Source organism: Collinsella sp. An7, assembly GCF_002159335.1.
Taxonomy (GTDB): Bacteria; Actinomycetota; Coriobacteriia; order Coriobacteriales; family Coriobacteriaceae; genus Coprousia.
In genome coordinates this window covers 341,345-397,641 of record NZ_NFHP01000001.1, presented here as the reverse complement: position 1 = coordinate 397,641, position 56,297 = coordinate 341,345, and the positions used below count along the sequence as shown (strand labels likewise).

At 64.1% G+C, this 56,297-nt stretch carries 59 protein-coding genes and 1 pseudogene (2 of these 60 running past the window's edge); 10 read left to right on the top strand and 50 right to left on the bottom strand.

All coding sequences use genetic code 11. The features are described 5' to 3' along the window. From secA to rpmE, 7 genes are all read right to left on the bottom strand, one after another. Positions 1-1,334, bottom strand: the 5' end (the start) of a protein-coding gene (secA, locus tag B5G20_RS01805; protein WP_087354420.1) for a preprotein translocase subunit SecA. 1,600 nt of this gene lie to the left of the window's left edge; the window shows 1,334 of its 2,934 coding nt (coding positions 1-1,334); the start codon lies at positions 1,332-1,334; its stop codon lies beyond the left edge, outside the window. Positions 1,335-1,757: 423 nt separating this feature from the next. After that, positions 1,758-3,188, bottom strand: coding sequence for a 6-phospho-beta-glucosidase (locus B5G20_RS01800; protein ID WP_087354419.1), 1,431 nt, complete (start codon positions 3,186-3,188; stop codon positions 1,758-1,760). A gap of 178 nt (positions 3,189-3,366) precedes the next feature. Beyond that, the gene (gene celB, locus B5G20_RS01795) at positions 3,367-4,716 is read right to left on the bottom strand and encodes a PTS cellobiose transporter subunit IIC (protein ID WP_204207615.1); all 1,350 of its coding nucleotides are present in this window, start codon (positions 4,714-4,716) and stop codon (positions 3,367-3,369) included. Between the two features lie 16 nt (positions 4,717-4,732). Then, the gene (locus tag B5G20_RS01790) at positions 4,733-5,302 is read right to left on the bottom strand and encodes a hypothetical protein (protein WP_087354418.1); all 570 of its coding nucleotides are present in this window, start codon (positions 5,300-5,302) and stop codon (positions 4,733-4,735) included. Positions 5,303-5,348: 46 nt separating this feature from the next. Continuing rightward, positions 5,349-5,648 carry a PTS sugar transporter subunit IIB gene (locus B5G20_RS01785; protein WP_087354417.1) on the bottom strand — a complete coding sequence of 100 codons (300 nt, stop codon included), beginning with the start codon at positions 5,646-5,648 and terminating at the stop codon, positions 5,349-5,351. 44 nt (positions 5,649-5,692) lie between these two features. Beyond that, on the bottom strand, positions 5,693-6,025 hold the full coding sequence (locus tag B5G20_RS01780) for a PTS lactose/cellobiose transporter subunit IIA (protein ID WP_087354416.1): 333 nt from the start codon (positions 6,023-6,025) through the stop codon (positions 5,693-5,695). A 767-nt stretch (positions 6,026-6,792) separates the two neighbouring features. Next, a complete protein-coding gene (rpmE, locus tag B5G20_RS01775; protein ID WP_087354415.1) occupies positions 6,793-7,239 on the bottom strand; it encodes a 50S ribosomal protein L31 in 447 nt (148 codons plus the stop codon). Positions 7,240-7,537: 298 nt separating this feature from the next. On the opposite strand from rpmE, the gene B5G20_RS01770 reads away from it, so the two are divergent. The 3 genes from B5G20_RS01770 (at position 7,538) to B5G20_RS01760 (ending at position 10,404) form a co-directional block, all read left to right on the top strand. Then, positions 7,538-7,825 carry an ACT domain-containing protein gene (locus B5G20_RS01770; RefSeq protein WP_087354413.1) on the top strand — a complete coding sequence of 96 codons (288 nt, stop codon included), beginning with the start codon at positions 7,538-7,540 and terminating at the stop codon, positions 7,823-7,825. 213 nt (positions 7,826-8,038) lie between these two features. Further along, a complete protein-coding gene (locus B5G20_RS01765) occupies positions 8,039-9,403 on the top strand; it encodes a citrate synthase (protein ID WP_087354620.1) in 1,365 nt (454 codons plus the stop codon). Positions 9,404-9,585: 182 nt separating this feature from the next. Further along, entirely contained in the window at positions 9,586-10,404 is an 819-nt protein-coding gene (locus tag B5G20_RS01760) for a Cof-type HAD-IIB family hydrolase (protein WP_087354411.1), read from the top strand. 325 nt (positions 10,405-10,729) lie between these two features. Here the strand turns inward: B5G20_RS01760 and B5G20_RS01755 are convergent, their stop codons facing one another. Then, the gene (locus B5G20_RS01755) at positions 10,730-12,568 is read right to left on the bottom strand and encodes an adenine deaminase C-terminal domain-containing protein (RefSeq protein ID WP_087354409.1); all 1,839 of its coding nucleotides are present in this window, start codon (positions 12,566-12,568) and stop codon (positions 10,730-10,732) included. A gap of 203 nt (positions 12,569-12,771) precedes the next feature. Between B5G20_RS01755 and B5G20_RS01750 the strand changes: the two genes are divergently transcribed. Beyond that, the gene (locus B5G20_RS01750) at positions 12,772-13,095 is read left to right on the top strand and encodes a hypothetical protein (protein ID WP_087354407.1); all 324 of its coding nucleotides are present in this window, start codon (positions 12,772-12,774) and stop codon (positions 13,093-13,095) included. A gap of 116 nt (positions 13,096-13,211) precedes the next feature. On the opposite strand, the gene tyrS is transcribed toward B5G20_RS01750, so the two are convergent. The 3 genes from tyrS to B5G20_RS01735 all read right to left on the bottom strand — a co-directional run bounded on the left by tyrS (position 13,212) and on the right by B5G20_RS01735 (position 18,869). Then, positions 13,212-14,426, bottom strand: a complete 1,215-nt coding sequence (gene tyrS, locus B5G20_RS01745; protein WP_204207614.1) for a tyrosine--tRNA ligase — start codon at positions 14,424-14,426, stop codon at positions 13,212-13,214. 290 nt (positions 14,427-14,716) lie between these two features. Next, on the bottom strand, positions 14,717-16,588 hold the full coding sequence (locus B5G20_RS01740; protein WP_087354405.1) for a hypothetical protein: 1,872 nt from the start codon (positions 16,586-16,588) through the stop codon (positions 14,717-14,719). Positions 16,589-16,706: 118 nt separating this feature from the next. Further along, the gene (locus B5G20_RS01735) at positions 16,707-18,869 is read right to left on the bottom strand and encodes a U32 family peptidase (protein WP_158094359.1); all 2,163 of its coding nucleotides are present in this window, start codon (positions 18,867-18,869) and stop codon (positions 16,707-16,709) included. 499 nt (positions 18,870-19,368) lie between these two features. Here B5G20_RS01735 and B5G20_RS01730 point away from each other — a divergent pair, with 499 nt between their 5' ends. Continuing rightward, positions 19,369-21,576: a PBP1A family penicillin-binding protein gene (locus B5G20_RS01730; RefSeq protein WP_343283984.1), complete on the top strand. Its 2,208-nt coding sequence runs from the start codon at positions 19,369-19,371 to the stop codon at positions 21,574-21,576. Between the two features lie 239 nt (positions 21,577-21,815). Here B5G20_RS01730 and B5G20_RS01725 read toward each other — a convergent pair whose 3' ends face one another. The 11 genes from B5G20_RS01725 to infA all read right to left on the bottom strand — a co-directional run bounded on the left by B5G20_RS01725 (position 21,816) and on the right by infA (position 31,078). Further along, complete coding sequence (locus tag B5G20_RS01725) at positions 21,816-22,259, bottom strand: ArgR family transcriptional regulator (protein ID WP_087354399.1); 444 nt, start codon at positions 22,257-22,259, stop codon at positions 21,816-21,818. Positions 22,260-22,473: 214 nt separating this feature from the next. Then, entirely contained in the window at positions 22,474-23,520 is a 1,047-nt protein-coding gene (locus B5G20_RS01720; protein WP_158094358.1) for a glycosyltransferase, read from the bottom strand. Positions 23,521-23,905: 385 nt separating this feature from the next. Beyond that, positions 23,906-24,724: a tRNA pseudouridine(38-40) synthase TruA gene (gene truA / locus B5G20_RS01715; RefSeq protein WP_087354395.1), complete on the bottom strand. Its 819-nt coding sequence runs from the start codon at positions 24,722-24,724 to the stop codon at positions 23,906-23,908. A 35-nt stretch (positions 24,725-24,759) separates the two neighbouring features. Continuing rightward, positions 24,760-27,297: an energy-coupling factor transporter ATPase gene (locus B5G20_RS01710; protein ID WP_087354393.1), complete on the bottom strand. Its 2,538-nt coding sequence runs from the start codon at positions 27,295-27,297 to the stop codon at positions 24,760-24,762. Positions 27,298-27,686: 389 nt separating this feature from the next. Continuing rightward, positions 27,687-28,181 (bottom strand): 50S ribosomal protein L17, encoded by a 495-nt coding sequence (gene rplQ, locus B5G20_RS01705; RefSeq protein WP_087354391.1) that lies wholly within the window; start codon positions 28,179-28,181, stop codon positions 27,687-27,689. Between the two features lie 30 nt (positions 28,182-28,211). Then, positions 28,212-29,153, bottom strand: a complete 942-nt coding sequence (locus tag B5G20_RS01700) for a DNA-directed RNA polymerase subunit alpha (protein ID WP_087354389.1) — start codon at positions 29,151-29,153, stop codon at positions 28,212-28,214. A gap of 33 nt (positions 29,154-29,186) precedes the next feature. Beyond that, positions 29,187-29,783: a 30S ribosomal protein S4 gene (rpsD, locus tag B5G20_RS01695; RefSeq protein WP_087354387.1), complete on the bottom strand. Its 597-nt coding sequence runs from the start codon at positions 29,781-29,783 to the stop codon at positions 29,187-29,189. Between the two features lie 21 nt (positions 29,784-29,804). Further along, entirely contained in the window at positions 29,805-30,212 is a 408-nt protein-coding gene (rpsK, locus tag B5G20_RS01690; protein ID WP_087205384.1) for a 30S ribosomal protein S11, read from the bottom strand. Positions 30,213-30,225: 13 nt separating this feature from the next. Then, entirely contained in the window at positions 30,226-30,600 is a 375-nt protein-coding gene (rpsM, locus tag B5G20_RS01685; RefSeq protein ID WP_087354385.1) for a 30S ribosomal protein S13, read from the bottom strand. A gap of 15 nt (positions 30,601-30,615) precedes the next feature. Continuing rightward, positions 30,616-30,729, bottom strand: a complete 114-nt coding sequence (gene rpmJ / locus B5G20_RS01680) for a 50S ribosomal protein L36 (RefSeq protein ID WP_006363204.1) — start codon at positions 30,727-30,729, stop codon at positions 30,616-30,618. Positions 30,730-30,859: 130 nt separating this feature from the next. Beyond that, positions 30,860-31,078 (bottom strand): translation initiation factor IF-1, encoded by a 219-nt coding sequence (gene infA / locus B5G20_RS10440; protein ID WP_204207623.1) that lies wholly within the window; start codon positions 31,076-31,078, stop codon positions 30,860-30,862. 611 nt (positions 31,079-31,689) lie between these two features. On the opposite strand from infA, the gene B5G20_RS10090 reads away from it, so the two are divergent. Then, entirely contained in the window at positions 31,690-32,280 is a 591-nt protein-coding gene (locus B5G20_RS10090; RefSeq protein ID WP_143750190.1) for a hypothetical protein, read from the top strand. 978 nt (positions 32,281-33,258) lie between these two features. Here B5G20_RS10090 and map read toward each other — a convergent pair. The 11 genes from map to rplE form a co-directional block, all read right to left on the bottom strand. After that, the gene (gene map / locus B5G20_RS01670) at positions 33,259-34,047 is read right to left on the bottom strand and encodes a type I methionyl aminopeptidase (RefSeq protein ID WP_087354382.1); all 789 of its coding nucleotides are present in this window, start codon (positions 34,045-34,047) and stop codon (positions 33,259-33,261) included. Continuing rightward, positions 34,044-34,670: an adenylate kinase gene (locus B5G20_RS01665; RefSeq protein WP_087354380.1), complete on the bottom strand. Its 627-nt coding sequence runs from the start codon at positions 34,668-34,670 to the stop codon at positions 34,044-34,046. Before B5G20_RS01665 ends, map begins: the two co-directional genes overlap by 4 nt. 25 nt (positions 34,671-34,695) lie before the next feature. Next, complete coding sequence (secY, locus tag B5G20_RS01660) at positions 34,696-35,979, bottom strand: preprotein translocase subunit SecY (protein WP_087354377.1); 1,284 nt, start codon at positions 35,977-35,979, stop codon at positions 34,696-34,698. Further along, a complete protein-coding gene (gene rplO / locus B5G20_RS01655) occupies positions 35,973-36,422 on the bottom strand; it encodes a 50S ribosomal protein L15 (RefSeq protein ID WP_087354375.1) in 450 nt (149 codons plus the stop codon). The genes secY and rplO overlap by 7 nt, the downstream gene beginning before the upstream one ends. A 3-nt stretch (positions 36,423-36,425) precedes the next feature. Then, the gene (gene rpmD / locus B5G20_RS01650; protein ID WP_087354373.1) at positions 36,426-36,608 is read right to left on the bottom strand and encodes a 50S ribosomal protein L30; all 183 of its coding nucleotides are present in this window, start codon (positions 36,606-36,608) and stop codon (positions 36,426-36,428) included. Between the two features lie 2 nt (positions 36,609-36,610). Then, positions 36,611-37,138, bottom strand: coding sequence for a 30S ribosomal protein S5 (gene rpsE / locus B5G20_RS01645; protein WP_087354371.1), 528 nt, complete (start codon positions 37,136-37,138; stop codon positions 36,611-36,613). 14 nt (positions 37,139-37,152) lie between these two features. Continuing rightward, positions 37,153-37,515 carry a 50S ribosomal protein L18 gene (rplR, locus tag B5G20_RS01640; RefSeq protein ID WP_087354369.1) on the bottom strand — a complete coding sequence of 121 codons (363 nt, stop codon included), beginning with the start codon at positions 37,513-37,515 and terminating at the stop codon, positions 37,153-37,155. A gap of 72 nt (positions 37,516-37,587) precedes the next feature. Further along, entirely contained in the window at positions 37,588-38,124 is a 537-nt protein-coding gene (gene rplF, locus B5G20_RS01635) for a 50S ribosomal protein L6 (RefSeq protein ID WP_087354367.1), read from the bottom strand. Positions 38,125-38,156: 32 nt separating this feature from the next. Continuing rightward, complete coding sequence (rpsH, locus tag B5G20_RS01630) at positions 38,157-38,555, bottom strand: 30S ribosomal protein S8 (RefSeq protein ID WP_087354365.1); 399 nt, start codon at positions 38,553-38,555, stop codon at positions 38,157-38,159. A 136-nt stretch (positions 38,556-38,691) separates the two neighbouring features. Continuing rightward, entirely contained in the window at positions 38,692-38,877 is a 186-nt protein-coding gene (locus B5G20_RS01625) for a type Z 30S ribosomal protein S14 (protein WP_087205372.1), read from the bottom strand. A 73-nt stretch (positions 38,878-38,950) separates the two neighbouring features. After that, complete coding sequence (gene rplE, locus B5G20_RS01620) at positions 38,951-39,508, bottom strand: 50S ribosomal protein L5 (protein ID WP_087354363.1); 558 nt, start codon at positions 39,506-39,508, stop codon at positions 38,951-38,953. 378 nt (positions 39,509-39,886) lie between these two features. Here rplE and B5G20_RS01615 point away from each other — a divergent pair, with 378 nt between their 5' ends. The 3 genes from B5G20_RS01615 to B5G20_RS01605 all read left to right on the top strand — a co-directional run bounded on the left by B5G20_RS01615 (position 39,887) and on the right by B5G20_RS01605 (position 44,083). Next, positions 39,887-40,423 (top strand): PTS glucose transporter subunit IIA, encoded by a 537-nt coding sequence (locus B5G20_RS01615; RefSeq protein ID WP_087354361.1) that lies wholly within the window; start codon positions 39,887-39,889, stop codon positions 40,421-40,423. 367 nt (positions 40,424-40,790) lie between these two features. Beyond that, a complete protein-coding gene (locus B5G20_RS01610; RefSeq protein WP_343283983.1) occupies positions 40,791-43,391 on the top strand; it encodes a U32 family peptidase in 2,601 nt (866 codons plus the stop codon). 2 nt (positions 43,392-43,393) lie between these two features. Then, the gene (locus B5G20_RS01605; protein ID WP_087354359.1) at positions 43,394-44,083 is read left to right on the top strand and encodes an RluA family pseudouridine synthase; all 690 of its coding nucleotides are present in this window, start codon (positions 43,394-43,396) and stop codon (positions 44,081-44,083) included. Between the two features lie 150 nt (positions 44,084-44,233). Here B5G20_RS01605 and rplX read toward each other — a convergent pair whose 3' ends face one another. From rplX to rplC, 12 genes and pseudogenes are all read right to left on the bottom strand, one after another. Further along, complete coding sequence (rplX, locus tag B5G20_RS01600) at positions 44,234-44,560, bottom strand: 50S ribosomal protein L24 (RefSeq protein ID WP_087354357.1); 327 nt, start codon at positions 44,558-44,560, stop codon at positions 44,234-44,236. Between the two features lie 19 nt (positions 44,561-44,579). Beyond that, a complete protein-coding gene (rplN, locus tag B5G20_RS01595; protein WP_087354355.1) occupies positions 44,580-44,948 on the bottom strand; it encodes a 50S ribosomal protein L14 in 369 nt (122 codons plus the stop codon). A gap of 84 nt (positions 44,949-45,032) precedes the next feature. Next, entirely contained in the window at positions 45,033-45,296 is a 264-nt protein-coding gene (gene rpsQ / locus B5G20_RS01590; protein ID WP_087354352.1) for a 30S ribosomal protein S17, read from the bottom strand. Between the two features lie 16 nt (positions 45,297-45,312). After that, positions 45,313-45,528 (bottom strand): 50S ribosomal protein L29, encoded by a 216-nt coding sequence (gene rpmC / locus B5G20_RS01585; protein ID WP_087205190.1) that lies wholly within the window; start codon positions 45,526-45,528, stop codon positions 45,313-45,315. 119 nt (positions 45,529-45,647) lie between these two features. Further along, positions 45,648-46,037 (bottom strand): annotated as a pseudogene (gene rplP, locus B5G20_RS01580) (50S ribosomal protein L16); the annotation flags it as partial. Next, on the bottom strand, positions 46,037-46,750 hold the full coding sequence (gene rpsC, locus B5G20_RS01575; RefSeq protein ID WP_087354349.1) for a 30S ribosomal protein S3: 714 nt from the start codon (positions 46,748-46,750) through the stop codon (positions 46,037-46,039). The gene rpsC and the pseudogene rplP, both read right to left, overlap by 1 nt. A 6-nt stretch (positions 46,751-46,756) precedes the next feature. After that, positions 46,757-47,128 carry a 50S ribosomal protein L22 gene (gene rplV / locus B5G20_RS01570; protein ID WP_087354347.1) on the bottom strand — a complete coding sequence of 124 codons (372 nt, stop codon included), beginning with the start codon at positions 47,126-47,128 and terminating at the stop codon, positions 46,757-46,759. 14 nt (positions 47,129-47,142) lie between these two features. After that, on the bottom strand, positions 47,143-47,403 hold the full coding sequence (gene rpsS, locus B5G20_RS01565; RefSeq protein ID WP_006720289.1) for a 30S ribosomal protein S19: 261 nt from the start codon (positions 47,401-47,403) through the stop codon (positions 47,143-47,145). A 30-nt stretch (positions 47,404-47,433) separates the two neighbouring features. After that, entirely contained in the window at positions 47,434-48,264 is an 831-nt protein-coding gene (gene rplB / locus B5G20_RS01560) for a 50S ribosomal protein L2 (protein ID WP_087354345.1), read from the bottom strand. 174 nt (positions 48,265-48,438) lie between these two features. Then, positions 48,439-48,726 (bottom strand): 50S ribosomal protein L23, encoded by a 288-nt coding sequence (gene rplW / locus B5G20_RS01555; protein ID WP_087354342.1) that lies wholly within the window; start codon positions 48,724-48,726, stop codon positions 48,439-48,441. Further along, entirely contained in the window at positions 48,727-49,353 is a 627-nt protein-coding gene (gene rplD, locus B5G20_RS01550; RefSeq protein ID WP_087354340.1) for a 50S ribosomal protein L4, read from the bottom strand. It lies immediately after the preceding gene. 51 nt (positions 49,354-49,404) lie between these two features. Beyond that, positions 49,405-50,025 carry a 50S ribosomal protein L3 gene (gene rplC, locus B5G20_RS01545; RefSeq protein ID WP_087354338.1) on the bottom strand — a complete coding sequence of 207 codons (621 nt, stop codon included), beginning with the start codon at positions 50,023-50,025 and terminating at the stop codon, positions 49,405-49,407. A gap of 545 nt (positions 50,026-50,570) precedes the next feature. On the opposite strand from rplC, the gene B5G20_RS01540 reads away from it, so the two are divergent. Then, the gene (locus tag B5G20_RS01540; protein WP_087354336.1) at positions 50,571-51,371 is read left to right on the top strand and encodes an SDR family NAD(P)-dependent oxidoreductase; all 801 of its coding nucleotides are present in this window, start codon (positions 50,571-50,573) and stop codon (positions 51,369-51,371) included. 199 nt (positions 51,372-51,570) lie between these two features. Here B5G20_RS01540 and rpsJ read toward each other — a convergent pair whose 3' ends face one another. The 5 genes from rpsJ to B5G20_RS01515 all read right to left on the bottom strand — a co-directional run. Beyond that, a complete protein-coding gene (gene rpsJ, locus B5G20_RS01535) occupies positions 51,571-51,879 on the bottom strand; it encodes a 30S ribosomal protein S10 (protein ID WP_087354334.1) in 309 nt (102 codons plus the stop codon). A 60-nt stretch (positions 51,880-51,939) separates the two neighbouring features. Next, entirely contained in the window at positions 51,940-54,063 is a 2,124-nt protein-coding gene (gene fusA, locus B5G20_RS01530) for an elongation factor G (protein ID WP_087354332.1), read from the bottom strand. A gap of 18 nt (positions 54,064-54,081) precedes the next feature. Next, positions 54,082-54,555, bottom strand: coding sequence for a 30S ribosomal protein S7 (rpsG, locus tag B5G20_RS01525; RefSeq protein ID WP_087354331.1), 474 nt, complete (start codon positions 54,553-54,555; stop codon positions 54,082-54,084). 82 nt (positions 54,556-54,637) lie between these two features. Continuing rightward, complete coding sequence (gene rpsL, locus B5G20_RS01520) at positions 54,638-55,012, bottom strand: 30S ribosomal protein S12 (RefSeq protein WP_087205201.1); 375 nt, start codon at positions 55,010-55,012, stop codon at positions 54,638-54,640. A gap of 698 nt (positions 55,013-55,710) precedes the next feature. Then, on the bottom strand, positions 55,711-56,297 hold the 3' portion of the coding sequence (locus B5G20_RS01515; RefSeq protein ID WP_158094356.1) for a DUF559 domain-containing protein. The gene runs 160 nt beyond the window's last position; the window shows 587 of its 747 coding nt (coding positions 161-747); its start codon lies beyond the right edge, outside the window — the gene reads right to left on this strand; its stop codon occupies positions 55,711-55,713.

The following is a 56,297-nucleotide window of genomic DNA, read 5'->3' as shown; positions in this document are numbered from 1 at the left end:
TCGGCGTGACGCTCGGCCACGTCCTCCACCACCGCACGGAACTTGGCGTCGATGGTGCGGTAGATGAGGTCGTCGTGGTCGACGCGCTGGGACTCCTTGTTGGGCGGAATCACCTGGACGGGCAGCTTGTAGATCTCGCGGAACTCGGCATCCTCGGTCATGGCGGTACCCGTCATGCCCGAGAGCTTGTCGTAGAGGCGGAAGTAGTTCTGCAGGGTGATGGTCGCGAGCGTCTGGTTCTCCTCGCGCACCATGAGGCCGTGCTTGGCCTCGATGGCCTGGTGCAGGCCCTCGGAGTAGCGCCTGCCCTCCATGATGCGGCCCGTGAACTCGTCGACGATCTTGACCTCGCCGTTCACGATGACGTACTGCTTGTTCAGATGGAACATGTACTGGGCCTTGAGAGCCTGCTGGAGGTGGTTGGCCATCTGACCGGAAAGGTCGGCGTAGATGTCGTCCACGCCAAGGCGCTTCTCAATCTTCTTCAGGCCCTGCTCGGTCGCGGCGATGGTGTGCTTGGCCTCGTCCATCACAAAGTCGCCGTCGGGCTCGGGCATGGGCTCCATGGAGAGCGGGTCGGGCTGGATCTCCTCGGCGCGCTTGAGGCCGCGCACCGCATGGGCAAAGTCGCGGTAGGTGCTCGCCGAGCGGGTGCCGGCGCCGGAGATGATAAGCGGGGTGCGCGCCTCGTCGATCAAGATCGAGTCGACCTCGTCGACGATAGCGTAGGCATGCCCGCGCTGGACGCGCTGCTCGGCGCGCATGACCATGTTGTCGCGCAGGTAGTCGAAGCCAAACTCCGCGTTGGTGCCGTAGGTGACGTCCGCCGCGTAGGCGGGGCGCTTCTGGTCGAGCGGCATGCCGTTCTGCAGAAGGCCAACCGTCATGCCGAGGAAGCGGTAGATGCGGCCCATCCACTCGGAGTCGCGCTTGGCGAGGTAGTCGTTGACGGTCACCACGTGCACGCCCTTGCCGGCGATGGCGTTGAGGTAGCCGGCGAGCGTGGAGACGAGCGTCTTGCCCTCGCCGGTCTTCATCTCGGCGATCTGCCCCTCGTGCAGCGCCATGCCGCCGATGAGCTGCACGTCGAAGTGCCGAAGCCCGGTCGTGCGGCGCGACGCCTCGCGCACCGTGGCAAAGGCCTCGGGGAGCATACTGTCGAGCGACTCACCGGCGGCGTAGCGCTCGCGGAAGAGCTCGGTCTGGTGCGCAAGCTCCTCGTCGGTCATCGCTCGGTACGTGGGCTCGAGGTCGTTGATCTTGTCCGCGATCTTGCGGTAACGCTTAATATCCTTGTCCGAGCCGATGGAGAGCAGCTTGGTCATGAAACCCATGGGTGGTCCTTTTCGTATTGCGGTCGGTCGGGCCCTCTTGCCCGCCTACGGTCAGAGTCAGACGAAGATACTCTATCCCTTTGCGCGGACCGGTTTGCGCAGGTTGCGTGTACGCACGGAGAAACCATCGTGCATGCGCTCGCTGGTTCCCAGCTGCTATGCGGTAGGGCCCGTTCGGGATTACTCTGGGGCTCATCTTCGCGTTCTGCAGCTTGAGGGGCGCAGCACCACTCAGCCCAGGAAATCGCTCCAGAGAAATCCTGAACGGGCCCTACCGCATAGCCGGGTGTCCAGACGATGCCCACACGAGAGCTAGAAGGCAAGACTCATGTGACTCAAACCCCGTCCCCAAATGAGCCACCCCGGCCCGCACGCGGTACGGACCGGGGTGGCTCTCACACACGGCAAGCAGAACGACCGCGCCTACGCGAGATCCTCACCGTTGGTCTCGATGACCTTCTTGTACCAGTAGAACGAGTCCTTGCGGCTGCGCTCGAGCGTGCCCTCGTCCTTGTTGTTCTTATCGACGTAGATAAAGCCGTAGCGCTTATCCATCTCGCCGGTCGAGGCGCTCACCAGATCGATGCAGCCCCACGGCGTATAGCCGATGAGGTCCACGCCGTCCTCCTCCACGGCCTTCTTCATCTGCGCGATGTGGTCGCGGAAGTAGTCGATGCGGTAGTCGTCGTGGATCGAGCCGTCCTTCTCCACCTTGTCGTAGGCGCCCAGGCCGTTCTCGACGATAAAGAGCGGCAGGTGGTACATATCGGTAAACCAGCTGAGCGCGTAGCGCAGGCCCACCGGGTCGATCTGCCAGCCCCAGTCGCTCGCCTTGACGTACTTGTTGCGCACCAGGTCGCGCGACTCATCGTAATCAAACGACTCGTCTTTGCCGTTCCACTTGGTGCAGAACGACATGTAGTACGAGAAGCCGATGTAGTCGACGGTGCCGGCGGCGAGCGCCTCGAGGTCGTCGTCGGTGATGTCGAGCTCCCAGCCGCGGCGGCGCCACAGCGCGGTGATGTTCTCGGGGTAGTAGCCGCGCGCGTGCACCGTGGCAAAGAAGAAGCGGCGCTCCATGGCGCGGTGCGCCATGAAGACGTCCTCGGGCTTGCAGGTGGCCGGGTAGATGGGCGTCATGGCGATCATGCAGCCGATCTTAAAGTCGGGGTTGATCTTCTTGCCCTCCTCCACGGCCAGCGCGCTCGCCACGAGCTCGTAGTGCACGCTCTGGTACATGAGCTTCTCGGAGTCCTCGCCCTCCTCGACGATGATGCCCGAGTTGGTGAGCAGCGACCACGAGTCGCGGTAGTTGGTCTGGTTGTTGATCTCGTTGAAGGTCATCCAGTACTTGACCTTGTCGCGATAGCGCTCAAAGCAGACCTTGGCAAAGCGCACAAAGAACTCGATGAGCTTGCGGCTGCGCCAGCCGCCGTAGCGCTTGGTGAGCATGAGCGGCATCTCAAAGTGCGAGAGCGTGATGACGGGCTCGATGCCGTGGGCCAGCAGGTCGTCAAAGAGGTCGTCGTAGAACTTTAGGCCCTCCTCGTTGGGCTCAAGCTCGTCGCCCTCGGGAAAGATCCGGCTCCAGGCGATGGAGGTGCGGAAGCACTTGAAGCCCATCTCGGCAAAGAGCTCGATGTCGCCGTGATAGCGATGATAGAAGTCGATGGCCTCGTGGTTGGGATAGCTCTCGCCGGGGATGATGTCGCCGGTGTAGCGCCGGCGCGTGTGCGGGCCTCCCTTGGTGGCCACGTCCATGACCGAGAGGCCCTTGCCGCCCTCGTCGTAGCCGCCCTCGAGCTGATGCGCCGCAACGGCGCCGCCCCACAGAAAACCGTCTTTGAATGGCATGGGAATCCTTCCTCGACCGCGCCGGCGCGGGCGCATGCCCCCAAGGGCCGTCCGCACTCCAGCGCGCAGATACCAAAAAGCCCGTGGCGGCCGACCCTCTCTCGGGCCGAACCGCCACGGGTTCCGTTGCCGTGCTCGGCCCGTTACCAGGCGCGGCAACAGCTAGCAGGGAGTCGCATTAAGCCTCGGCAGCCTCGAGCTCGGCAGCGAGCTTGGCCTGCTCCTCGCCGTAGAGCTTGTTGTCGTAGCGCTTAAAGAACGGGAACCAGATCGCAGCAGCGACGAGGATGTTCACCACGGAGACGCCCGCGGCGACGATGCTGCCGCCCGTGCCCAGGAACGCGTTCAGCGGGCCAGGGGTGCACCACGGAGCGTTTGCGATGATCGGCGGAATGAGGCCGACCTGGAACTCAAAGTAAGCCAGGATGACGCAGACGGTCGGCGCGGCGACGAACGGGATGATCATGTTGGGGTTGTACACGATCGGCAGACCGAAGAGGATGGGCTCGTTGATGTTGAAGAGAGCCGGGACGATCTCGGCCTTGCCGATGGCCTTGAGCTGCTCGGACTTAGCCAAGAAGCAGAGCATGAAGGCGAGGCCGAGCGTAGCGCCCGAACCACCGGCGTACACGAACGGGTTGAACGGGTCGCCAGCGAGGAACATGTGACCACCGGCCGCGTTCTCGGCGAGGTTCGCGAGCGCGATTGAGCCGTAGAAGGAGCCGATGATCGAGGCGCCGTGGATACCCACCGACCAGAGCAGGTGGATGAGGAGCATGATGACGATCAGGCCGGGCAGCGTGTCGCAGATGTAGGTGATGAAGCCGAAGGGGATGGACATGATGTCGAAGATGTTCGTACCGAAGGCAAGCAGGATGCCCTGGATGAGCATGGTGACGATCGCCACGAAGAAGGCCGGCACGAGCGAGGTGAAGGAGTTCGCCACGCCGGCGGGCACGACGTCGGGGAGCTTGATGACGATGTGCTTCTGCACGCAGAGCGCGTAGAGGCGCACGGAGTACCACGCGACGATGAAGGTCACGAAGAGCGCCGAGGAGCCGAAACGCGCGAGGGTGCCGGTGCCCACGGAGAGGCCGTTGATAAGGGCGGCCTCGGGGTCGTTCAGGAGCGCGATGACGCCGTCGACGATCCCGAGCTGCGGAACGAGCATCATGAACGAGAAGAGGGCGAGCTGGACGGCGTTGAGCGGCTTGATGGCGATCTCGTCCTCCTCGGCGAGGATGTTCGCATACTCAAACGCGACCGCGATGATGAAGTAGATGGCCATCGAGCTGATCGTGGCGTAGTTGGCCAGCATGTAGATGTTGGTGATTTGGTCGAAGGAAACCGCCCAGATGGGGGCCAGCACCGGGAAAGCCTGCGGGAGAACGTTCACGACGAGGAACATCGAGCCGATGATGGTGATGCCGATCGTGGACATACCGGCCTGGGTGATGGCGCGGACCATGCGGAACTGAGCCAGCTTGGTCATCGGGCCCATCAGGTACTTCTCAAGAAATTCAAACAAAGCTGTTCACATCCTTTCAGGACGATTGTGCTGCGTCTGCGGAAACCTGGGCATAGCGCGCGTAGCGCTTGTCCGTGTGGTGGCGGATCTTCCAGAGGCGCCGGTACACGATGGCTTCCACAGCGATGCAGAAGACGCACAGGGCAACACCGTAGATGCCCTCGGAGAGGAACGGGAAGATGAGGTCCTTGCCAGCAACGAGGGTGATCACGGCGGCGAGCACGTACATCACCGCTGAGGCGGGATAGAACACCTCGGCGTACTTGAGCCGCTCATGGTCGCGCGAGACGCTGACCATGCACTCGATGAGCGCTACGCCAGACGCCGCGAAGCCGACGAGCGGAACCACGATTCCCCACGAGCGCGCGACGAACAAGATCGTGAGCCAGGAGATGTTGAGGAAGAAGATCAGCGCCGAGAGGTAGCGCACGAGCATGAACCGGTTGGAACGGGCGCCGCGAACGGCGTACTCGCTGCGATAGCGTTCATTGGCGTCCTCCGTGTGCCCCTGCAGGCGCGCACTCCGCGCGGCACCGCTCTGTGCGACGCGCGCGCGACGCTTCTTCCGCTCCTGTTTCTTAGACACGTTGTCCCTTTCCGTCGTCTACACCGTACAAAGGCCTAAGCTGCCCTTAGCCGATCAGGTTCTCGATCTGCTCGACGATGGCGGGGCAGTTCTGACGGCCGTAGTTGGCCATCGGGATAACGTCGATCGGCAGGCCCTGGGCCTTCTTCTCGACCTTGGCCTTGAGGTACGAGACCTGCGGCCCCATGAGGACGCACTGGTAACCGGCATCCTTGGGGTCCTTCATGGCGTCAACGCTCATGGCATCGATCGTGAGGTCGATGTTGTTGTCCTTGGCGTAGTCCTCCATCTTCTTCATCAGCATGCTGGTGGACATGCCCGCAGCGCACACAAGAAGAACTTTCATGGTAACTCCTCCTTTTCCTACCCGTCGGTAGCCAATGGCGTGGGCTACTTCGACTGGGTCTCAACCATCTCGTAGAGGTTGATCATCTCCTCTGCCAGATCCTGGCAGAGCATCGCAGTCATAAGGTGATCCTGCGAGTGCACGAGCAGCACGTCGACGGTGACGTGGTCGCCACCAGCCTCGCGCGACAGCAGCTTGGTCTGCTCGTCGTGCGCCTCGAGGCCCGCCTTGCGCGACTCAGCGAGCATCTCGCGAGCGGCGGCGATATCCCCCTCGCGCGCCGTCTTGATAGCCTCCATGGCGAGGCTACGCGCCGCGCCGGCCGAGGCGACGATACCGAACGAGATCATCTCCATGCTGGTGTCCTCTTCAGCCATACTTCCATCTCCTTCCTGTTACCTCGCGTTCCTGCGCTATCCCGAAGCGAGCGCAACGCCGGACTCCCTGCGAAGGTTGCGGCACGAGCCGCGTTGTTCGCGTGCACCTCGCTTGCTTCGGCAAACCTCCCCGCCTAAAAACGTAGACCATTTTACGCAGCCTACATACGGGCGGGATAGTCTCCCCGGGGGCCGGTTCTTCCTGCCATTTTGCTGGCTTTTTCCGTGCTTGAATGCGTGCACGGAATCACCTTGGCACAGCTCGGCCCTCGCTTGTAAAAGTCTACGTAATCAGACGCGCGCAGGTTGCGCAAATCCGTGAACGGTATGTAAAGACGACGGCATTCAAGTGCCGTTTTCCTGCGTAAACACTGTTTTTGCAGTGTAAAGTAAAACTGCTTGTTTTCGATGAACGGTCTATGGTGTTTCTTTGGCCGTTTTCTCTTGACAAATTGCAGCTTACCGTCTAGTAAGCTATGCCATTTTGCCTGCTGTGTGCGGAAGGTGCAGGTAGATATAGGAAGGTTGCTTGGGAGGTAGCGGGCGACCGGCGACAACGGCGGCACCACGCACGCGCCGAGGCAACTAGGGAGCGGGCGTTCCGTCCACCGGGCCAGGGGCGGCGCTGTGCACGCGATGGGGCACCTGCCGGCACGGCGACTGCGTCGGACGAGGTGGCCACGCACGCCGCCCCCAGTCGACCGCGCACAAAAAACGCCCCGCACCGGTGAGGGTGCGGGGCGCGGACTCGCTCGATGCGGGCGAGGCTACTCGGCGGCAGCCTCGGTCTCGGCGGCGTCCTCAGCGGGAGCCTCGGCCGGAGCGGCCTCCTCCGCAGGAGCCTCGGCGGCCTTCTTGGCGGCCTCAGCAGCGGCCTTCTTCTCGTACTCAGCGGCACGCTTGGCCTTCTCGGCAGCCTTGGCCTCGCGCTCGGCGGCCTTCTTGGCAGCGGCCTCCTCGGCGGCCTTCTGACGCTCGGCCTTCTTGGCGGCCTCGCGCTCGAGGGCGGCCTGAGCGGCGCCACCGAACTTGTCGGCGAAACGCTGGACGCGTCCACCGGTATCGACGAACTTCTGCTGGCCCGTGTAGAACGGATGGCACTCGTTGCAGAGCTCGACGCGAATCTCGGGCACGGTCGCACGGGTCACAAAGGTGTTGCCGCAGGAGCAGCGCACCGTGCACTCCATGTACTCAGGATGGATGTTGGGCTTCATGCAGGGACTCCTTTCGTGTTCTGGTTTCCGACCAGAACGGTAAGGTGCCTTGGTTTCCGACCAAGGTAAAAACACAACCGGTTTAGGATAGCACAGCCGCGCTGCCCGGGTACGCAGGCATCAAATCATCACGCTACCGCCACGCGCGAGTGACGGTGCTGGACCCGGCTTTAGCCCCGCTCCCTGCGTTTCCATTTGTTGCACGGCTTTGTCTGGCGCTTACGCAACCGGTAGAATGGGTAAACTCCGTCGCATTCCGGCTCCCGCAAACGCGGCGCGCCCAACAGAAAGGTTCCCCATGGCAGAGCTCTCCCCCACCCGCGTCGTCATCACCGTGCTCGGCAAGAACCGCCCCGGCATCCTTGCCGCCATCACGAGCGTGCTCGCCGACGCCTCGGTGGACATCCGCGACATCACCCAGAGCGTCGTGGATGACATCTTTACTATGACCATGATCGCCGACACCTCGGCCGCCACGCTCGACTTCCCCGCCCTGCAGGAGGAGCTCACCGCCGCGGGCGAGAAGATCGGCGTCTCGGTGCAGATGCAGCGCGAGGACGTCTTCAACTTTATGTACCGCCTGTAACCGCACCGCCTGCAACACCGCGCCATCCGGCACGTGCCCGGCGGCAAAACCGTCACGCGACACCCGTAGCCGCCGGCGCCGATAACCGACACCCCGAGGGTCGCCTCCCGGCGGCCCTCATGCCATAGCACCACCCGTCCTCACAACTCGCGCGCAAAGGAGGCACCCGTGATCGACCACCGCTACCAGCACAGCTCCATCTACCAGCGCCACATGCAGAACTTTGCCAAGTCGCGCCGCATCTCGCCGGCGTCGACGCGCCTCTACTCCGGCGCCTCCATGGAGCCCTACGACGAGGCGCTCTACCGCGAGCACGACGTCAAGCGCGGGCTTCGCAACGAGGACGGCTCGGGCGTGGTGGCGGGCCTCACGCGCATCTCCGACGTGCACGGCTACCGCAAGGAGGACGGGCGGTTTATCCCCGACGAGGGCAAGCTCACCATCCGCGGCTACGACATCGCCGACATCATCGACAGCGCCCACGCCGAGGACCGCTTTGGCTATGAGGAGCTCGCCTACCTGCTCATCACAGGAAACCTCCCCAACGACGCCGAGCTCGAGAGCATCGGCGCGCGCATTGGCAACCTGCGTCTGCTCGAGGACGAGTACGTGGCCGAGTTCCCCATCCCCACGCAGTCGTCGAGCATCATGAACGTGCTGCAGCGCGCGGTGCTTCTGCTCTACGCCTTTGACGAGACGCCCGACGACACCTCCGCGCCGCACGAGGTCGACGTGGCGCTCTCGCTTCTGGCGAGGCTCCCGCGGCTGGCCGCCATCGCACACATCACGCACGAGGCGGAGTCGAGCGGGGTGCGCGTGCAGGTGCCCGCGCCCAACGCGTCGTCGTCGATGGCCGAGGCCATCCTCGAGGTGCTCCGCGGCGGAGACGACTACACCCACCAGGAGGCCATGCTCCTCGACGTCATGCTCATGCTCCACGCCGAGCACGGCGGCGGTAACAACTCCACGTTTACCTGCCGCGTGCTCTCGAGTTCGGGCACCGATGCGTACTCGGCCTACGCCGGGGCCATCGGCTCGCTCAAGGGGCCGCGCCACGGCGGCGCCAACGCCAAGGTGACGCAGATGCACGCCGATATCCGCGAGCACGTGGCCCATTGGGACGACGACGAGGAGGTCGCCGCCTATCTCGCACAGATTCTGCGCGGCGAGGCGTTTGACGGCTCGGGCCTCATCTACGGAATGGGCCATGCCATCTACACGCTCTCCGATCCGCGCGCACAGATCTGCAAGCGCTACGCCCGCTCGCTCGCCGACGAGAAGGGCCTGGGCGAGGAGTTTACGCTCATTGAGCGGATTGAGCGGATCGCGCCCGAGGTGATGCGCCGCGAGCGCGGCATCAAGAAGCCCATCTGCGCGAATATCGACCTCTACACCGGGTTTATCTACAGCATCCTCGGCGTGCCCGAGACCCTCTACACCCCGCTCTTTGCCGTGGCGCGCATGGCTGGCTGGGCCGCGCACCGCATGGAGGAACTCTACGGTGCGCACCGCATCATCCGACCGGCGTACAACGCCGTGATGGACGACGTGACCTACGTGCCCATCGCCGACCGATAGGCCATGTGGGTCATTTGGGGACGTGCTCCATCTGACCCATTCCGTGCGAGCCTGAGTCATCTGGGGATGGGGTCGAGTTGCACCATCGGGCCACACACGACCCACGCGACAAGGGCCCACGCCTGGCGGGACGGCTCTGCTATGCTGGGGCGCGTGAACTCAGGTGAATACGGGAGGCGCACGTGATCTTTTTCTCCGACATGGACGGGACGTTCCTCTCGTCTGCCAAAACGGTTCCGGCCGAGAACTGGGCCGCACTCGATGCGCTCTCCGAGGCGGGCGGGAGTTTTGTGCCCTGTACGGGGCGCGCGTTCTCGGGCCTCGACCCACATATCCTCGCGCACCCGGCCGTGCGCTGGGCGGTTTGCGCCAACGGCGCGAGCGTCTACGAGGCCAAAACGGGCAAGCTCTTGCACCGCGTGCCGCTCGACCGCGCGCGGCTCCTACATCTCTGGGAGATTGCCCAGGGCCGCGACGTGCTCTTTGATGTTTTTGCCGACGGCCGGTGCTATTCGCTCCGCTCCGCACTCGGCGAGCTCGGCCGTTTTGTGGATGACCCCGCGCTCCTCGCGGCGATGCGCGCCATGCGCACCCCGGTGGACGAGAGCCTGCGCACGCTCATCGAATCGCGCGACGATGCCGATCGCGTCACCTACCTCTGGCGCGACCCGGCCGACCGCGACGCGCTGCTCTGTGGCCTGAGCGAGGTTGAGGGAATCGCCATCGTGCGGTCGCTCCCCATGAATCTCGAGGTATCGGACGCCGCAGCCACCAAGGGCACGGCGCTCACCTGGCTCTGCGCGCACGTAGGCGAGGACGTTGCCGACTCTGTTGCCTTTGGTGACAGCATCAACGACCTCTCGATGCTCGAGGCGGCCGGATGCGGTGTAGCCATGGCCAACGCCGAGCCCGAGGTCCGCGCCGCAGCCGACGCGGTCTGCGCGACGAACGACGAGGCGGGCGTTGGGCGCTTCATCATGACGCGTCTGGCGGGCGCGTAGGCGGACGTGCAAAAAACTCGACCCCCGATGTGAGTGTATCTTTTGGAAACGTCGAGTAGCACCCGTCGTTTCGAGCGATTATGACCGAAGAAGCCCCAGTTGAGCGCTTTAGCGTAGTAGAGTGCTACTCAAGGGTCTTGAAAGATGCACTCACATCGGGCATCGAGTTATCTGAAAGGCCCGCAATTCGCACTTCTCAAGGCGCGATCGGCTCTCCGAGGCGGGAACAACCCTCGCCGGGTACCGCCCACACACACCCGCGGGGACGCACCGGCGGCACTGACGCACGGCGGGACGGGCGCGGAATGATTCGATCAGTGTCTCCCTAGCTCGCGTACTCGTAGCGCACCGTGTCGAACATCCCCTCGGGGCGGATGCGGAGCGCAGGGATTACGGGCAGCGGCAAGAAGATCATCCCCATCACAGGGTCGAGCGGCGGCTCGATACCCGCAGCGCGCGCCGCAGCGATAAAGGCGTCGTGTTCGGCCGCCACCTCGCCTGCCGGCCGGTCGCTCATAAGGCCGCCGAGCGGCAGGTCGAGCCGGGCTACAACCTCGCCGCCCCGCGCAAGCACAAAGCCGCCCTCGCCGAGCGCCTCAACTGCCACCTGCATGTCGCATGGGTTGTCGCCCACCACACACACGTTGTGCGAATCGTGTCCCACCGTTGAGGCGATCGCGCCACCCTCGATGGTAAAACCGCGCACCCAGCCGCGACCGATGTGCCTGCCCACAAGCCCCGTACCTGCCGCGCCGTCGCCATCAGCGCCTGCCTGCTGCGCGGCGACGGCGCGCCCGTGCCGCTCGATGAGCATGATGCGCCGCAGGCCGTCGTCGGTCTCGGGACGCACGCACCCGGTGATGGCGTTGCCGGGCACCACATCGATCACCGCCTCGCCCGGGCGGAACGCATAGCTAAAGACCTCAGTCGAAAGCTCGGGCAGCTGGACCGAGCCGCGGAGCGCCTGCTCGAGCTCGGCCACCTGCTCGTCCGCCGGCGCGACCTCACCCACAAAACGGCCGTCCTCGGCCACGAGCGCGCCGGCCGCATAGACCTGGTGCGGTGCCTCGGCAAAAGTGAGGTCGTCCAAGATGAGCAAATCGGCGCGCTTGCCCGGCGCGATGGCGCCGCGGCGCTCGAGCGCGTCGGCCGGGCCGTGATCGAGCCCAAAGCACTCGGCCGTAGAAAGCGTGCCCATGCTCACGGCTACCACCGGGTCGATTCCCGCGGCAACCGCCATGCGGCAGGCGTTGTCGATCATGCCCATCTGGAGCGCGTCGGAGGGCGCACGGTCGTCCGTCGCAAAGCAGCAGCGCCGCGCGCGGGCGGGATTTTCCAAAACGAGCGGCGCCAGCTGCGCGAGGTCGTGGCTGCAGGTACCCTCGCGGAGCATGATGAACATCCCGCGCGAGAGCTTGTCGAGCGCCTCGGCGGGGTTGGTGCACTCGTGGTCGGCAATAACGCCTGCGGCAGCGTAGGCGTTAAGATCGCGCCCCGCCACGAGCGGCGCATGCCCGTCCACCAGGCCCGATACCGTCTGGCGCGCAGTGTCGATGCGCGCACAGGTCTCCTCGTCCGCCGCAAAGACGCCCGGGGTGTTCATCATCTCGCCGAGACCGAAGACCTCGCCCGGGTGCTCGTCCATAAAGGCGCGCATGTCCGCCGCCGTAACGTCTGCCCCAGCCTGCTCGTCGGGCAGCGCGGGCACGCACGAGGGCATCATGAACTTGATGGAGAGCGGCGCGCGGCGGGCGTCGGCCATCATAAAGGAGAGGCCCGTGAGCCCCGCGACGTTGACGATCTCGTGGCTGTCGGCGATGGCCGTGGTGGTGCCGCGCGCGAGCGCCATGCGCGCGTACTCCGCCGGGCGGATGTTGCTCGACTCGATGTGGAGGTGCCCGTCGATAAAGCCGGGCGCGAGGAAGCGCCCCGCGCAGTTGACGACGGTCGTAGCCGGGTAGTCGGGCACGTCGGCATCGCGGTCGTCAAAGAGCACGCCCACGATGACACCGTCCTTTACGGCCACGCGGCCGGGCGCCACGCGCTGGCCGTACACGTCCACGATCTGCGCGTTCACAAAGAGCGTGTCAGCGGGCACGCGCCCCTCCGCCGCATCGATAAGGCCCTGGAGCCCCGCCACCGTGTCGTTTGCCGCTGCTACCATATCGCACTCCCTCCCCGCGGCGCTGCACCGCGCGCGTATCTGTCACACCTCAAACTCGTTGGCTACATGGTACCCACTCCCCCGCCTGCCGGTCCGAGGCGGGCCGAGAAATGCGCCCTCGGGCAGAGCGCTCATGGAGAAGAAGACAGGCGCGTCTCCCCCCACCAGTGAGAAAAACGCACCCGTCCCCCTTTTCTCACTCCATGATCGGCGAGTTCAGCGCGCCCGACACCGACTGCGTGAACATCGGCAACCTGCCCACCGGCATTGGCATGACCTCCGACCACCCGCTCGCCGCGCGCCAGTCGGTGCGCCTGGCCGACCTTGCGCCCTGCCCCATCCTCTGGTCGGAGGGGTTTGACTCGTTCAACCGCTCGATCTTTAACGTCTACGCCGAGCGCGTCATCCCCTCGCCCATCGTGCGCGTGGCCGAGGACGGCACCCTCTCCCCCGCCGACGCCTACCTCGCGCTCGAGCGACAGCTCGGCTCGGCCCTCAAAGTGGCCACGCTCCTGCGCGGCAAGTAAGCCCCGCACGGCATACAACAAAGGCGGGTCCGCTTTCCTCAGCCTCGGGAAAGCGGACCCGCCTTTCTGTTTATCAAACGTGGCACAATTTGTGCCCGTCCCCCTTTTGACAAGGGTTAGACGAGACGCGCGAACTTACGCTTGCCCACCTGGAGCACCGCGCCTGCGTGCAGCAGTGCTGGGTCGACGTTGTAGCTCTTGGGGGCTACCGGCTGCTGGTCGATCTTGACGCCGCCGCCGTCGATGAGACGACGCGCCTCGCCGGCAGAAGGAGCCAGCCCGGCCTCCTTGAGCACGCCGGCCAGATAGACCTTGCCCTCGTCGTTGGGGGTGAGCTCAACGTGCACCTCGGCGATGTCCTCGGGGAGCTTGTCCTCCTTAAAGACCCGGTCGAACTCGGCCGCTGCGGCCTTGCCGGCGCCTGCGCCGTGGTAGGCGTCGACGATGTTCTCGGCAAGCGCGCGCTTGAGCGCGTACGGGTCGGCCGTGCCGGCGGCAAGCTCGGCGTCGATCTGGTCGACCTCGTCCACCGAAAGCGTGGAGGCGAGCCGGTAGTACTTACCGATCATCTCGTCGGGGATGGACATGACCTTGCCAAAGGCGTCGGCCGGCTCGTCGGTCAGGCCCACGTAGTTGCCGTAGGACTTGGACATCTTGCGCACGCCGTCGGTGCCCTCGAGCAGCGGCATGGTGAGCGCGACCTGCGGCTCCATGCCCATCTTCTCCATGAGCTCGCGGCCGGCAAGCAGGTTGAAGAGCTGGTCGGTGCCGCCCATCTCCACGTCGGCCTTGATCATCACCGAGTCGTATGCCTGCATGACCGGATAGAGGAACTCGTGCAGCGCGATTGGGGTCTGGCTCTGGTAGCGCTTGGTAAAGTCGTCGCGCTCGAGGATGCGCGCCACGGTGAACTTGCTGCAGAGCTCGAGCATGCCCTTGAGGTCGAGCGAGAGGATCCAGTCGCCGTTGTGCACGATGGTGGTTTTCTCGGGGTCGAGAATCTTCATGGCCTGCTCGACGTAGGTGGCGGCGTTGGCCTCGACCTGCTCCTGCGAGAGCTGCGGGCGGGTGGTGTTCTTGCCCGACGGGTCGCCGATCATAGCCGTGCCGTTGCCGATGATGAGCGTGACCTTATGGCCAAGGTCCTGAAACTGGCGCATCTTGCGCAGCGGCACCGCGTGGCCGAGGTGGAGGTCCGGCGAGGTGGGGTCGACGCCGAGCTTGATGTTGAGCGGCACGCCGCGCTCAAGCTTCTTCCTGAGGTCGGCCTCGGGCACGATCTGCGCCGTGCCGGAGGTGATGATGCGCATCTGCTCGTCGACTGAGAGCATACCTTCTCCTTGCTTTCTAGCACCCTCGCCGCCCGGAGCGATCCGCCCGGCGGTGCTGGCGATACGTAACTTTTTTAGTGTAGCGGAGGCGGCACGGGGCGGCGGCGACAATTCACGCGTGGAGTGGCACGGCGGCGCGATGTCGCGGGGCGAATGGGCAAAACCGAGCGGTCCAAACCCGCTTTCGAGAAACTCTCAAAAGATACGCTCACATCGGGGGTCGAGTTTTTTGGCGGCACCTGAAAGGCCCGGAATCACCCCCGAAACGCCCGCGCAACGGCGGCGGCGCGCTACAGCTGGCCGTGATAGGCGGTGATGGCGTCTTTGCCGTACCACTGGGCAAGGCGGAAGTTGATGTAGGTATCCATGTTGTCGCGGATATCGCCCATAAAGAGCACCTTGGGCGCCGTGGTGATATAGGGCACCTCCACCGTGAGCGCGTCCGTAGCTTCGATGCGCTCGATGCGCGCGCGAACCTGCCGGTCGTACTCCGCCGCCTCGCCCGAGACGAGCGAACGTGTGGCCGAGATGGCAACCAGGTCGTTTACGTGGCGGGTATCGAGCGCGAGCGCCGTCACCGCGAGGGCGAGCACTCCCAAGAGCACCGCGGTATACACCGCGAGCGCACGAACCCGGTGCGAGCGGGCGGGCATCGAGGGTTCTTGGGGAGGGATGGGAGAGCTGAGTGCACGGTCGTCGGACCGAACGGGCACAGCGGTGCTGCCTGCTGCGGCGTTGCGGTCGGGTGCGCCGACAACACTGCCGTCCGGCGAGCAGACCGAGGCAGCGACATCGGGTGCGCCAACACCGGAGGCGAGCCCATCAGACGGGCAGGCGGCGGTGGCGCTGCATGCGGCCACGCGTGCCTCAGAACGGCCCCCAGCGCAGGGAGCCGCCGCGTGCGCGCCGTATGACCCGGCGGCAACTCGCTCCTCCCCTGCCGCACAACCGAACAGCGAGGAAACCTGCGGCCAGCGACGGGCGCACCAGCCGGCCAGGTAGTTCGCACACCCAAATACCAGAAGCACAAAGAGGTCGTAGCGGATGTTCTGCACACGGCCCGGCCCCACCGATCCCATGGAATAGAACGTTGGGGTAAAGCTCGCCATAAAGAGGGCGAGCGCCCCGGCGAGCACGAGCCCCGGCAGCCGGAAGCTCCACCGCGAGCGCGCCGCAGCCCGCGCGAGCAGCGGCAGCACAAGGGCGAGCATGAGCACGAGAAGTCCGTTGGTCCAGAGCACGAGGTACTCCCCACCCGCGAGCACGCTCTTGGCGATAGTCGCCACGGGGCCGAGCGCATCGGTGGGAAATTGCGTTGCCTGCCGGACGGCATTGCCGGGGGCAGCCATCGAGGCGGCAAACCCGCCCACAAACACCAAGAGCGCTGGCACGAGCGCAAGGCCACGACGGCTGCGGTGGAGCACCCCCGCAACGGTTGCCCCGGCAAGAGCGAGCACACCCACGAGCGCCGTGACGAAGTTTCCGCCCGCAACGACAAAGGCCAGCAGGGCGAGCACTGCGGCGCGTGCGACCATGCCCGGGCGCGAGAGCGCACCGCGACGGGTGCGACCCAGGAGAATCCTGATGACAAGCGCGGCCATGACGAGCAGAAGCGCATGGTAGAAGGTGTAGTAGACCGCGGAGTTGTACCACCAGAACCCCTCGACAGGGCTCGGCAGCAGCTGCGTCTGGAGAAGGAGCACCGCCGCTGCGGTGGCAAGCCACACGGAGCGCGAGGCGCCGAGCACCTCGCACACCAGAATGTGCGAGACATACAACGTTGAGGCTACCAGGGTTCCCATAATGGCCACGGCGCCAAGGCCGTAGAAGCTCTCGCCCCACACCCCCGGCTCGAGCGCCATGAGAAAGATGGCCGAATAGGTGCCCTGCCAGCTCATGAACGTATCTGCCACCTCGGCGAGGGCCGCCTGCAGCGCGCCGATCAGGCCGCCACCCGCCTCGAGCGCAAGATGCACGTCAACGGCGTAATGCCAGTCGTCGGCATAGCTGTGGTCAAAGGCGGAGATCGCGACCATGGGGACGAGTGCCGCTACCAGAAGCGCCACGAGCACGACGGCGAGGACCCGCTCAAGGGCAGCACGGCCAAGCACGCGGCGAGCCGCCCGGGCGGTCTGCCGGGGCACCTCGGGCAATGGGCTCATGGCGCCTCCTTTCGTAGTTGCTGCACAGCGTGCATTGGGGCTGGCCCCGGCACCGCGTCAGACGAGGTGACAGCGCTGCCCAGCGCGGCGGGCGAACACGCCCCGGGTGCCCAACAGCTTACCCTCTCGGCTCAAAGATGCGCGAGCGCCCGCGCGCGTCCACGCAAACCGGATAGCGCCTGCCATCGTTTCCCACCAGGAAGCGCTCCTCCGTGCGCCGCGGACACGTGGCGCAGCTGCCCGCGCACGGCCCCTCCGTGGTGAACAGGCAGTGCTCCATAACCATGAGCTCGCGCGGCCCGAGATTGAGCCGGCCCGCAACGGACGGCGCGCCCGTCTGCGCAAGCTCGCCGGCAAGACGCGCAACCGACGCATCATCAAACTCGTCGGGCAGCCACACGCGCGCCGCCCCGAGCCCGCAAAATGCCGCAACCGCCTCGGCGTTCTCGGCGTACAGGGGAGCCGCGACGTCAAAGGGCGTGCCCGCCGCCCGCGCAATCGAGATCTGGGAGAGGTTCCGGCAGACGACGCGGCGGGCCGTGTGGACGAGCCGCGACACCTCGGGCACGTCCGCCGCACGACAGACCTCGTCGAGCACCACCGTCAACCGCGGTAGCAGCGGCTCCCATGCACCCGACGCCTCCGCGATTTGCCACGCAAGCGCCGCCACCTCGGGGGCACCGCCGTCCAGCAGCTCGCAGGCCCGCTCCGGCGTCCGGGCCAGAATGGGCGACGGAACGAACTGTCCCGCACTTGCCTCCAATCCCGCCGAACAGCGAAGCATGAGCTCGGAGGGCTCAGCCTCCCGGGCCGGCCGGCCAAGCTCGCACGGCCGACCCGAGTCGCCCAGCGCAGCCAATGCCGCGCGACCGCGCGCCACCGCCTCGTCCGTCGCATGTCGCAGCCGCGCGCTCGCCGTCACGTACACCTCGCTGCCCGGCTCCACCCGCCGCTTGCACGGCACCGCAATCCGCTCACCCGCCGCCCCGCTCACGGGACACGGCACGAGCGGCCAGCGGCGCGGCACGTCCGCACCCGCATCGGCCGGCAACACCGTATGAATCTCGAGCGTATCGCCCGCCTCCACGGCATCGGCAAGCTCAACCGTCACCACGCGGTGCCCGCGCTCCACCACCACACCCACCGGGGCGCCCTGGTTGCACGACCGCTCGAGGCTCATTAGCGCCCGACCTGTCCCCGCACGGTCGCCGCGCAGGTAGGCATCGGTAAAACCGCGGTTGAACGATCGGCCGAGCCGCCGCTCGAGCGCCCCGGCGTCAACGGTCTCCCCCGCCGCCAGGGCATCGAGCGCCGAGCGGTAGGCGCCTACCACGTTAAAGACGTAGTCGGGGTTCTTCATGCGGCCCTCGATCTTGAGCGCACCCACGCCCGCCCGCACGAGGGCGGGGAGCTGCCGAATACCAAGGTAGTCCTTGGGGCAGAGTAGCTTGTCGCCCGGCGCATCGGCGCGTTCGCGGCCTCGAGCGTCCTCCAGCCGCCACGACTGCCGACAGGGCTGCGTGCAGTCGCCCCGCATAGCGGAGCGCCCGCGCGCGAGCGCTGAGAACGAGCAGGCACCGGAGTAGCTGATGCAGATGGCCCCGTGGCAGAAAACCTCCACCTCCACGCCTGTGGCGCAGATGGCGGCAATCTCGGGCAGGGAGAGCTCGCGCGCCACCGTGACCCGCGAGCAGCCAAACACGCTGGCCGTAAGCTCCACCGCCGGCGCCGCCTGGGCCCCGGCCTGGGTGGATAGATGAAGCTCCACACCCGGAAGCCCCCGGGAAAGAGCACGAGCGAGCCCAAGGTCGGCCACGATGAACGCATCCGCCCCGGCCGCAAGCGCTCGGCGGGCGGCTGCGACGGCACGCGGCAGGCCCGATGTATCCACAAGGGCGTTCAGGGTGACGTAAACGCGCGCCGCGGGCGGGCGCGCAGGGGCGGCGGCATCAGCTTCCGCTTGAGACGAGCCGCAACGCAACGACGCGGCAGGGCGGAGCGCACCCGCGTGCGCGAGGGCGCAAAGGTCCGCAAGCTCCTCAAAGGTGAGCCCTGGCGCGGCTGCGCGGGCATCGAGACCCGGCTCGGCGAGGCCCGTGTAGACGGCGTCGGCCCCTGCGTCGAGCGCCGCCAACGCCGCGTCGAGCGAGCCTGCCGGAGCGAGCAGCTCCGGCAGGCGGTCGATGTTATCAGCAGAGTCCGCAGTGCGCGTCACCGGTGCCGCAGCGCCGCCCGCCGCCTCAGACGCCGCAGCCTCCCGCGCCGCGATCCCGCCATCCATCCCCATCCTCGCCTCCCTCGACTCGCACGTCTCCCGCGGGTGCAGCAACCCCTCGCCCGCGAGCCTCAAATACTCCGTCCCAGCCTACCGCTTTGTCGCGCGCTCACGGACGCTCCCCTCCCAACCGCCCGAAACTGCCCACAACGCGGGCAGCCCCAGTACAAAGGGCAGGGGCGTATTACGAAAGGACGGGGACTTTGTACCGCCGGCTTTGCACCAACCTGCGCAAAAGGGCCGCCCGGAACGCGGCGGCACCCGGCCAGTGCCTCCCAAGCGCCGCCGCCCCTGCGGCACCCTGCGCAAAAGCCCCGAGCCAGCCTTGCCCAGGTATGGCGTCGGTCTGGAAAATCCCTGCATACGTAAGATGCAAGCACCCCCGCAGACGCGATGCGCTATTGTGATAGGACATATGTACGTTGCCAACCTGCGGCATGTCGCGCCCGCTCGACGCGCTCCGCAGACGCTTCAGGAGGTCTCTATGGGTCCACGCGAGCGCCACATGAGGACTACCAAGACGCATCTCGTTCCCGCCATCGTGGGGTCGTTTATCGGGTTTCTGCTGATTGCCGGCATCGCCTTTGGTATCGGAATGCTCGGCAACGTGAGCCGCTGGCTCCAAGACCTGCCCGACTACACCAACACCGACCTCTACCTCACGAGCGAGCCCACCACCGTGCTCGACGCGCAGGGTAACCAGATCGCGAGCTTCTACGCTCAGAACCGCAAGTCCATCACCATCGACCAGGTCTCGCCCTACGTCCTCGACGGCACCGTGGCCACCGAGGACGAGCGCTTCTACGAGCACAACGGTGTCGACCTCATGGGCATCATGCGCGCCGTGGTGGTGCAGCTCACCGGCGGCCACGAGGGCGCCTCGACCATCACCCAGCAGCTCGTACGCAACACCATCCTCTCCGACGAGCAGTTTGACGACACGCTCGAGCGCAAGGTCCGCGAGGCCTACCTCGCCCTCAAGATGGAGGAGATCTACTCCAAAGAAGAGATTCTCATGATGTACCTCAACTCCATCTACTACGGCCACGGCGCCTACGGCATCCAAGCGGCGGCTGAGACGTACTTCTCCAAGAACGCCCTCGACCTCACGCTTGCCGAGGCAGCGCTTCTGGTGGGCCTGCCCAATTCGCCCTCGCGCTACGACCCCACCGTCAACCCCGATCTTGCCCTCCAGCGCCGCAACACCGTCCTCGACCGCATGCTCTCCAACGGCAAGATCACCCAGGAGGAGCACGACGCCGCGCAGGCCGAGGAGCTCGTCCTCAACGTGACCGAGAACTCCTCCACGGGCATCGAGGTCTACAGCCAGCCCTACTTTGTGGACTACGTGCGCTCGCTCCTCTCGGAGGAGTTTGACTACGACTCCATCTTCTCGGGCGGCCTCACCGTCTACACCACGATCGACCCCACCATCCAGGCGGCTGCCGAGTCGTCGGTGGTGGAGCAGCTCGACCGTTGGAACCTCGACGGCCTCGACGCCGGCATGACCGTGCTCGAGAACGGCACGGGCTACATCCGCGCCATGGTGGGTGGCCGCGACTACTACGCCGACAACGAGCACACCAACCACGCCACCTCCGGGCGCCAGGTGGGCTCCTCCTTTAAGGCGTTTACGCTCGCCACGGCGCTCAAGCAGGGCATGAACCCCGAGATCCGCATCAACTGCGGCTCGCCCATGTACTTTGACTACGGCGCCGACGAGCCCTACAAGGTGCAGAACTACGGCAATCAGAGCTACGGCACCATCACGCTCGCTCGCGCGACCGAGTACTCGTCCAACACCGGCTACGTGCAGGTGGCCAACGCCGTGGGCGTGCAGAACGTGATCGACACCTGCCGCGACCTCGGCATTACCGCCGAGATGGATGCGACCCCCTCGCTCACCCTCGGTACGCCCTCCATCTCGACCCTCGACATGGCCGAGGCCTACTCGACCTTTGCCACGGGCGGCTATCACCGCGAGGCCGTGGCCATCACCAAGATCGAGAACCGCGACGGCGAGGTTATCTACGAGCACCAGGACGCTCCCGAGCAGGTGCTCGACACGAGCGTGACCCAAGCGCTGACCGAGGTCCTCGAGGGCGTTATCTCCAACAGCGGCGCCACGGGCACCGCCGCGCGCCTCTCCGTTGACCAGCCCATCGCCGGCAAGACGGGCACCTCCACCAACACCTGCGACCTGTGGTTCTGCGGCTACACCCCGCAGTACACGCTCGCCGTGTGGACCGGCTATACCGCAGGCTCCATCCCCATCTACGTGCGCGGACGCGAGGCACTCGGCTCCGACTTTACCCTGCCGATGGCGCGGAACACCCTCAACACCATCCTCGAGGGCGTTGAGCGGGCCGAGTTCCCCACGAGCGACACGCCGATCGCCTACAAGGACGACTCGGTGTGGGAGGCTTTTGGCAAGTCGCTCAGCCGTGGTGGCGGCAGCTCGTCGAGCTCCAGCTCCTCGTCGAGTGAGCAGTCCGCCTCTACCGAGGAGGCTACCACCACCGAGCAACCCGCGACGAGCGTAACGAGCCCGACCTCCCCCACCACGCCGACCTCGCCGAGCTCTCCGAGCGCACCTTCGAGCCCGAGCACCCCGACGACGCCGACGGGCCCCACTACCCCCGCGACGCCGACCACACCCACGGGGCCGACGGAAGGGGACGGCACGAATACCCAGTCGGAGGACGCCTCGTAGGAGCAGAACGCACACGCTAACGAAAATGGGACCCGAGCAAATCGGGTCCCATTTTTTGTATCGAACGTGTTGGCGACTTTGCGCAACGCTGTTTCGGAACGCGTCCGAAACGCAGGCGGTACCGGCGTCTAACCCTTGCGCGTGTGCAGGAAGTAGTACACCAGAAACGCCACAAGAGCGATGGGCAGCAGGATCACCAGCGAGAACAAAAGGATGTGAGCGGCAGCAACAAACATGGGCTACGCCTCCTCTACAAGGCCGCAGATGCGTTGCAGCAGAAGGGAGACGCGCGCGCCGTCCTCATCCGTTTTGGTAATGAGCAGCACGGTGTCGTCGCCCGCGATGGAACCCAGGATATCCGGCAGGTCGGCCCCGTCCACAGCGGCGGCGATTCCCGATGCCATGCCCGGCTGGGCCTTGACGAGTACGAGGTTACCCGCACAGACCACGTCGTCCACGAGGTCCGACACCATGCGCTTGAGGTGCAGGTCCTCCGGCAAGACGTAGGTGCCCTCGGGCTGCTTGCGCAGGCCCATGGTGGCGATATCGCGCGAGACGGTCGCCTGGGTGCAGGTAAACTCGCGTGCGTGCAGCTCATCGACGAGCTCGCGCTGGGTGCGGACCTTGCCGTTGCGGACGATATCGCGGATGGCGTCTTGACGGCCGTTGCGTTTCCTGGGCATGAGGGATTCCCTTCGATATTCTGACGTATTCATTCTTATTGTATGCATAGAATAGCAGAATTATCTCCGTTATCTGAATATTAAAGGGCATTCCATCCGAAGGGTGGTGCATGCGTGATGCTCCGCAAAGAGGGGCCGGGCTCTGTGCGAGCCGTTGGCGCGGCGAGCATGCCACAGGACCCCGCAAGCAGGGCTCCCGGAAAGAAAGTCGCTGCTAGGCTACCGCCGCGTCGCGATGCGAGGTAGAAGAAGAACGCCCCGCTTTGCTGCCAAAGAGCGGTGCAAAGCGCGCCGAGAGACAGCAGATGAGCGCGTTTTTGCGCGCAATGGGCCCGTACATGATACCGAGATCGCGCCCTCCCACGCCGCGCAGAGCCGTCACCGCCTCGCGCGTGCTCGGCGCCTCGATCATATCGCGCACACGGGCGCACCGCTCGATGGACGAGATGTTGCGGCGGGCACAGACCTCCTCGATGCAGGAGATGATGCGCAACAGATGCGAGCGGTGGATCGCGAGGGCGAGCTGCTCGTCACTACCCATCCCCCAGCTCCGCGCCATCTCGCGCAGGCGCATGTAGGCGCGCTCGCAGCGCTCAAAGAGCTCGCGGTCGAGCACGGTCTCGGGCACCGGCAGCTCGGCAGCATGGTAGACGGCGTTCTCTACGCTGGCAACGCGCTCTGCATCCTCAAAGAAGGTGGCAAGGTAATCGGTCTCATCGCGCTTAAGGCCCGCGCGAAGCGCCAGGTCATCGATGCGCGTGCGCGAGAAGAGCTTGCCCGTGAGCTCGTCAAACGCACCGCCCTCTACAAACTCGTGCGCATGCGCCCGAAAGGCGGACTCAGAGCGGTACACCCCGCCGGGTGCCCCCTCCATGCGAGAGTGGCGCTCGCCATGAGCATCCAGGGAGTCGCAGGAGCGCTGGGGCAGCGCGGCGTCGAGCCCGTCGCGCGCGGCGGTATCTACCAAGCGCTCGAGAGCGCGGGGGCCGAGCCAATCCTCCTGGCGCATAAAGAGCACGTACGAGCCGCGGGCAACCTCGAGCCCGGCATCAAAAGCGACGAGCGTGTCAAGTGTATCGGCCTCGACCACGTCAAGCCGGACGTTGCGCTCCGCCGCGTGCTCGCAGATGGAGAGCGTGCGATCGCGTGAGGGCATTACCACGGCAACGAGCTGCACGGCGTCAAACGCCTGGCCGAGCACGCTCTCTAGCGCGCGAGAGAGCGTCGCCTCGGCATCGCGCGCAGCGAGAACGACCGACACGCTGGGGCGCTGTGATGCTCGGATTACCACGTTCGAGTCTCCCGGATACACGGTGGTTGAACTTGCGACCATGGTATCACCGGGTGATGAAGGTCCATTTCGGTCGGGGGCGCTGCACACTGAGTACAGATGTTCACCACGGCTACACCACACTTCGCCTGCGGCGGTGGGCCCGCTGGTTGGGCGGGGCGGTGAAGGGTCGGGCTCAGCACTTCGCGAAATCGCCCGACCCATCACCGCCCCGCCCGGCAGGCGAACTGCACCGGAGCCGGCTCCGTGAAGGAGTGTCCGGCCTCACGAAAGGAGGAAGACTGTCATGAAGATTCAGCCGAAGCGGCCCGAAAATGGCGCAAACGGAACACGTCCCCAAATGCACCACGCGCGCCTACGGGGCGAGGGTGAGGCTTCCTTCGGGGTAGCGCACGTACGAGAACACCAAGCCGTCTGCAGGCGCGGTGGGGCCTGCAGCCTGGCGGTCGCACGCGGCGAGTACCTCTGCCACCCAGTCCGGCTCGCGCCGGTGCATGCCCACCTCAACGAGTGTGCCCACGATCGTGCGGACCATCGAGTGCAAAAAGGCGTTTCCCGTTATGCGCAGCGCGAGCACTTCCTCGCCCATCTCCACCTCGCGCGTAAGGCCGACCTCCATGACGTTGCGGCAGGTGGGTTTGCCAATGGCGGAAGCCACCTTGCAGAAGCTCTTGAAGTCGTGCTCTCCGACCAGATGCGCCGCGCCCTCGGCCATGGCGGCATCGTCGAGCGGCTGGCGGAGCCACCAAACGTGCGGACGGGTGAGCACCGGGCGCGCCGGACGGTCGGCCATGCGATAGATGTAGGTGCGCGCCTGCGCGTCAAAGCGCGCCGAGAAACCGGGTGAGGCATGGTAGACGGCGCTCACCGCGATGTCGCGTGGCAGCAGCGCATCCATGGCGCGGAGCCACCTGCGCTGTGTGATGGCAAGCTCCTCCTCGTCCACCGCGGGCACGCTCACGTACTGGCTGAGCGCATGAACACCCGCATCGGTGCGACCCGCGCAGGTAAGCTCGATCTCGCGCCTCAGAAAGGTCTCGAGGGCGCGCCTGAGCTCGCCCGCAACGGTCGTCTGGCCGCGTTGCTCGGCAAAACCCGCATAGGCGGCCCCGTCGTACCCCAGGCGAAAGACGAGCGTCCCCGCAGCGGGCGCGGTGGTTTCGGTCGTGGGCATGACGAGTCCTTTCTTGCACGGCCTGCCCGGAGCGGTTAGCGCCCGGCAAGCGCGAGGTCGACGATGATGATGAGCCCCATGATGAGCAGCACGCGGTCCCGGTCGGTGAGCGGATGCGGCTCGTGCGGCCGGCGCGTCCCCTCATGGTAGCAGCGCGCGTCCATGGCGGCGCCGAGACGATCGGCCCGGCGGAAGAGCCCCACCATCACCGGAACGAGCACCGTCCCCCACACGCGGATGCGCACGGCGATGCCGCCCTCGTCAAAACGCACGCCGCGCGAACGCTGTGCCAGGCGCACACGGTTGAGCTCGTCCATGACGAGTGGGATAAAGCGCAGGGCGAGCGAGAGTACCAGGCCGATTTCGTCCACGGGCACGCGGAGCCGCGCGAGGGGGCGCGCCAGGCGCACAAACGCATCTGCCACGGCGACGGGCGTGGTGGTGGCCGTAACGACGACCGAAAACACCACCATGAGCGCGATGCGCGCCACGGCCGCCGCCGCACGGGCCGCGCCGGCCGTGTTGATGCCCACCGGCCCCGCCAGCTCAATGGCCGCCGAGCCGTCGCACGAGATAAGATTGGCTGCCACGATGAAGCAGAGAAGCACCGCCGCGGGCCTGAGGGCGCGCACCAGACGGCCGACCCCCATACCCCCAAGCCGCCCGAGCGCCAGCGCGATGACCACCCACACGACAAAGGCGAGGGGCTTCTGCGTTATAAAGAGCGCCAGAATCGCACAGAAGAGGAGCACGAGCTTAACCCGGGCGTCGACACCCGCCAGAGGCGACGAAGCCGATTCTGCGCCCTCTGAGGGCTTCTGAGCAGACGCGGCGCCCGACGCCGCCCGCGCACGTTGCGCCTCCGAGGCGGCGATGGATGCGGCAGCCCGTGAAGGGACATCGGCCGCCGTTGGTTCAGCCCTGCCGTCCGACGTGGGGCACCCAGCCGTAGCGGCAAGACGGCGTGCAAGCTCCCAAGCCTCCGGCGCGACAAGCCCGGCGCGCCCGAACGCCCCCGGGTCGCCCGCCAGCTCGGCCACGCTCCCCTGCCACGCGAGCGTACCGCCCGCAACGAGCACCACGCGGTCCGCCACGCCGAGCCATTCCTCGAGATCGTGGCTGATCACGAGCACGGCGCGCCCCGCATGGGCAAGGTCGCGCACCACCTTGTGCAGGCTCCGGCGCGATGCGGCGTCGAGCCCTGAGGTGGGCTCGTCGAGAATCACGGCCGATGCGTCGAGCGTGAGCACGCAGCCAAGCGCCACACGCCGCGACTGTCCGCCCGAGAGCGAGAACGGGTCGCGCGCAAGCAGCTCTCCATCGAGCCCGAGCGCCTCGGCGGCCTCGCCCACACGGCGGCGAACCTCCGCCTCGTCGCAGCCGAGCTGACGGGGACCAAAGGCGAGCTCCGCCTCAACCGATTCCAAGAAGAGCTGGTTCTCTGGCTGCTGGAAGGCAAGGGCAGGACGCCCCTCCCCCGCGTAGGCAACGCTCCCCGCCAGCGGCTCCGCAAGCCCGGCAAGGACCGTAGCGAGCGTCGACTTGCCCGCGCCGGACTCACCCGCCATAAGCGTGACCGTCCCCGCCTCAAGCGCAAGCGAAACATCGCGGAGCACGGCACGTCCGCCGTAACCTACCGAGAGCCCGTTCGCGCTCAATAGCGGCGCCGCCGCGGTTTGGACCCCATCGGCCGCACGGCGATCGCGTGCATCGCCCTTCTCAACGCCTCTCAGGCACGAGCGCACCGCATCGCAGGCACCGCGGCCCTCGCCCGCCAGCCAAGCCGCAAAATCCGCCGGCTCTACGCCAGAGGCAAGCCTATAGCCCTCATCGACCGCCGTACAAAACGCCCGCTCGTACGGCCCCGTCATGAGCACGCGCTCAAGAAGCTCCCGCTCGTTGCGAACGAGCGTATCCGGCTCCCCCGACCACGAGACACGACCCTCTTTGAGCACAACTACCCGGTCGGCGCCCAGCGCCTCGATGGGGTCGTGCGTCACCATGACGACGCCGATACCCCGCTCCCGTGCCAGACGGCGGACCAGCGCGCGCAACTGCGGACGCTCGGCGCTATCGACCATAGAGAGCGCCTCATCGAGCACGAGGTAGGCGGGCTCCATGGCAAGCACGCCGGCAAGCGCCAAGCGCTGCTGCTCCCCGCCAGAAAGGGCGTTGACCTCGCGCGCGCCGTACCCTGCAAGTCCCACGGCCTCAAGAGCCGCATCGACTCGCACGCCCACCTCAAAGGCAGAGAGCCCAAGGTTCTGCGGACCAAAACCCACCTCGTCCGCAACTACAGTGGACACCAGCTGATCTGCGGGGTTCTGCACCACAAGCCCCACCATACGGCGGACCTCAGGGCGCGAGTCCGGCTCCGAGCTATCAAACCCCTCGCAGACTACCGACCCCGCCTCAGGCAGAAGCGCGCCAGCAAGCAAGCGGCCGAGCGTAGACTTACCCGACCCATTGCCGCCCACGAGTGCCACAAGCTCTCCAGGCGTCACCGAGAACGACACACCTTGGAGCACCGGCTCCTCACCATATGAGAACGAAACGTCGCAAGCCTCAAGCACCGCGCGCACCTCCCTGCAAGCAACCAGTTCATCCTACCAGCATTCCGGCCCGTCTCGGCCAGGCTGAGGCGGGTCTTTCCTCTGCACTCGGTCGGCCCGCGGCCTCGCTTCGCAACTCGCCCACAGAAAAAGGCCCGTCTCAGCCCAACCGCCCCCTGCATCCTTTGACCTAAGCGAGCCACGTATTTAAGAGAGCGGGTCTGTCCACCTTTGCTGTCCGCAACACCCCAGCTCCGGGCTAGGCGCCTCGCTCTGGCGTGAGTCGCGAAGCGAGCCGAAGGCGCCGAACGCCAGAACGAAGCGCCTAGCCCGGGCGATCGGCCACGTAGCGGCAACAAAAAAGAGGGGCACCATCCGGTACCCCTCTCGACAATACGTGCGAGCGAGCGCTACTCGGCGGTAGCCTCGGTCTCGGTGGCCTCCTCGGTCGCCGGCTCCTCAACCGGAGCCTCCTCGACCTTCTCGACCTTGGCCGGCGCAGCCTTCTTGGCGGGAGCGGCCTTGGGGGCCTTCTTCACCACGGGCTCGGAGACGATCTCCATGATGACCATGGGGGCGTTGTCACCCTTGCGCGGACCGAGCTTCATGATGCGGGTGTAACCGCCGTTGCGGTCGGCCCACATGCCCTGCGCGGCCTTGTCAAAGAGCTCAGCCACGAGGTTCTTGTCGCCGAGCTTGGCGATGGCGAGACGACGGGAGTGCAGGTCGCCCTTCTTCGCCCAGGTGATGATCGGCTCAACGTAGCTGCGCAGCGCCTTGGCGCGCGTCTCGGTGGTCTTGATGCGATCGTTCTCGAAGAGCGCCTTGGCCAGGCTCTTCTTCATCGCACGGGAATGAGCGGCATCGGTGCCGAGCTTCAGACCCTTCTTCTTGTTGTGACGCATGGTCGGTTTCTCCTCTGATACGCGATAGCGTTAGTCCTTGAGGCTGAGCCCCATGGACTGAAGCTTGTCCTTGACTTCCTCGATCGACTTCACACCGAAGTTGCGGATGTTCAGCAGGTCGTTCTCGGAGAACTCGACGAGCTGGCGCACCGAATGGATGCTCGCGCGCTTGAGGCAGTTGTAGGAGCGGACGGAAAGGTCCAGGTCCTCAATCTGCTTGTCAAGCTCGGCGTTATCGCTGGTGACCTCGGGGGCGAAGATCGAAACCTCCTCCTCGACCTCGGGGGTCTCGGCAAGGTTCATAAAGGCGGTCATGTGCTGGTTGATGATGTTCGCAGCCTGCACCACGGCGTCACGCGGCGTGATCGCGCCGTTGGTCTCGATCTCGAGCACGAGGCGATCGTAGTCGGTGTGCTGGCCCACGCGGCACGCCTCAACCAACTTGGCGCAGCGACGCACGGGCGAGAAGAGCGAGTCAACATGGATGACGCCGATCGGGTCGTTATCGCGCTTGTTGTTCTCGTAGGAGACGTAGCCGCGGCCGTAGCCGATGCGCATGCTCATGGTGAGGTGACCGCCCTCGGTGAGGGTGGCGATGTGGTGGTCGGGGTTCACGAGCTCAAAGCCGGCCGGGACGAAGAAGTCCGCGCCCGTCACCTCGCAGGGTCCGTCGACCGAGATGGTCGCCTCGCCCTCCTCGACGGTATCCTGAGCCTTGAACACCAGGCCCTTCACGTTCAGGACGATGTCGGTGACATCCTCGACCATGTTGGGGATGGTGGTGAACTCATGCTGGGCGCCATCGATCTGAATCGCCTCAACGGCAGCGCCCTCGAGAGAGGACAGCAGCACGCGGCGCAGCGAGTTACCGAGCGTGTCGCCGTAGCCGCGCTCGAGCGGCTCGACGGAAACGCGCGCGGAGGTCTCGTTGATCTCCTCGACCTGAACCTGAGGCCTAATGAATTCTGACATGTAGTAACCTCCAGCCTCAGCAGCCCTGTGGGACTACTTAGAGTAGAGCTCGACGATAAGCTGCTCTTTGATGTCGGTGCTGATCTGCTCACGGGTGGGCAGGGAGAGCACGTTGCCGGAGAGCTTCTCGATATCGACCTCGAGCCAGCCGGGAACCTCAAAGCGCTCGGACTGGATGAGGGCCTCCTTGATGGGGAGGAGATCGCGGTACTTCTCGCCCACGGCGACAACGTCACCGGGCTTGACGAGGAAGGAGGGGATGTCCACGCGGCGGCCGTTCACGGTGAAGTGACCGTGGCGGACGGTCTGGCGGGCCTCCTTGCGGGTGCGGGCAAAGCCAAGGCGGAACACAACGTTGTCGAGACGACGCTCGAGCAGCGTCATGAGGTTCTCACCGGTGACGCCCTCCATGCGGAGTGCGCGCTCGTAGTAGTGATGGAACTGCTTCTCGAGCACGCCGTAGATGAACTTAGCCTTCTGCTTCTCGCGCAGCTGCATGCCGTACTCGGATTCCTTGCGACGGCGCTTGGGCTGACGAATCGATTCCTTCTTGCTGCTGTAGCCGAGCTCCACGGGATCGATCCCGAGCTGGCGGCAGCGCTTGATAACAGGAGTCCTGTCAATTGCCATGGTAAAGCGATCCTTTCAGAGTTACACGCGGCGACGCTTCTTGGGGCGGCAGCCGTTGTGCGGGATGGGGGTCTTGTCCTGGATGCTCGACACCTCGAGGCCGGCGGCCTGGAGCGAGCGGATGGCGGTCTCGCGACCGGAGCCCGGGCCCTTCACGAACACGGCGACCTTGTGCATACCGTGCTCCATGGCGGCCTTGGCGCAGGCCTCCGCGGCCATCTGGGCGGCAAACGGGGTCGACTTACGCGAACCCTTAAAGCCGACCTGACCGGCGGACTTCCAGGCGATGACATTGCCCTGCGGATCGGTGATCGAAACGATCGTGTTGTTAAAGGTAGAGCGGATGTGAGCCTGCCCCACCGAGATGTTCTTGCGGTCGGCGCGCTTGATGCGGGTCTGCGCGGCGCGCTTGTTCTTTGCGGTAGCCATCTAAGCGCTCTCCTTACTTCTTCTTCTTGGCACCGATCTGACGCTTCGGACCCTTGCGGGTACGAGCGTTGGTGTGGGTGCGCTGACCGCGGACCGGCAGGCCCTTGCGGTGACGCAGGCCACGGTTGCAGCCGATGTCCATGAGGCGCTTGATGTTCTGGCTCTGCTCACGACGGAGGTCGCCCTCGATCATGAGGTGGGCCTCATCGATGTACTTGCGGATGGTGTCAACTTCCTCCTCGGTGAGGTCCTTGACACGGGTGTCCGGGTTGATGTTCGTCTCCGCGCAGATCTTGCTGGCGGTGGTGCGGCCGATGCCGTAAATGTAGGTCAGACCGATCTCGACGCGCTTCTCGCGCGGAAGGTCGACACCGCTAATACGGGCCAACGTAGTCTCCTCTCTTTAACCCTGACGCTGCTTGTGGCGCGGGTTCTCGCAGATTACGAGCACCTTGCCATGGCGCCTAATGATCTTGCACTTGTCGCACATCTTCTTGACGGAAGGACGTACCTTCATGATGCGATCCTCTCAGTTGTGCTCAAACGTATACCTACTATCTACTCGTCCAGCCGCAGACGTGAATAACCGGCTGATACGACACGCCCCTCCCCCGGCTTGAGCGACCGGGAGCACGGCGCGGCGCCGCTTACTTGTAGCGATAGGTGATGCGCCCACGGGTGAGGTCGTAGGGAGAAATCTCCACCACCACGCGGTCGCCCGGAAGGATGCGAATGTAGTTCATGCGAATCTTGCCCGAGATGGAGCAGAGCACGGACGCGCCGTTCTCCAGCTCGACACGGAACATGGCGTTGGGCAGCGGCTCGGTTACCTTGCCCTCAAGCTCGATGGCATCTTCCTTCTTCACAGGCACATCTTTCTCTCGCCAACTTACAGCAGCAGCATATGATAGCGCACCAAGGCGCGCTATCGTGGATTTTTCGTATCGACTCCATAAATGGACAGCGTGTATCTGTCGGAGGGTCGGCCGCCGAAACGCACCCAAGCAGAGCGGCCAGACTTCCCTCGTACAGCTCTCGGGAGCGATATCCACACCGCAGGACCATACCGCAGTAAATCCGTCCGTTGAGACCTTGTTGAACTCTATCTTGTCCGCAAGCTTTTGGAATACACCCTTTCCGATCAAGGGTGAGAGATCGTAGACGTCACTCAATCCGTCCTCAAACCACAACGACAGCTTATATCCATTGAGCGGTTTCACACGCATAACATGGTAATACACGAAGTCTTTTCCCTTAGAGCGGCCTGATTGAGCGCGGAAATATCGTATCCACTTTACAAATACATGTGGCAAAATCGCGCATTTTAAAAGCTTTAGACCTTTTCTTTGTCTCTGGTCCTCAATTTGATAGTAACTGGTTAATAGCTAGGAGAATTATCCATTCAAGTTATTTCAAACGGCTTTGCTTTGCTACTCACCAGTATAATTGTGTCAGGTTCAAAGCTAGGGAGGTTGACATGACTCGTAAACCTACTTGGTTACTAGCAGGCATCCTTTCTATCCTTCTCATGCTCTTACCTACTGTTGCATACGCACAAAATGAGACATTACAAAGCCGCCTCAATGACTCAAACGATTATTCAACCATTGAGGTACTAATTCCCGTAATTGAATCTGACCTTTCATTTGAAGAGTTCATCAACTCGCAAGAAGCCAGCTCTTTACTTAATAGGACTTCCATCGAACCCAGAAGTGGCGTAGCTAGTGTTCATGGTGCGGTATTTAGAAGTGGCCCCATTGGTAACTATAGTTTACAACTAACCTGGCAAGGATCACTCTATTTTAATCAATTTTCACTAACCAGAGCTATCGTTAAATCGCCCTCCTTAATCGACACAACGACATATTGTGATCTATACAAGGGCGGTTCTCCCTATTATTATCCCGTCAGTGCAGCAACGAGTGGCTATTTTGAAGTCACTAGATTCTCAATGCCTGACAATATTGACCAAGTTTATCTACGAACAGAGAACTTGAAAGGATATGACTTATTAAATGGTTGGCTATCATTCATAAATGACCATGGGATTATCCATGTTCTAGGTTAATTTTTAATTTTGCATTCTTTTAATCAAGGGTCTGACTCCTGACAACTCGTTTATATTTTTGGGTTGTCAGGAGTTTTTTGATAAATCAATTTAAGAACCAAATGCGGTGTATCACATGAATTCATTAAATATCATAATGAAACTCCTAGAGAGCAGATACAGATTCTTTTCAAGTTTTGATAAGAAGTTCAACGAGCCTTGGCAGTCTATGTTGGAATATAACGTAGCGCACTCTCTGCTAAATGAGAAGCTTCACTTGCATCCGCGTGATATGTGTTTTACATATCTGGAGTTTCCACGTTGCTCCCAAAATGTACCTCTTTACGCTTCGGCTCCTGCCGAAGAGGAAGTATATCTCGTAGTAGAGACTAAATCGCTTTACCTCTGTTCGAATAGTAATCGACTTTATCTCGAAGCAAGGCTTCTGGCAGGTTTAAATTACTCAGACTTGATAGAAAAGAACTTATTATTTAGGGATTATCTAATTTGTTTATCTAGATATGTTACAGAATTCATTAACTGAAGTTAGTCTTATATTTTATAAGTATTCATCATGATTTTTGACTAAATATTAATTTATAGTTAGCTCAGTGGGTCAAAGATATAATATGGATATTAATGGACTGGGAATCTGTTCGGTAAGGTATGCCGACTCAGGTTGATGTCTCTCTTTCAACCAATATAACACACCGGACAAAATGCGTCTTCGTCGTCACCCTTTCCTCGATGCTACTATTATTTGTCAACCCTAGTCCGCAATAACCGGCAACCTTTCCTCAATCCTAGATAGTAGCGTTTTCACTCACCGATGGGCTTTCGCACCTTCTGTATGACACATAACAACAGTGTTCCAAAATGCAATCACGCGAAATGAGCGGGCCCCAGGTGCCGCAGATTCGCCTGAAAGAGGAGGGAGGGCGCCTTAGGGCGCCGACCGACGATTGAAGGCGAAGATGCGGTGCCTGGGGCCCGCGCAGCTTACATGACGCCGCCTTGGAGCGAACACCACGGCCCCTGCGCATCCTGTGTGAGGATGACCGGGCCATCGTTGGTAATCGCGATGGTGTTCTCGTAGTGCGCGGCAGGCAGACCGTCATCGGTGGTAACGAGCCAGCCGTCCGGACCCACGCTCACGTGGTGCGTACCGAGCGTAATCATGGGCTCGATGGCAATGACCATGCCGGCGGCAAGACGCGGCCCCCTCCCCTTTCGACCCCAGTTGGGGACATTGGGGTCCTCGTGCATCACGTGGCCCACGCCATGGCCCACGTACTCACGGAGCACGCCATAGCCATGGTGCTCGGCCAGGGTCTGAATGGCGTGGCCGATGTCGCCCACCGAGTTACCGGGCACAGCCTGCTCGATACCCGCCTTAAGGCAGTCGAGCGTGACCTCGCAGAGGGCCTTGACCTCCTGGGAGGGGTTACCCACGTAGAAAGTCCAGGCGTTATCGCCCACCCAACCGTCAACCGTAGCACCCGTGTCGATGGAGATGATGTCACCATCGCGCAGGATGATATCCGGGTTGGGGATGCCGTGCACCACGGCCTCGTTGAGCGAGGCGCAGATGGACCCTGGGAAGCCGCCGTACCCCTTAAAGGTCGGCACGCCCCCGTGCATGCGGATGATCTGCTCCGCAAGCTGATCGAGCTCAAAGGTCGACACGCCGGGACGAACCATCGCACCAACGTGCCGGAGCGCCATCTTGGACAGCGCTCCGGCCTTCTTCATCTGCTCGATCTCTTCTGCAGACTTGATCTTGATCATAGACCGAGCGCTTCCTTCACACGGTCGTGAACCTCGTCGATGGTGCCAACGCCGTTGACGACGTCGAGACGCCCCTGGCCGCGATAGTACTCCACGAGCGGGCTCGTGTTCTTCTCGTACACATCGAGGCGGTTGGCGATGGTCTCGGGCTTGTCGTCATCGCGCTGGTACATTTCGCCGCCGCAGTTGGGGCAGACCTCATGCGAGGCGTTGCCGGTAAAGCCGCAGGCGCGGCAGGTGCGGCGGTTGGAAAGGCGCTCGATGATGACTTTGGGCTCCACGTCGATGAGGAGCGCCGCATCGAGGGGGTTCCCCATCGCGCCCAGCTCAGAGTCGAGCGTCACGGCCTGAACCGTGTTGCGCGGGAAGCCGTCCAGGATAAAGCCCTTCTGGGCGTCATCGGCCTGGAGACGCTCCTTAACGAGGTCGATCACGAGCTGGTCGGGGACGAGCTCACCGGCGTCCATGTAGCTTTTGGCCTTGACGCCGAGCTCCGAGCCGCTCTTAACGGCAGCACGCAGCAGGTCGCCCGTCGAGATGTGGGCAAACCCAAAGTCGGCGACAAGCTCCTGGGCAACGGTACCTTTGCCGGCACCCGGGGCCCCCAACAGAACGATGTTCATGGCAGACTCCTCTCAAGCCTCTTTACTACTTGAAGAAACCGTCATAATCATACATCTTGAGCTGGCTCTCCACCTTGGCGAGGGTGTCGAGCACGACGCCCACCATGATGAGCACCGAGGTGCCGCCAAAGGACTGGATGAGCTGGTTGCCCGTGAACGAGAAGATGATGGACGGCACGATGGCCACGAGCGCCAGGAAGATCGCGCTCGGGAGCGTGATCTTGTTGAGGGCGTTCTTGATGTAGGCCGCCGTGGCCTTGCCCGGGCGCACGCCCGGAATGAAGCCACCCTGCTTCTTGAGGTTATCAGCCGTCTCCTCGGGGTTGAACACCATAGAAGTGTAGAAGTACGCAAAGAAGACGATGAGCACCACGTTGAGGATCCAGTTGATCCAGCCGCTCGCGAGCGCACCGGCCACGGCCTGCACCCAGCCGACGCCCGGGAAGAACACGGCCAGCTGCGCCGGGAAGTAGAGCAACGCGCTTGCGAAGATGATCGGCACCACGCCCGCGGTGTTGACCTTGATGGGGAGGTAGGTCGACTGACCACCCATCATGCGGCGCCCCACCACGCGCTTGGCGTACTGCACCGGGATACGACGCTGGCCGCGCTCGAGGAAGACGATAAGCGGGATCACGCAGAGGATGACCGCAAAGATCACCACGGTGACGACGATGCCCATCGTGCCCTCGGAGGCCGACGAGATGACGGCCTGCGGAAGCCCCGCCATGATGTTGGCGAAGATGATGAGCGACATGCCGTTGCCGATGCCGCGCTGCGTGATGAGCTCGCCGATCCACATGATGAGCATGGCACCGGCGGTGAGCGTGCCCACGATCATGATGTCGAAGATGATCTCGGGCGCGCCGGCACCGTTGAAGTTGATGCCGTAGCTCTTAAAGAGGAACAGGTAGCCGATCGAGTTGAGGAGGGCCAGGGCCAGCGTCAGATAGCGAGAATACTGAGTGATCTTGGTCTGGCCGACCTCGCCCTCACGAGCAAGCTCGTGAAGGCTCGGCACCACGCTCTGGAGCATCTGAAGGATGATCGAGCTCGTGATGTAGGGCATGATGCCGAGGGAAAAGACCGAAACATAGGAGAGCGCTCCGCCGGAGAAAAGATTCAGCAGCGACATAGCGCCAGCGGCGACAGAGTTGTCGCCGCTGAACAGGTCCACCATCTCCCCGAAGGGGATACCGGGCACGGGCACGTGCGCACCGAGACGGTACAGCACGAGCATCGCTATGGTGAAGAGAATCTTTTCGCGAAGGTCCTTGATGCGGAAAGCGTTCTTCAGGCCAGTTAGCACGGGAGCTCGACCGACCCTCCAGCCGCCTCGATCTTGGCCTTGGCAGAAGCCGAGACCTTATCGACCTTGACGGTGAACTTCTTGGTGGTCTCGCCCTCACCAAGAATCTTGACGGGCTCGAACTCCTTCTTGGTGATGCCGGCGGCCACGAGCGCGGCGCCGTCGATCACCGCACCGTCCTCGAACTTCTCGTCGAGACGGGCAATGTTGATGGCCTTGTACTCGATGCGACGCGGGTTGCGGAAGCCCGGGAGCTTGGGCAGACGCATCGCGAGCGGGGTCTGGCCACCCTCAAAACCGGCGCCCTTGCCGCCACCGGAGCGGGAGAGCTGGCCCTTCTGGCCGCGGCCCGCAGTGGTGCCGTGACCAGAGGAGTTGCCGCGGCCGATGCGCTTGCGGCGGTGCGTCGAACCCGGCGCCGGAGTAAGATCGTGAAGCTGCATGGGTTACTCCTCTACAATCTCAACAAGGTGCTTGACCTTGAAGATCATCCCACGAACCGACTCGTTGTCGGTGATCGTGTGCGTGTCGTTGATGCGACGCAGGCCGAGGGCCTTGACCGTGCGCACCTGGTCCTGCTTGCAGCCGTTGGTGCTGCGGACCTGCTTGATCGTAATGGTGTCAGCCATCGTTACTGCTCCTTACCGACGAACATCTGAGCGACGGTGAGGCCGCGGCGCTCCGCAACCTCCTCGGGGCTCGAGAGCTCCTTGAGGCCCTCGGCAGCGGCCTTGATGATGTTGAGGCCGTTGTCGGTACCGAGCGACTTGGAGAGGACGTTCTTGATGCCGGCCAGCTCGAAGAGGGGGCGCACGGCGCCACCGGCGATAACGCCGGTACCCTCGATAGCGGGCTTGATGATGATCTTGCCAGCGCCAAAGTGACCCTCGACCTCGTGCGGGATGGTGCCGGTCTCGGTCACGGGCACGTGGAACATGTTCTTCTTGGCGTCGAGCGAGGCCTTGGAGATGGCCAGCGGCACCTCGGCCGACTTGCCCATGCCCAGACCCACGTTGCCCTTGCCGTCACCCACGACGACGAGCGCCACGAGGCTCATGCGGCGGCCGCCCTTGACGGTCTTGGAAACACGGTTGATGAAGACGACGCGCTCCTCGAACTCGGAGGCCTCGCGCTGCTTGTTATCTCGATTACGAGCCATGTGCTCACTACCTCCTAGAACTCGAGGCCGGCGGCACGGGCGCCGTCGGCGAGGGCCTTCACGCGGCCGTGGTAGATACGGCCACCACGGTCGAACGTCACCTGCTTGATCCCGGCCTCGATGGCGCGCTTGCCAACGAGCTCGCCGATCTTCTCAGCAGCCTCCTTGTTGGAGTTGTGGCCGCCCTTGAACTCAGCCTCGAGCGTGGAGGCGGAGACGAGGGTGTGACCCTTGGTGTCGTCGACGATCATGGCGTAGATGTTGGCGTTGGTGCGCACCACGCGCAGACGCGGACGCTCGGGCGTGCCGAAGATCTTGCCGCGCACGCGACGCTGACGGCGCTTGAGGCCCGCGAGCTTCGCTTTGTTCTTATCCATCGTTCTATCTCCTTCAAAAGGATCGTGCCAGCACCTGACGGGGTGCGGGACTTAGTTGTTGGCGCGCGGAGGCTACTTGGCGGCCTTACCGAGCTTGCGGCGGATGTGCTCACCCACGTAGTGGATGCCCTTGCCCTTGTAGGGCTCGGGGGGACGCTTGCCGCGGATCTCGGCGGCAACCTGGCCAACCTGCTGCTTATCGATGCCCTTCACGTTGATGTGCGTGTTGTCGGGCACCTCGAAGGTGATGCCCTCGGGGGCGGTGTAGATCACAGGGTGCGAGTAGCCGAGCGAGAGCTCGAGGTCCTTGCCCTTGAGCTGCACACGGTAGCCAACGCCCGCGAGCTCGAGCGCCTTGGTGTAACCCTCGGACACGCCCACGACCATGTTCTGGATGAGGGCGCGGGTGAGACCATGGCGGGCGCGGGTGTCGCGCTCGTCGTCGGGACGAACGACGGTGAGGACGTTATCCTCGATCTCGATGCTCAGACGATCGTACATCTCGAGCTCGAGCTGGCCCTTGGGGCCCTTGACGGTGATGAGCGAACCGTCGACTGCCACTTCGACTCCGGCGGGAATCTGGACAGGCTTCTTACCGATACGGGACACGGTGTCTCCTTTCCTTCTACGCGCCGAACCGTTTACCAGACGTAAGCGACGATCTCGCCGCCCACGCCCTTCTTACGGCAGTCGCGATCGCACATGACGCCGCTCGAGGTGGAAACGATGGCAGTGCCCAGACCGCCGCGGACGCGGGGAAGGTCGGCCACGCCGGCGTACTTGCGCAGGCCCGGCTTGGAGATACGGCGGATGCCGGTGATGACCTTCTGCTTCTTGGGACCGTACTTGAGGGTGATTGTGAGGGTCTTGGCGGGGGTGGTGTCCTCGACGGTGTACCCCTCGATGTAGCCCTCCTCGTAGATAACGCGGGCGATCTCGACGAGCTTCTTGCTGCTCGGCATCGAGACCGTGGCCTTGTTCGCAGCATTCGCGTTGCGGATACGCGTGAGCATGTCTGCGATCGGGTCAGTGAGGTTCATGCAGATTCTCCTTCGTTCTTGATGAACTCGCGCGTACGGTTCTCAGCCGCCCATAACGGCTGAGCCTTCGGCTACGCGCGCTCTTCCCTGCCTGCCGCCCGCAGGTGCTCCGGACGGGACAGGCGCTGGCAGTGACTTACCAGCTGGCCTTCTTGATGCCGGGAAGCTCGCCCTTGAGCGCAAGCTCGCGGAAGCAGACACGGCACAGGCCGAACTTGCGGTAGACCGAGTGCGGACGGCCGCAACGCTGGCAACGCGTGTACTCGCGCGTCGAGAACTTCTGCTTGCGCTGCTGCTTGACGATCATCGATGTCTTAGCCACTGATTACCTCCTAACACGTTTTCTCATGCCGCCGCCGGCCGGGGCGTGGCACCCCGGCCGGCGACAAGCTCGACTACTTCTTGAACGGGAAACCGAAGAAGTCGAGAAGGGCCTTGGCCTCCTCGTCCGTCTTCGCGGTGGTGACGATGGTGATGTCCATGCCGCGGGTGCGGTCGACGGAATCGAAGTCGATCTCGGGGAAGATGAGCTGCTCGGTCACGCCCATGGAGAAGTTACCACGGCCGTCGAAGCTCTTGGGGGAGATACCGCGGAAGTCGCGGATACGGGGGATGGCCACCGCGGTGAGGCGGTCGAAGAACTCCCACATGCGGTCGCCGCGCAGGGTCACCTTGGCGCCGATCGGCATGCCGGCACGCAGGCGGAACGAGGCGATGGACTTGCGGGCGCGGGTGATCATCGGCTGCTGGCCGGTGATGGCGCGCAGATCGCGCACGGCGCCGTCGATAGCCTTGGAGTCGGTGGCAGCCTCGCCAACGCCCATGTTCACGACGATCTTCTCGAACTTGGGGATCTCCATGACGTTCTTGTAGTGGAACTTCTCCTGCATCTCGGCCTTGACCTCGTTGAGGTACTTGGCCTTGAGGCGCGGAACGTACTTCTCTTCTGCCATCTTGAACTCCTTCTGGGGTTTTAAGCACGGGGCGTGGCCTCTTGGCGAGCGCGGTTTCTCGGCGTGCGAGCGGGCGCGCAGGCGCTCGGGTTGTCCTCGTGCCTCCTGCCGCACCGTGCTGCGAAGAGTCTGTCGCGACACGGCGAATGGCCGGCAGGAGCCGGGCAATACGAGTCGGTATGATACGCGTCTTGGACGGCAAATGCCAGAAAAAGTCGCGAAGCTGCGGATTTCCACAATTGCCTGCATGCAGGGCGATTGGGGCCGATGCGCCCGACGGCGCGCGGGCGGGAGAAAAACGCACCCGTCACCACACCCGCTGCTAGCTTTGGGGTCTATACTAAGTTCTATCTATCGATTCCGCAGAAGGAGTTACCCATGGGTCTGTTCGACATGTTCAAGAAGAAGGCCGAGCCCGCCGCTCCGGCCAAGCCCGCCGCCGTTGCCGCCACCGAGGCTGCCGACACGCTTTGCGCTCCCGCTAACGGCCGCGTCATTGCCATGAAGGACGTACCCGATCCGGTCTTCTCCGGCGAGGTGCTCGGCAAGGGCTGCGCCGTATGGCCCGATGACGAGATTGTCTACGCGCCCGTCTCTGGCGCCGTGACCGTTACCATGGGTCATGCCGTGGGTCTTGCCACCTCCGACGGCGTCGAGGTGCTCGTGCACATTGGCGTTGACACCGTGAACATGCAGGGCGATGGCTTTACGGGCTACGTCACGCAGGGCGACTACGTCAAGGCGGGCCAGCCCATCATCAAGATGGACCGCGCCAAGATCAAGGCTGCCGGCTACCCCGACTGCGTTGTGGTCGCCGTCTCCAACACCGCCGAGTTTGCCGACGTGGAGCTTATGGTTGAGCCCGAGTCCGCCGTTACCGCCGGCACCCCTGTGGTCAAGGTCGTGCGCAAGTAGGCTAAACGCGTCACAGTTCTCCACGTGCACAGAAACCTCCCCGGCAGAGCGCCGGGGAGGTTTTTCTTTGCCGCCATGCAGCAGCGCATGAGGAGGCTACTTGCCGAATCGCGAATTACGCTCTCACTTAGGGCCCGAACTCATCCCTTTAGGCCGACCTCGGGTCGTAAGTGAGAGCCTGGTAGTAGAGCCGCCGCGTGGAACAGCTCGCAGGCGCGTGAACGCGCGTGAACGCGCAGCCACGCCGCACGGGCGCACGTACGCCACGCCGCCCTCACCACTCCTCCACCACCGCACCCGTTCCTTTTGCTATACCTAACAGGCATTTATCTGTTGTGCACCCGTATCGTCACAAGGAGTTCCACCCGTGACCGACCGCCTCGCTTCATCCGGCACCACCAGCTGCGCCGCCCCTGTCCCGGCATCCCCCGCCGCGATGACCTCCTGCGCCGGCGCCTCCCGCCCCGAGCTCCTTGCCCCTGCGGGCGGGCCCGAGGCCTTTACCGCTGCGCTCGCCGCCGGCGCCGATGCCATCTACTGCGGCATGGGCTCCTTTAACGCCCGTCGCAAGGCCGAGAACTTTACCGACGACTCCTTTGAGGCTGCCTGCCGCGCGGCGCATCTTGCAGGTGCGCGCGTCTACGTCACGGTGAACATCGTCATCAAGGAGAGCGAACTCACACGCGCGCTCAAGCTCATCCGCCGCTGCGCGGTGCTCGGAGCCGACGCCTTCATCATCCAAGACTGGGGACTCTTTGCCGCCGTGCGCGCCTGCATGCCTGAGGTCGAGACGCACATCTCCACGCAGGCCAATATCCACGACGCACGCGGCGTTGCCTGGTGCCGCGAGGCCGGGGCCGACCGCGTGACGCTCTCGCGCGAGCTCTCCGTGCCTGAGATCGCCGCTATCCACGAGGCCGAGCCCACCGTGGAGCTCGAGGTCTTTGCCCACGGCTCGATCTGCTTCTCGTATTCGGGCGTATGTCTGCTCTCGAGCTTTGCCTGCGCCGGGCGGTCCGCCAACCGCGGCATGTGCGCCCAGCCGTGTCGGCTGCCCTACGAGCTGGTAGACGAATCGGGGCGTGTTCTCTCCCCTGCCGGCCGCGAGCGTGCGCTCTGCCCGCGCGACAACAACACGGTCGAGCTCCTTCCCGAGCTGCTCGCCGCCGGAGCGCACGCGCTCAAGCTCGAGGGCCGCATGAAGGCCCCCGAGTACGTTTTTGCCGTGACGGACGCCTACCGCGGCGCCCTCGACACCGCCATGGAGGGACGCACGCCCGACGACTCTGAGCGCTCTGCACGTAACCGGCAGCTCAAGCGGTGCTTTAATCGCGACTTTACGAGCGCCTACCAAGAGGGTTGCTCGGGCGACGAGATGATGAGCTACGAACGCTCCAACAACCGCGGCGAGCTCGTGGGCGAGGTTGTGGGGTTTACGCCGCGCCGGGCACGCACCAAGGGCGAGTCGATGCGCGACGCGGCGCGCGGGGCGCGCGGCATGGCGTGCATCCGGCTGGATGCGCCGGTGGGCGCGGGCGATCTGCTCGAGCTTCGGCACGACCGCGAGCCCGACAAGTTCCTGACGGGCCTTGTGCGTGCAGATGCCTTCGCTGGCTCCGAGATTGAGGTCGAGGTCGCCCGCCCCATGCCCACCGGCTGCAAGGTGCGGCTCATCCGTAGTCAGCGGGCGCTCGATGTGGCCGACGCCGCCCTGCACCGACCGTTTGCCCGCAAGCGAGCGGTCGACGTGCGCATCGTGGCACGGCTCGGCGAGCCCTTTGTTGTGGAGCTCACCTGCTGCGAAGACCCTTCGCTGGCGGCACGCGCCGAGGGCTTTACCGTCGAGACGGCGCGCAGCCGCGCCGTTACGGCGGACGATCTGATCGAACATGTGGGACGCATGGGCTCCTCGCCCTTTGAGGCCGCGTCGTTTGCCATTGAGCTCGACGAGGACTGCGGCATGGGCTTCTCAGCCGTGCACCGCGTACGCACCGAGGCGTGCGCGGAGCTGGAGGGGGCTATCCTCGTCCCCGCGCGTACACGCGCCGAGGCGTTGACGGGCCGCAAGCTCGACCTGCGCACCTGCCGCCGCGCGCTCCAACGTGCTGGCCTTGTCGATACGACGACGAGTACCGAAGGCCACAGCAGCTTCACGCCCGTCATCTGCGCCTCCGTCGCCTCGCTCGAGGCGGCGGAGGCCGCCCGTCGGGCCGAAGCGGAGCGCATCTATGTCTCCACCGATGCGCTAGAGCAGGCCGGCGTTACCGACCCTGAGCACGCCTCTGAGCTTGGCATTATCCCCGTGCTCGATGAGGTCTGCCGTGCGGGTGACCACGAGCGACTCGACCGTTGGGTCGCGCCGGGGCTGCCCGTGGCGGTTGGCAACATCTCCGAACTTGCCCTTGCTGCAGAGCGGGACGCCCTGGCTGAGCTGCGCTCGTGCATTCCCGTGCACAACACGTTCTGCCGCGACTTCCTGGCACACCGCGGGGCGCAGGCAGCCTGGCTCTCGCCTGAGCTCACTCTCAACGAGATTGCCGAGCTCGCCCGCACTACCCCGCTCCCCCTTGGCCTTATGGTCTCGGGCCGCCCCCGCGTTATGACGAGCGAGCACTGCATCCTACAGGTGGCCGACCGCTGCATCCACGACTGCGCGCGCTGCCGCCTGCGCACCAAGCGCCTGTGGCTCAAGAACATCGACGGCAAGCGCTTTCCCGTCGAGACCGACATCCGCGGCCGCTCGCGTCTCTACACCGACCGGGCGCTCGACTTAACGCCTCAGCTCCCGCAGCTTCTTGAGGCAGGCGTTTCGCGACTGCTTGTTGACGGTACGCTCGATAGCCCCGCTGAGGTGGCCGAGCAGGTAGCGCACGTCCGCCGCGCCCTTGAGGCCGTCCGAGCGGGCCGTCGCCCTGCCGAGCGCGAGCCAGACACCTTTGCCGGCTGCCTCTTTGTAGGGGTCGATTAACCGTGGAGGCGCCCATCCTCTACCTGAGCGATACGCTCGTTGCGGTCGACAAACCGGCCGGCATCATCGTTCATGGCGACGGCACGGGCCTGCCGACGCTCACCGACCTTGTGCGCGCCGCGCTGGATGCGGAAGACACCCCGGAGCCCTCGTCGAGCCGTTCCGCTGAGCTGCAAGCGCTCAACAGGCTCGACCGCGATACCTCGGGGGTCGTACTCTTCTCGCGCAGCAAGGCAACACAGGCTGCCTACGACCGCCTCATCGCCGAGCACGCCGTCGAGAAGCGCTACCTCGCCATCGTGGTTGGACGCGTTCCCTGGGGACATCGCACCTTTACTCAACCGATTGGGCGCGACCGGCACGACGCGCGCCGCATGCGCGTGAGCCGTACCGGCAAGCCGGCGGTCACGCATGCCAAGCGCATTGCTGAGACTAGCCGCCGCGGGCGCACGGTCACACTGCTGAGCGTGACCATCGAGACCGGGCGCAAACACCAGATCCGCGTGCACCTGAGCCATGCGGGGCTCCCCATCCTCGGCGACGGCCTCTATGGCCGCCCCGACCCGCGCGGCCTCATGCTTCACGCCCGTTCGCTTGCCTTTGGCGACCCCGTCACCGGGGAGCGCGTCCGCATCGAGGCCCCGGTCCCCCAGCGCTTCGAGCGACTCTTTCCCAACGTCCCGCGCAGGTAACCTCAGAGTACGTACGCCGTCTCGCCCCGTCGGCAAGGGTGCACGTCTCCCCAGGGCCACCTCGTCCCGCAACATCCCGCCACAAAAAAGAGCCCGGCTACCGTGTGGCAACCGGGCTTTTTCTAGCACATGCGGTGTGCGCGGGTTCTTTTAGAACTCAGCGCCGCACTTCTTGCAGACGCGGATGGCAGTCTTGTGACCGTCGAGCTCGCCCTGCTTGTGGCCGACGCGCGTGGCCTGCCCGCACTTGGGGCAGACGAGCATGGCGTTGGAGGCGTCGATCTTGGCCTCCTGCGGCACGATGCCGCCGGTCTGGTTCTGCTGGTTGGGACGGACGGCCTTCTTGACGATGGCCACGCCCTCGACCTTGATCTTGCCCTCTGCCGGATAGGCGCGGAGCACGGTGCCCTGCTTGCCGCGATCCTTGCCGGAGAGAATCTTGACGGTATCGCCCTTCTTGATGGACATCTTAGCCATGAGAAGTCTCTCCTTTCTGTTACAGGGTCTCGGGAGCAAGCGAGACGATCTTCATGTACTTCTTGTCGCGGAGCTCGCGCGCCACGGGCCCGAAGATACGGGTGCCCACGGGCGAGCCGTCGTTGTTGATGACGACCGCGGCATTATCGTCAAAGCGGATGTAGGAACCGTCCTTGCGGCGGACCTCCTTCACCGTGCGGACGACGACGCACTTGACGACGTCCTTCTTCTTGACGTTGGCGCCCGGGGTGGCCTCCTGGACGGCCGCCACGATCACGTCGCCGATCCCCGCATAGCGGCGCTTGGAACCGCCAAGCACCTTGATGCAGCGAACCTTGCGCGCACCGGAGTTATCGGCAACGTTCAGCATGGTTTGCATTTGAATCATGGTAGTTCCTCCGAACTTGGGCCGGTGAGAGGTGCGCTCGTGCATCCACGGTGCACGTCACCGGCGTGAACGTAGCGTGCGACCTTACTTGGCGCGCTCGATGATCTCGACCAGGCGCCAGCGCTTCATACGGGACAGAGGACGGGTCTCCATGATGCGGACCTTGTCGCCGAGACCGGCGGAGCACTCCTCGTCGTGCGCGTGAAACTTCTTGGTGGTGGTCATCATCTTGCCGTACTTGGGGTGGCGCTTGCGCTCCGTGGTCTCGACAACGATGGTCTTGTTGCCGGAGATGGAGACGACGACGCCCTGACGGACCTTGCGCTGGTTGCGCGTAGTGTCACTCATGTTCTCTCCTTGCGATCTACTCGGTGGCAGCGGCCTTCTCCGCTGCGATTTCGCGAGCGCGCTGCTCCGTGAGGATACGGGCGATATCCTTCTTCACGGTCTTAACGCGGGCGGTGTTGTCCAGCTGGCTGGTGGCCATCTGGAACCGAAGGTTAAAGAGCTCGGCTCGGGTTTCCTTCAGCTTCTCAGCGAGCTGATCGTCGGAGAGCTCACGAATCTCTGCGGGCTTCATTACTTATCCTCCTCGGCAGCGGCAGCGGCGGCGTCCTTGGCGGCCCACTCGGCCTCCTTGGCCTCCTCGGCCGCAATCTCGGCCTCGGCGCGCTCCTCGGCGTCCTTAGCGATGACGATCTTGGTCTTGATGGGGAGCTTGTGCTGCGCCAGGCGAAGCGCCTCGCGGGCGATGGGCTCGGTAACGCCGGAAATCTCGAACATGATGCGGCCCGGCTTGACGACGGCCACCCACTCCTCCGGGTTGCCCTTACCGGAGCCCATGCGGGTCTCCGCGGGCTTCTTGGTGATGGGCTTGTCAGGGAAGATGGTGATGTAGACGCGGCCACCACGACGCATATAACGGGTCATGGCAACACGGGCGGCCTCGATCTGGCGGTTGGTGATCCAGTGGGCCTCGAGGGCCTTGAGGCCGTACTCACCGAAATGCAGCTCGGTGTTACCCTTGGCCTGGCCCTTCATGGAGCCACGCTGCACCTTACGGTGGAGAACACGCTTAGGGGCAAGCACTACTGACCCCTCCTCTCGGAGTTGTTACGGCGACGGGGGCGGCTGGTGCCCTCGAGCGCGGGGTTGGGAACAGGCTGGCCGGGGAGCTTCTCGCCCAGGTAGATCCAGACCTTCACGCCGCAGGCGCCCATGGTGGTGTGCGCGACGGCGGTGCCGTAGTCGATCTTGGCGCGGAGGGTGTGCAGCGGCACGCGACCCTCGCGGTACCACTCGCGACGACCCATCTCGGCGCCGCCGAGACGACCGGAGCACTGGATACGGATGCCCTTGGCGCCCGCCTTGGAAGCGGACTGCACGGCCTTGCGCATCGCGCGGCGGAAGGCCACGCGGCCCTCGAGCTGCTCGGCGATGGACTGGGCCACGAGCGTGGCGTCGAGCTCGGGACGCTTGATCTCCACAACGTCAACGGAGAGCTGACCCTTGGAGACGCCGGCGACCTTCTCGAGCTCGTTGCGGAGGCTGTCGATCTCGGAGCCCTTCTTGCCGATCACGATGCCGGGGCGTGCGGTGTAGATGATGATCTTCACCTTGTCGCCGGCACGCTCAATCTCGGTGCGGGAGACGGCGGCGCGGGCGAGGCGCTTCTTAATGTACTTGCGGATGGCAAGGTCGTTGCCAAGCGTCTTGGCGTAGTCCTTGTCGGCGTACCAGCGGGAGCGCCAGTTCTCGGTGATGCCAAGACGGAAGCCGGTGGGATAGACTTTCTGACCCATGGCGCGTTACGCCTCCTTTCGAGGAGCGACGACGATCGTGATGTGGCTCATGCGCTTCAGGATGCGCGATGCGGAACCCTTGGCGCGCGGACGGATGCGCTTGAGCGTCGGGCCCTCGTCGACATAGGCGGCGGCGATCACGAGATCGTCGGCGCGCATGCCGTTGTTGTGCTCGGCGTTGGCCACAGCGGAGCGCAGGACCTTCTCCACGTCCACGGCGACGGCGCGCTCGCAGAAGTGAAGGATGTCAAAGGCCTGGGCCACGGACTTGCGGCGGATAAGATCGACCACGAGACGGGCCTTGGACGGAGACACGCGCACGTACTTGGCCGTGGCGCGGACCTCGCGGGTCTCGGTATCGGTAGCTTTAGTTGCCATAGACTAGAAACCCCCTACTTGGCCTTGTGGCCACGGAACGTACGGGTGGGCGCGAACTCACCGAGCTTGTGACCGACCATGGACTCGGTGACGTACACGGGGACGTGCTTGCGACCGTCGTGGACGGCGATGGTGTGACCAACCATCTCGGGGAAGATGGTGGAGGCGCGCGACCAGGTCTTGACGACGTCCTTCTTGCCGGCCTCGTTCATCGCGATGATACGCGAGAGCAGGCGAGCTTCTACGAACGGCCCCTTTTTGAGACTTCTGCTCATAAGTCGTTATCTCCTAATTCTCGGTATCGACTACTTCTTGCGACGACGGATGATGAGGCTATTCGACGTCTTCTTCTTCTTGCGCGTGCGATAGCCCTTCGTCGGCTTGCCCCACGGAGTGACGGACGGGCGACCAGAGGTGTGGTTCTTGCCCTCGCCACCGCCGTGCGGGTGGTCGACCGGGTTCATGACGGTACCACGGACGGTCGGGCGCACGTTCATGTGGCGCTTACGGCCGGCCTTGCCGATGACGATGTTGGCGTGATCGGCGTTGCCGACCTCGCCCACCGTGGCGCGGCAGGTGATGAGCACGCGGCGCATCTCGGAGCTAGGCATACGCAGGATCGCGTACTTGCCCTCCTTGCCCATGAGCTGGCAGGCGGTGCCGGCCGAGCGGGCGATGGCAGCGCCCTTGCCGGGCTGGAACTCGATCGCGTGGATGAGCGTACCCACGGGGATCTCGGAGAGGGGCAGGGCGTTGCCCGGCTTGATGTCGGCGCCCTCGCCGGAGACGACCATGTCGCCAACCTTGAGCCCCTTGGGGGCGAGGATGTAGCGCTTCTCGCCGTCGACGTAGTGGAGCAGCGCGATGCGTGCGGAGCGGTTGGGGTCATACTCGATCGTGGCAACTTTGGCGGGCACGCCGTCCTTGTTGCGCTTGAAATCGATGCGACGGTAACGACGCTTAACGCCGCCACCCTGGTGACGCACGGTGATGCGACCGTTGTTGTTGCGGCCCGCCTTCTTGGGCAGCGGCTCGAGCAGCGACTTCTCGGGCGTGGTGCAGGTGATCTCGGCAAAGTCGGAGATCGTCTGCCAGCGGCGGCCCGCGCTGGTCGGCTTAAGGTGCTTTACAGCCATTCCAATCCCTTTCAATCTCTATCCGCTCGCCACCGCATCAGGGATTCGGGGTCTCCCCCGGGGTGCGGTGACACCGGATTACCACGGTACCGGGCGCATCTACTCTTTAAGCCCGATACCTCGACCTCCCGGCCTCCCTCTTAAGGGAGGCCCGGAATCAAGCGAAGGCGGTCTTTAGGCCTGGGTGCCAAAGATCTCGATCGTCTCGCCCTCCTTGAGGGTGACAACGGCCTTCTTCCACTGACGCGTATAGCCCGCGACGTAGCGCACGCGCTTCTTCTTGGGCTTCACGTTGATGGTGTTCACGCGGTCGACCTTCACCGAGAAGAGCTCCTCGATGGCGTCCTTAATCTGGTACTTGTTGGCATCGCGCGCAACCTCGAACGTGTACTTGTTCTGCTCCATGAGGTCATAGGAGCGCTCCGACACGATGGGGCGGATGATGATGCTGTGGGCGTCCATTTAAGCAAGCACCTCCCCAAAGTGAGCGGCAACATCGGCGGGCATCAGCAGGGCGCCGTTGTTCATGAGGTCGTAGGTGTTGGCCTCGGACGGCGTGATGATGAACGTCTTGGGGATGTTGCGGAACGACAGGTACGCGTTGATGTCGTCCTCGCGGACGATGATCGTGAGGCGCTTGCCCTCAAGACCGAGCGCCTTGAGCACGGCGACGGCGGCCTTGGTGGACGGCTTCTCAAAGCCGTAGTCGTCAACGAGGACGAGCTCGTTGTCGCGCACCTTGGCGGAGAGCGCCGAGCGCATGGCGAGCTTGACCTCCTTGTTGTTCATACGCTTGGCGTACGAACGGGGCTTGGGGGCAAACACGACGCCACCGTGACGCCACTGCGGCGCACGGATGGAGCCCTGGCGGGCACGGCCGGTGCCCTTCTGGCGCCACGGCTTCTTGCCGCCGCCGGAGACCTCAGAGCGGCCCTTGGCCGACTGGGTGCCCGCGCGCCAGCACGCCATCTGGCACTTCACGATGTGATGCATGATGTGGGTGTTCGGCTCGATGCCGTACACCGCGGAGGCGAGCTCGGTCTCGGAGACCTTCTTGCCCTCGCTGTTCTTGACTTCAAACATAGCCATTTCTGTGTTCTCCTTGGTATGACGTGGCTCTGCGTACGTGGTCGGTAGCGTTTACGCCATACGGATGGCGACCAGAGCGTTCTTGCCGCCAGGGACAGCGCCCTTGACGAGCATGAGGTTCTGCTCGGCATCGATGCGGACAACGGAGAGGTTCTTGACGGTCACGCGCTCGTTACCCATGTGACCGGCCATCTTGACGCCCTTGAGGACGCGGGCCGGGTAGGCGCACTGACCGATCGAGCCGGGGTGACGCTTGAAGTGAGAGCCGTGCGTCATCGGACCGCGGCGCTGACCCCAGCGCTTGATGCGGCCCTGGAAGCCCTTACCCTTGGAGGTGCCGATGACGTCGACCTTGGCGACGTTCTCGAAGTCGGCGACGGTGACGGTATCGCCGACCTTGTGCTCCTCGCCGTTCTCGACGCGAACCTCGCGGAGGTACCGCACGGGCTCCACGCCGGCCTTGGCGAAGTGCCCGGCCATGGGCTTGTTGACGTGCTTAGCCTTGATGTCGCCGAAGCCGATCTGAACGGCATCGTAGCCATCGGTCGCCTGAGTTTTAACCTGCGAGACGGCGCAGGGGCCAGCCTGGATGACGGTGACGGGCACGACGTTGTCGTCGTCGTCCCACACCTGGGTCATCCCGATCTTGCGGCCGAGAATCATGCTGATCATGCTGATCCTAACCCTCTGTGGTCTTGGGACCGTGTGAGCACCCCTTGCGCTCACCCCCAGCGGACCACTCCTTCTGAGCGGCGCCTATGGTTTGCCGTTCCGCCCTGCCGCCCGACATGCCCTGCAACCCGTTTGAGCAGGCCGTTTGGTCGAGACAGAATCCTCCCCATAAAGACACCGTTGCTTAGTATACACGCCGCCGGGTGTTTCCCTTACCTTCCACAAAGTCTTCGCAATGGGGTTTGGCTCCCCTACCGGGGGCTTTGGGCGGAGGGGCGGGCCGCGGTGGCCCTGCCGGGCTCCGCGCCCTTCGGGCTCGCTTCGCGAGTCGCCCGGCGGGGCCACCGCGGCCCGCCCCTCCGCCCAAAGCCCCCTGCGCCGTAGCCCCCTTGCTGCGCGGGGTCATAGGACTCTGGGGAGCGTTTTGCTGATATGTGCCCTGAGCGCATGGCTTACTGGGGATGGTGCAAAGGGTTTCGGGGTATGAAGGGGGGTAATGCGACTTAGGATGTCGCATATATGGTCCACTTTGGGAGGGAGCCATTATGGGCATGCTCGACAACAAGATTGCACTCGTTACCGCCTCTACCCGCGGAATCGGACGCGCCTGCGCGCAGAAGCTTGCGAGCGAGGGCGCTAAGGTCTACATCGCCGCCCGCAACGAGGAGCGTTCGCGCGCGCTCATCGCCGAGATCGAAAAGGCTGGCGGACAAGCCGCCTATGTGCGCTTTGATGCCTCCGATAAGTCCACCTACCCTGGCTGCGTGAAGGATGTGGTGGAGCGTGAGGGACGACTCGACATCCTTGTCAACAACTACGGGTCGACCGACGTCAAGCGCGACTTTGATGTGGCCAACACCCGCGTGGAGGACTTTGAGGACATCGTGATGGACAACGTCCGCAGCGTCTACGAGACCTCGCAGCAGGCCATCCGCGCCATGAAGGACGTCGGGCCCCTCGCCATCGTCAACATCGCCTCCACCGGCGGCGTCTACCCCGACCTCTCGCGCGAGGCCTACGGCCTTGCCAAGGCGGCCATCATCCGCCTCACCAAGGACATCGCCATCCAGTACGCGCGCCAAGGCGTGCGCGCCAACGTGGTCTGCCCCGGCAGCATCGCCACCGAGGCCCTCATGGACAACATGAGCGAGGAGTTCATCAAGGCCTTCCTCACCACCATCCCGCTGAACCGTCTGGGTGAGCCCGAGGAGATCGCCAACGCGGTGCTCTTCTACGCCTCCGACATGTCGTCGTACGTGACGGGCGGTGTTATGGAGGTCTCGGGCGGCACCGGCCTCGGCTCGCCCATGTACCCGCTCTACCAGATGATGGACAAGCGCGGCTAACCCATTCATTTTGGGACGGGGTTGTTTTCGTTCCCCTCCCCTATCCATAGGTTCGATTCACTCGTGTTTTGAGCGGAATCCCGGGCAAAAACGCGTACGCTGAGTGAGAACGCCGGCCCCGCACCCGCACCCCCTAACGCAAAAAGCCCCCGGCTCGCAGGGAGCCGAGGGCTTTACGCAGCGTAGCTAGCGCGACAGCTTAGAGCTTGATGTCGATGTCCACGCCCGCGGGGAGGTCGAGACGCATGAGCGAGTCGACGGTGCCCGAGGTGGGGTCGAGGATGTCGATGAGGCGCTTGTGGGTGCGCATCTCAAACTGCTCGCGGGAGTCCTTGTCCACGTGCGGCGAGCGGATGACCGTGTAGAGGTTGCGCTCGGTCGGCAGCGGGATGGGGCCGGACACACGGGCACCGGTCTTCTGAGCGGTGTCGACGATGAGCTTCGCGGACTGGTCCACGACCTCGTGATCATAGCCCTTGAGGCGGATCCTGATCTTCTGGCTAGGCAATTGATACCTCCAAATTAAGCGCGAGAGACACCTCGCGACGTTCCAATAGTGCGAGGAGCCTTACGCGTTGCCGCCGGCCTTGGCGATGACCTCGTCGGTGACCGACTTGGGCGCGGGCTCGTAGGAATCGAACTGCATGGTGTAGCTCGCGCGGCCCTGGGTCTGCGAACGCAGGTCGGTCGCGTAGCCGAACATCTCGCCCAGCGGCACCTTGGCGCGGATGACCTTGTTGCCGGAGCGGTCGTCCATGCCCTCGATCTTGCCGCGGCGGCCAGAGAGGTTGCCCATGACGTCGCCCATGTACTGCTCGGGGGTCTCGACCTCAACGGCCATCATCGGCTCGAGCAGAATCGGGTCGGACTTCTTGAGGGCGTCCTTGATGGCCATGGAGCCGGCGATCTTGAACGCGGCCTCGGAGGAGTCGACCTCGTGGTAGGAGCCGTCGAAGAGGGTCACCTTGACGTCGACCACCGGGTAACCGGCGATGACGCCGGTCTCGAGCGCCTCCTGAATGCCCTTGTCGATCGAAGGGATGTACTCCTTCGGCACGACGCCGCCGACGATGGCGTTGACGAACTCGTAGCCGAAGCCCTCCTCCATCTTCTCGAGCTTGATGACGGCGTGGCCGTACTGGCCGCGACCGCCGGACTGACGCACGAACTTGCCCTCGGCGCGGTCGACGTCGTGGCCCGGAGCCTCACGGTAGGCAACCTGCGGCTTACCGACGTTGGCCTCGACCTTGAACTCGCGAAGCAGGCGGTCGACGATGATCTCGAGGTGCAGCTCGCCCATGCCGGCGATGATGGTCTGGCCGGTCTCGTGGTCGGTGCGCACCTGGAAGGTCGGGTCCTCCTCGGCGAGCTTGGCAAGCGCCATAGACATCTTGTCCTGCTCGGCCTTGGTCTTGGGCTCAACGGCAACGTCGATAACCGGGTCGGGGAACTCCATGGACTCGAGGATGATCTCGTGGCCCTCCTCGCAGAGGGTGTCACCGGTGGTGGTGTTCTTGAGACCCACGGCGGCGAGGATGTCGCCGGTGGAGGCGCCGTCGACGTCGATACGGTCGTTGGCGTTCATCTCGAGGATGCGGCCAAAGCGCTCGCGCTGGCCGTTGGTGGCGTTGACCACGTAGGAGCCGGCGTCGATATGGCCGGAGTAAACGCGGAAGAACGTGAGCTTACCGACGAACGGGTCCGTGGCGATCTTGAAGGCGAGCGCGGAGAACGGCGCGTCGTTGCTGGCCTCGCGGGTGTCGGTCTCGCCGGTCTTGGGGTTGGTGCCCTCCACCGGGGGAACGTCGAGCGGGCTCGGCAGATAGTCGACGACGGCGTCGAGCAGCTCCTGAACGCCCTTGTTCTTGTAAGCGGAGCCCACGAGAACGGGGTTGAGCTCGTTGGCGAGCACGCCGGCACGGATGGCGGCCTTGAGCTTCTCCACGGGGATCTCCTGATCCTCGAGAATCATCTCCATGAGCTCGTCATCGTAGTTGGCGGCGGCGTCGAGCAGCTCCTCGCGCTTCTCGGCGGCGATGTCGGCAAACTCGGCCGGGATCTCGTCCATCGGCTCGGGGTAGGTCATGCCCTTGTCGTCGGCCTTGAAGTCCCACGCGGTCATGGTCACGAGGTCGATGACGCCCCAGAAGTTGTCCTCGGCGCCCATCGGGACCTGAATGGCCACGGCGTTGGCGTGGAGGCGCTCCTTCATGGTGTCGATGGCGTGCCAGAAGTCGGCGCCCACGCGGTCGTACTTGTTGATGAAGGCGATGCGCGGAACGTTGAAGTTGCGGGCCTGACGCCACACGGTCTCGGACTGCGGCTGCACGCCGGCAACGGCGTCAAACACGGCCACAGCGCCGTCGAGGACGCGAAGCGAACGCTCGACCTCGGCCGTAAAGTCCACGTGGCCCGGGGTGTCGATGATCTGGATGCGGTAGGCCGGACCCTCGCCCGCCTTGCCGCCCTTGTGCCAGAAGCACGTGGTGGCAGCGGAGGTGATGGTCACGCCGCGCTCCTGCTCCTGGACCATCCAGTCCATGGTGGCAGCGCCCTCGTGCACCTCACCAATCTTGTGGGTCTTGCCGGTGTAGTAGAGGATGCGCTCGGTCGTGGTGGTCTTACCGGCATCGATGTGGGCCATGATGCCGATGTTGCGGGTCTCGGACAGCTTGTACTTAGCCTTAGCCATGAGTGTCTACCCTTTCCCTTACCAGCGATAGTGCGAGAACGCGCGGTTGGCCTCGGCCATCTTGAAGACGTCCTCGCGGCGCTTCACCGAAGCGCCCACGCCGTTGGAGGCGTCGAGGATCTCGTTGGCGAGACGCTCGGCCATGGTCTTCTCCTTGCGGGCACGCGAGAAGTTGACGATCCAGCGGATGGCGAGCTGGGTGGAACGACGGGAGTTGACCTCCATGGGCACCTGATAGGTGGCGCCACCGACACGCTTGGGCTTGCACTCGAGCGTGGGCTTGACGTTCTCCATGGCCTTCTTGAACACGGCGAGGGCGTCGCCGTCGGACTTCTGGGCGACGATGTCGAAGGCGCCGTAGACGATGCGCTCGGCGGTGGACTTCTTGCCGTCCAGGAGGACCTTGTTGATGAGCTGGGTCACGAGGCGGTTGTTGTAAACAGCATCAGGCTGGACCTCGCGACGATGAGTCTTGGATGCACGACGCGGCATGAATAATCTCCTTCGGTATCTGCCGGGCTGTATGGTTCTGGCGGGCGCTAGGCCCTACCCGGCGTTACGTGGGTGTCTCGTGTTAGTTCTTCGGACGCTTCGCGCCGTAGCGGGAGCGGGACTGCTTGCGGTTGTTGACCGGAGCGCAGTCGTAGGCACCGCGGATGATCTTGTAACGGACACCAGGGAGGTCGCGCACACGGCCGCCGCGGATGGCGACGATGGAGTGCTCCTGCAGGTTGTGGCCCTCACCGGGGATGTAGGCCGTGACCTCGATGCCGTTGACGAGGCGCACACGGGCGACCTTACGAAGGGCCGAGTTCGGCTTCTTGGGGGAGGTGGTGAACACGCGGGTGCACACGCCACGCTTCTGCGGGTTGTGCTGCAGCGCCGCGTTCTTGGACTTCGCGGGCTTGGACTTGCGGCCCTTGAGGACCAGCTGGTTGATAGTAGGCAAAGCTAACTCCTTCTCAATACTCCAGCTATTGAATAAAAGGTGCAACGGCTAGCCCCGGGGCGTCAGCATCCACCCACGAAACAGCAATGCTTGATTCTACGCGCGCGAGGTTCGGTGTCAACAGACCACGGCTCCGGGCGTATCCTGATTCTGACTCGATTGCGCGAAATCTCCACATGCAGCGGGGGGGGTGGGGCGTGAGCGCTCGGCGGGACCGGGCCGCGGCGGGCCGGTTTTCGGCGAGCGTGGCAACCGGATCGGCGGAGGGTCGAGACAAACCGGCGCACCCAGCGATTTCTCCTTGTAACTACCAGTGCTAAACTTCACCCTATCCTCCTCCCCACCATCTGCGTCCATCCTCGCAAAACCTCGCTTCCCACCAGCTGCGGCCACCCGCACCAACTCCGCTCCCCCACCGCCTGCCCTCCTGCTGTGCAAAACCGCGTGCAATGAACCCGGCAGTGAACCCGCAAATGCATCCTTGGAGAAACCGCTGGTCAGCTACCGTACATATCTTTCGCTCGTGAACCCTCGCTGACACAAACCCTCGAAATGCGCGAATTCGGGTTCATTACCGCGTTTTTTGCACAGTGAGGTTGGGCCGTCTGATGTCCTAGCACCCTCACCGCTCATGTTCATTCCTCTGTATCTAGCCGAGCCTGCCCCCCCGCAGCCAATTTGCCGGGCCCACGACTCCCCTACAGCCAGTGTCTTAGGACGAACCTGCGCAGCGCTTCCTGCCGGTCATCGAAATCAGCCGGGAATCGCGTTGCCCGCAACCCAACCTCCGCTCGGATCTTCGCGAGAATGCGCCGATACCTCATCGTATCGAAGAACGCCCAGCGCCAGATGCGCACCACGTGGTAGCCCATGGTGTCGAGGGCGTTGTCGCGTTCGCTGTCGTCCGCCTGGCGCTCCTCTTCCTCATGACGCATGCCCATGTACTCGATGAGCAGCCGGGCGGGGGCGATATACGCGTCGGCAAAGAACTCCCGCCGACCGGTCATGCGACGCGCGGTCCCCGTAATCGCGATGGAATGGTTCATGGTCACCCTGTGGATGCCGAGCCCTCCGTCTCGCCTCGGTAGCACGAGTGTCATGGTTGATGCCGTCTCCATAGGGCTGCGGGAGCCATCGCGAGCGTAGCGCACCGCACGCAGTGCCTGGGGGACACCGTGCATACCCCGCATGGACCGAAAGAACGTCTCGAGCTCGCAGCAGCTGGTGAGCGGCGCGACCTCCCGGTAAGACTCCCCCTCCTCAATCGGCAGCTCATAGCCCCCGC

What these genes read in the sequence shown, in the direction of transcription:
- B5G20_RS01800 (WP_087354419.1), bottom strand. Translation starts at nt 3,188, where the DNA reads ATGCCATTCAAAGACGGTTTTCTGTGGGGCGGCGCCGTTGCGGCGCAT.
- B5G20_RS01785 (WP_087354417.1), bottom strand. Translation starts at nt 5,648, where the DNA reads ATGAAAGTTCTTCTTGTGTGCGCTGCGGGCATGTCCACCAGCATGCTG.
- B5G20_RS01780 (WP_087354416.1), bottom strand. Translation starts at nt 6,025, where the DNA reads ATGGCTGAAGAGGACACCAGCATGGAGATGATCTCGTTCGGTATCGTC.
- rpmE (WP_087354415.1), bottom strand. Translation starts at nt 7,239, where the DNA reads ATGAAGCCCAACATCCATCCTGAGTACATGGAGTGCACGGTGCGCTGC.
- B5G20_RS01770 (WP_087354413.1), top strand. Translation starts at nt 7,538, where the DNA reads ATGGCAGAGCTCTCCCCCACCCGCGTCGTCATCACCGTGCTCGGCAAG.
- B5G20_RS01765 (WP_087354620.1), top strand. Translation starts at nt 8,039, where the DNA reads ATGCAGAACTTTGCCAAGTCGCGCCGCATCTCGCCGGCGTCGACGCGC.
- B5G20_RS01755 (WP_087354409.1), bottom strand. Translation starts at nt 12,568, where the DNA reads ATGGTAGCAGCGGCAAACGACACGGTGGCGGGGCTCCAGGGCCTTATC.
- B5G20_RS01750 (WP_087354407.1), top strand. Translation starts at nt 12,772, where the DNA reads ATGATCGGCGAGTTCAGCGCGCCCGACACCGACTGCGTGAACATCGGC.
- tyrS (WP_204207614.1), bottom strand. Translation starts at nt 14,426, where the DNA reads ATGCTCTCAGTCGACGAGCAGATGCGCATCATCACCTCCGGCACGGCG.
- B5G20_RS01740 (WP_087354405.1), bottom strand. Translation starts at nt 16,588, where the DNA reads ATGAGCCCATTGCCCGAGGTGCCCCGGCAGACCGCCCGGGCGGCTCGC.
- B5G20_RS01735 (WP_158094359.1), bottom strand. Translation starts at nt 18,869, where the DNA reads ATGGATGGCGGGATCGCGGCGCGGGAGGCTGCGGCGTCTGAGGCGGCG.
- B5G20_RS01730 (WP_343283984.1), top strand. Translation starts at nt 19,369, where the DNA reads ATGAGGACTACCAAGACGCATCTCGTTCCCGCCATCGTGGGGTCGTTT.
- B5G20_RS01725 (WP_087354399.1), bottom strand. Translation starts at nt 22,259, where the DNA reads ATGCCCAGGAAACGCAACGGCCGTCAAGACGCCATCCGCGATATCGTC.
- truA (WP_087354395.1), bottom strand. Translation starts at nt 24,724, where the DNA reads ATGCCCACGACCGAAACCACCGCGCCCGCTGCGGGGACGCTCGTCTTT.
- rplQ (WP_087354391.1), bottom strand. Translation starts at nt 28,181, where the DNA reads ATGCGTCACAACAAGAAGAAGGGTCTGAAGCTCGGCACCGATGCCGCT.
- B5G20_RS01700 (WP_087354389.1), bottom strand. Translation starts at nt 29,153, where the DNA reads ATGTCAGAATTCATTAGGCCTCAGGTTCAGGTCGAGGAGATCAACGAG.
- rpsD (WP_087354387.1), bottom strand. Translation starts at nt 29,783, where the DNA reads ATGGCAATTGACAGGACTCCTGTTATCAAGCGCTGCCGCCAGCTCGGG.
- rpsK (WP_087205384.1), bottom strand. Translation starts at nt 30,212, where the DNA reads ATGGCTACCGCAAAGAACAAGCGCGCCGCGCAGACCCGCATCAAGCGC.
- rpmJ (WP_006363204.1), bottom strand. Translation starts at nt 30,729, where the DNA reads ATGAAGGTACGTCCTTCCGTCAAGAAGATGTGCGACAAGTGCAAGATC.
- B5G20_RS10090 (WP_143750190.1), top strand. Translation starts at nt 31,690, where the DNA reads ATGACTCGTAAACCTACTTGGTTACTAGCAGGCATCCTTTCTATCCTT.
- map (WP_087354382.1), bottom strand. Translation starts at nt 34,047, where the DNA reads ATGATCAAGATCAAGTCTGCAGAAGAGATCGAGCAGATGAAGAAGGCC.
- B5G20_RS01665 (WP_087354380.1), bottom strand. Translation starts at nt 34,670, where the DNA reads ATGAACATCGTTCTGTTGGGGGCCCCGGGTGCCGGCAAAGGTACCGTT.
- rplO (WP_087354375.1), bottom strand. Translation starts at nt 36,422, where the DNA reads ATGCAGCTTCACGATCTTACTCCGGCGCCGGGTTCGACGCACCGCCGC.
- rpmD (WP_087354373.1), bottom strand. Translation starts at nt 36,608, where the DNA reads ATGGCTGACACCATTACGATCAAGCAGGTCCGCAGCACCAACGGCTGC.
- rpsE (WP_087354371.1), bottom strand. Translation starts at nt 37,138, where the DNA reads ATGGCTCGTAATCGAGATAACAAGCAGCGCGAGGCCTCCGAGTTCGAG.
- rplR (WP_087354369.1), bottom strand. Translation starts at nt 37,515, where the DNA reads ATGGATAAGAACAAAGCGAAGCTCGCGGGCCTCAAGCGCCGTCAGCGT.
- rpsH (WP_087354365.1), bottom strand. Translation starts at nt 38,555, where the DNA reads ATGAACCTCACTGACCCGATCGCAGACATGCTCACGCGTATCCGCAAC.
- rplE (WP_087354363.1), bottom strand. Translation starts at nt 39,508, where the DNA reads ATGGCAGAAGAGAAGTACGTTCCGCGCCTCAAGGCCAAGTACCTCAAC.
- B5G20_RS01615 (WP_087354361.1), top strand. Translation starts at nt 39,887, where the DNA reads ATGGGTCTGTTCGACATGTTCAAGAAGAAGGCCGAGCCCGCCGCTCCG.
- rplX (WP_087354357.1), bottom strand. Translation starts at nt 44,560, where the DNA reads ATGGCTAAGATGTCCATCAAGAAGGGCGATACCGTCAAGATTCTCTCC.
- rplN (WP_087354355.1), bottom strand. Translation starts at nt 44,948, where the DNA reads ATGATTCAAATGCAAACCATGCTGAACGTTGCCGATAACTCCGGTGCG.
- rpsQ (WP_087354352.1), bottom strand. Translation starts at nt 45,296, where the DNA reads ATGAGTGACACTACGCGCAACCAGCGCAAGGTCCGTCAGGGCGTCGTC.
- rpmC (WP_087205190.1), bottom strand. Translation starts at nt 45,528, where the DNA reads ATGAAGCCCGCAGAGATTCGTGAGCTCTCCGACGATCAGCTCGCTGAG.
- rpsC (WP_087354349.1), bottom strand. Translation starts at nt 46,750, where the DNA reads ATGGGTCAGAAAGTCTATCCCACCGGCTTCCGTCTTGGCATCACCGAG.
- rplV (WP_087354347.1), bottom strand. Translation starts at nt 47,128, where the DNA reads ATGGCAACTAAAGCTACCGATACCGAGACCCGCGAGGTCCGCGCCACG.
- rpsS (WP_006720289.1), bottom strand. Translation starts at nt 47,403, where the DNA reads ATGAGCAGAAGTCTCAAAAAGGGGCCGTTCGTAGAAGCTCGCCTGCTC.
- rplB (WP_087354345.1), bottom strand. Translation starts at nt 48,264, where the DNA reads ATGGCTGTAAAGCACCTTAAGCCGACCAGCGCGGGCCGCCGCTGGCAG.
- rplW (WP_087354342.1), bottom strand. Translation starts at nt 48,726, where the DNA reads ATGGACGCCCACAGCATCATCATCCGCCCCATCGTGTCGGAGCGCTCC.
- rplD (WP_087354340.1), bottom strand. Translation starts at nt 49,353, where the DNA reads ATGGCTATGTTTGAAGTCAAGAACAGCGAGGGCAAGAAGGTCTCCGAG.
- rplC (WP_087354338.1), bottom strand. Translation starts at nt 50,025, where the DNA reads ATGATCAGCATGATTCTCGGCCGCAAGATCGGGATGACCCAGGTGTGG.
- B5G20_RS01540 (WP_087354336.1), top strand. Translation starts at nt 50,571, where the DNA reads ATGGGCATGCTCGACAACAAGATTGCACTCGTTACCGCCTCTACCCGC.
- fusA (WP_087354332.1), bottom strand. Translation starts at nt 54,063, where the DNA reads ATGGCTAAGGCTAAGTACAAGCTGTCCGAGACCCGCAACATCGGCATC.
- rpsG (WP_087354331.1), bottom strand. Translation starts at nt 54,555, where the DNA reads ATGCCGCGTCGTGCATCCAAGACTCATCGTCGCGAGGTCCAGCCTGAT.